The organism is Pseudomonas sp. FBF18, assembly GCF_024261405.1.
Taxonomy (GTDB): domain Bacteria; phylum Pseudomonadota; class Gammaproteobacteria; order Pseudomonadales; family Pseudomonadaceae; genus Aquipseudomonas; species Aquipseudomonas palmensis.
Map to the genome: position 1 here is coordinate 1 of NZ_QKRS01000019.1, position 57,671 is coordinate 57,671.

The following is a 57,671-nucleotide window of genomic DNA, read 5'->3' on the forward strand; positions in this document are numbered from 1 at the left end:
CCGGCTCCCGTAGCGCCGGCCCCTGCGGCCAGCGCCCCGGCTGTGGCTGCCGCCCCTGCGCCTGCAAACCCCGCCACCCCCGCTGCGCCAGCGGCTGCACCGGCTGCCGGCAGCGCCTCGTTGCACATGCAGTTCGTTGCCGATTGCTGGACTTCGGTCACCGACGGCAACGGCAAGGTGCTGGTCAATGCCACCAAGCGCAAGGGCGAGACCCTCGAGCTCACCGGCAAGCCGCCGTTCGCGGTACGCCTGGGCTTTGCCCGTGGCGCACAGATCAGTTTCAACGGCCAGCCCGTCGACGTGGCGCCGTTCACCAGTGGCGAGACTGCTCGCCTGAAGTTGGGACAATAAGTCATGCACGGCGAATCTCCGATCAAACGTCGCGAATCGCGCAAAATCTGGGTAGGTAATGTGCCTGTCGGCGGCGATGCACCCATCGCCGTCCAGAGCATGACCAACACCGACACCAACGACGTCGATGCCACCGTCGCACAGATCACCCGCCTGGTGGATGCCGGCGTCGACATCGTGCGCGTCTCGGTACCGGACATGGACGCGGCCGAAGCCTTCGGCCGCATCAAGCAGCGGGTCAGCGTGCCGCTGGTGGCTGATATCCACTTCGACTACCGCATCGCCTTGCGCGTGGCCGAGCTGGGTGTGGACTGCCTGCGCATCAACCCCGGCAACATCGGCCGTGAAGACCGCGTGCGCGCGGTGGTGGATGCCGCGCGTGATCGCGGCATCCCTATCCGTATCGGCGTCAACGCCGGCTCCCTGGAAAAGGACCTGCAGAAGAAGTACGGCGAGCCCACCCCGGCGGCGCTGGTCGAGTCGGCCATGCGTCATGTGGAGCACCTCGATCGCCTGGACTTCCAGGACTTCAAGGTCAGCGTGAAGGCCTCCGACGTGTTCATGGCCGTCGAGGCCTATCGCCTGCTGGCCAAGCAGATCGTGCAGCCGCTGCACCTGGGCATCACCGAAGCAGGCGGCCTGCGCTCGGGCACGGTGAAATCGGCCGTGGGCCTCGGTATGCTGCTTGCCGAAGGGATTGGCGATACTATCCGCATCTCGCTTGCCGCCGACCCGGTCGAGGAAGTGAAGGTCGGCTACGACATCCTCAAGTCGCTGCACCTGCGTTCGCGTGGCATCAACTTCATCGCCTGCCCGAGCTGCTCGCGGCAGAACTTCGATGTGGTCAAGACCATGAACGAGCTCGAAGGGCGCCTCGAAGACCTGCTGGTACCGCTGGACGTGGCGGTGATCGGCTGTGTGGTCAACGGCCCCGGCGAAGCCAAGGAAGCCCACGTGGGGCTCACCGGCGGCACGCCGAACCTGATCTACATCGATGGCAAGCCGGCGCAGAAGCTGACCAATGACAACCTGGTGGATGAGCTGGAAAAACTCATCCGCCAGAAAGCGGCCGAGAAGGCCGAGGCCGACGCGGCAGTGATTGCCCGCGGTTGACCGACACCGATTTCGTTAAGGATTTACCGTGAGCAAATCGCTGCAAGCCATTCGTGGCATGAACGACATCCTGCCCGAGCAGACCCCGCTGTGGCGCTATTTCGAGAGCACCGTGGCCGGCCTGCTGGACACCTACGGCTATCGCCAGATCCGCACCCCGATCGTCGAGCCGACCGAGCTGTTCAAGCGTTCCATCGGTGAAGTGACCGACATCGTCGAAAAAGAGATGTACACCTTCGCCGACCGCAACGGCGACTCCCTGACCCTGCGCCCCGAAGGCACCGCCGCCTGCGTGCGCGCCGTGCTCGAGCACGGCATCAGCGGTGGTGGCCAGGTGCAGAAGCTCTGGTACATCGGCCAGATGTTCCGCCACGAGCGCCCGCAGAAGGGCCGCTATCGCCAGTTCCACCAGATCGGCCTGGAGGTGTTCAACCTCGACGGCCCGGACATCGACGCCGAGCTGATCGTGCTCACCTGGCGCCTGTGGGGCCTGCTGGGCATCCGCGATGCGGTCAAGCTCGAACTCAACAGCCTGGGTACCAGCGAAGCCCGCGGCCGTTACCGTGACGCGCTGGTCGAGTTCCTCTCGGCGCGCCTGGAGCAACTGGACGAAGACAGCCAACGTCGCCTCAAGACCAACCCGCTGCGCATCCTCGACAGCAAGGACGCCAACACCCAGGCGGCGCTGGTGGGTGCACCGAAGCTCGAAGACTACCTGGACGAAGAATCGCGCGTGCACTTCGAGGGCCTCAAGGCTCGTCTGGACGCCGCCGGCATTCCGTTCGTGATCAACACCAAGCTGGTGCGTGGCCTGGACTACTACAGCAAGACCGTGTTCGAGTGGGTCACCGACAAGCTCGGTTCCCAGGGCACCGTATGTGCCGGTGGCCGCTACGACGGCCTGGTCGAGCAGATGGGCGGCAAGCCGACCCCGGGCGTGGGTTTTGCCATGGGCATCGAGCGTCTGCTGCTGCTGATCGAGACCCTGGGCCAGGTGCCCGAGTCGATTTCGCGTCAGATCGACGTCTACCTGTGCGCCTTTGGCGAACAGGCCGAACTCGCCGGGCTGGCCCTGAGCGAGCGTCTGCGTGACCGCCTGCCGGGCTTGCGCCTGCAGGTCAATGCCGGTGGCGGCAGCTTCAAGAGCCAGTTCAAGAAGGCCGACAAGAGCAACGCTCTGTATGCCTTGATCCTGGGGGACGACGAACTGGCGCAACAAGTGGTAGGTTTCAAACCCCTGCGTGGTCAGGGCGAACAACAAAACATTGCCTGGGATGCTCTGGCCGAGCACCTGGAAGCTTCCCTCGCGCAGGCGTGAAGCGGGTCAACAGCCGATTTGGTGAAAAGGAGTATTGGGGTGTCGAGTAGCGATGATGAACAACTGGCCGCATTCAAGGATTGGTGGCAGCGCAACGGCAAACCACTGCTGACCGGTGGCCTGTTGGCGCTGGTGGTAGTGTTGGGCTGGCAGACCTGGCAGAAGTACCAGGGCAACCAGTCCCAAGGTGCTTCGAACCTGTATCAGGCCCTGCTTGAAACCACCCTGACGCCGACCGGCCAGCCGGACATGGCCCAGGTCGCGGACCTGTCGGGCAAGCTCAAGAGCGAGTTCGGCGGCACGGCCTACGCGCAGTACGCCAGCCTGTTCGTGGCCAAGGTCGCGGTCGAGAGCGGCAAGCTCGACGACGCCGCCAGCGAACTGAAAAGCGTGCTCGACAAGCCGGCCGACGCCACCCTGGGCGAAATTGCCCGTCAGCGCCTGGCCCGTGTACTGGCCGCGCAGAACAAGGTCGATGACGCCCTGAAGCTGCTCGATGGCGATGCCGACAAGGCCTTCCTGGCCAGCCGTGAAGAACTCAAGGGCGACCTGCTGGTACAGCTGGGTCGCGCCGATGATGCTCACGCCGCGTATCAGAAGGCCAAGGCCGCGCTGTCGGATGACGCCGCGATCGGTGGCCTGCAACTCAAGCTCGACGACCTTGCCAAAGGGGATGCGTGACGTGATCGGTTGGAAACATGCAGCAGTGCTGGCCGTGGCCCTTCTGGCCGTTGGTTGCAGCAGCAACAGCAAAAAGGAACTGCCGCCGGCCGAGCTGACCAAGTTCACCGAAGAGGTGGTACTGAAGAAGCAGTGGAGCCGTTCGATCGGTGACGGCCAGGGCGAGAGCTTCAACATGCTCGTCCCGGCCATCGAGAACGACCGCATCTACGCCGCCGATGTGACCGGTGTGGTGATGGCGCTGGACCGCATGAACGGCGACGTGATCTGGAAGAAAGACCTCGACCTGCCGGTATCCGGTGCGGTGGGTGTCGGCTACGGCCTGGTCATGCTCGGCACCCTCAAGGGTGAAGTGATCGCCATGGATGCCAGCACCGGCGAAGAAAAGTGGCGTGCGCGGGTCACCAGTGAAGTACTGGCGCCCCCGGCGACCAACGGTGACGTGGTGGTGGTGCAGACCCAGGACGATCGCGTGATCGGCCTGGATGCCAGCACCGGCGACCGCCGCTGGATCTACGAAAGCACCCCGGCCGTACTGACCCTGCGCGGTACCGGTGCGCCGATCGTGACCAACCGCCTGGCCGTGGCCGGCCTCTCGACCGGCAAGGTCGTGGCGCTGGACACCCAGAACGGCGTGCCGGTCTGGGAGCAACGTGTTGCCGTTCCGCAAGGGCGTTCCGAGCTGGACCGCGTGGTGGATATCGACGGCGGCCTGCTGCTGTCGGGCGGTGTGCTGTACGTGGCCAGCTACCAGGGGCGCGTCGCCGGCCTCGAGCTGGAAAGCGGTCGCGTGCTGTGGCAGCGCGATGCCTCCAGCTACGCCGGTGTGGCCCAGGGCTTTGGCAACGTCTACGTGAGCCTGGCGTCCGGTACGGTCGAAGGCATCGACGAGCGTTCTTCGTCGGCGCTGTGGAGCAACGACTCGCTGGCCCGTCGCCAGCTGTCGGCACCGGAAGTGTTCTCCAGCTACGTGGCCGTGGGTGACCTGGAAGGTTACCTGCACCTGCTGAGCCAGGTGGACGGCCGCTTCGTGGGTCGCGAGCGCATCGACAGCGATGGCCTGCGTGCACGCCCGCTGGTGGTAGGTGACATGATTTATGTGTTTGGCAACAGCGGCAAACTCGAGGCGCTGACCATTCGCTGAGTCTATGCTTGAGGCCTGCGGGCCTCGGGCTGCGGCGCCTTCGGGGCGCCGCCCGAACTCCGGCCGCTGCACTGCAGCGGCCTTTGTATTTTTTGAATTCAAGCAGTGGAGAGCCGCATGGTTCCCGTAATCGCCCTGGTGGGCCGACCGAACGTCGGCAAATCTACAATGTTCAACCGCCTGACCAGGACCCGCGATGCCATCGTTGGCGACCTGTCTGGCCTGACCCGTGACCGTCAATATGGCGAGGCGCGCTGGCAAGGGCGCTCCTACATCCTGGTCGACACCGGTGGTATCTCCGGTGACGAACATGGCATGGACGAAAAAATGGCCGAGCAGTCGCTGCTGGCCATCGAAGAAGCCGATGTGGTGCTGTTCCTGGTCGATGCCCGTGCCGGTCTGACCGCTGCCGACCAGATGATTTCCGAGCACCTGCGCAAGCGCAACAAGCGCTCGTTCCTGGTGGCCAACAAGATCGACAACATCGATCCGAACACCGCCATTGCCGAGTTTGCCCCCTTGGGCATGGGCAACGCCATCGGCGTGGCCGGCGCCCAGGGCCGTGGCGTGAACAACCTGCTCGAGGCTGTGCTCAGCGACTTCCCGCGGGACAAGGAAGAAGAAGAGATCGACATGAACGTCGCCGAGGGCGAGGAAGCCGTGCGCATTCCTGGCCCCAGCGAGAAGGATGGCATCAAGATCGCCATCATCGGTCGCCCCAACGTCGGCAAGTCGACCCTGGTCAACCGCATGCTCGGTGAAGACCGTGTGATCGTGTACGACCAGCCCGGCACCACCCGCGACAGCATCTACATTCCCTTCGAGCGCAACGACGAGAAGTACACGCTGATCGACACCGCCGGTGTGCGCAAGCGCGGCAAGATCCACGAGGAAGTCGAAAAGTTCTCGGTGGTCAAGACCCTGCAGGCGATCAAGGACGCCAACGTGGTGATCTTCGTCATGGATGCCCGCGAAGGCGTGGTGGACCACGATCTGAACCTGCTGGGTTTCGCACTGGAAGCCGGTCGCGCCATCGTGATCGCGCTCAACAAGTGGGACGGCATGCAGCCGGGCGAGCGTGACTACGTGAAGACTGAGCTGGAACGCCGGCTGTTTTTCGTCGACTTCGCCGACATTCACTTCATTTCGGCACTGCACGGCACTGGCGTGGGCAACCTGTACCAGTCGGTGCAGAACTCGTTCAAGTCGGCGGTCACCCGCTGGCCGACCAGCCGCCTGACCCAGATCCTCGAAGACGCGGTCAGCGAGCACCAGCCGCCGATGGTCAACAGCCGTCGCATCAAGCTGCGCTATGCCCACCTGGGGGGTGCCAACCCGCCGATCATCGTGATCCACGGCAACCAGGTGGAGAAGGTGCCCAAGTCCTACTCGCGCTACCTGGAAAACACCTACCGCCGTGTGCTCAAGCTGGTCGGTACGCCGATTCGCATCGAGTACAAGGGTGGCGAGAACCCGTACGAAGGCAACAAGAACACCCTGACCGACCGCCAGGTCAACAAGAAGCGCCGCCTGATGTCGCACCACAAGAAGTCGGCCAAGAAGCGCAAGGACAAGCGCTGATGGTGCGGGAGCCGGCCTTGCCGGCGAAATGGGCAGCGCGGATCAACTGACCCGCGCTTACCCTTTCGCCAGCAACGCTGGCTCCTACAACCTGGCGGTCCAATCCGCTATGCTCGGAGCCTGACCGCGCAGGAAAGAGGGCTCCATGATCAGCAGCAAGTTGCCGAACGTCGGCACCACCATCTTTACCACCATGTCCCAGCTCGCCGTGCAAACCGGCGCCCTGAACCTGTCCCAGGGCTTTCCCGATTTCAACGGCCCGCAAGCGCTGCTGGACGCGGTAGGGCGGCACATCGGTGCCGGCCACAACCAGTATTCCCCCATGACCGGCCTGCCGGCCCTGCGTCAGCAGGTAGCGGCCAAGGTCGCTCGCCAGTATGGCGTGACGGTCGATGCCGACCACGAGGTGACCATCACCCCCGGCGCCACGGCCGCGATCTTCTGCGCCATCCACGCGGTGATCCGGCCCGGCGACGAAGTCATCGTCTTCGACCCCTGCTACGACAGCTACGAACCCGCCGTGGAACTGGCCGGTGGCCGTTGCGTGCACGTGCAACTGGGCGCCGACAGCTTTGCCATCGACTGGCAGAAACTCAGCGATGCGCTGAGCCCGCGTACCCGCATGATCGTCATCAACTCGCCGCACAACCCCAGCGGCGCGCTGATTACCCGTGCCGAGCTGGACCAGCTGGCGGCGCTGATCGCCGACCGTGACATCTATGTGCTCAGCGACGAGGTGTACGAGCACCTGGTGTACGACGGCGCGCGCCACGCCAGCGTGCTGGCCCACGAGGCCCTGTACGCGCGGGCCTTCGTGGTCAGTTCGTTCGGCAAGACCTACCACGTGACCGGCTGGAAGACCGGCTATGTGATCGCGCCGCCAGCCCTGAGTGCCGAGTTGCGCAAGGTGCATCAGTACGTCAACTTCTGCGGCGTGACGCCGCTGCAGTGGGCGCTGGCCGATTTCATGGCCGAGCACCCGGAACATGTCGAAGAGCTGCCGGCGTTCTACCAGGCCAAGCGCGACCTGTTCTGTGGCCTGCTGCAAGGCTCTCGCTTTGAGTTCAAGCCGGTGGCCGGTACGTATTTCCAGCTGGTGGACTATTCGGCGATTCGCCCGGACCTCGACGACGTGCAGATGTCGGTATGGCTGACCCGCGAACACGGCGTGGCGACCATTCCGGTGTCGGTGTTCTACCAGCAACCCATTCCCGAGCAGCGCCTGGTGCGCCTGTGTTTCGCCAAACGCGAGGAGACGCTGCGTCAGGCAGCGGAAAAACTATGCGCGATCTGAGTACATTGCCCAACCTGACCGTGGCGCTGGTGCAGACCAGCCTGGCCTGGCAGGACCGCATGGCCAACTACGAGCATTTCGAGGTGCTGCTGGAGCAGGCCCGCGGCGCGGACCTGATCATCCTGCCGGAGATGTTCACCACCGGTTTTTCGATGGACTCCGAAAGCCTGGCCGAGCCGGAAAACGGCCCCACCTACAAATGGCTCAAGAGCCAGGCCAGGAAGCTCGATGCCGTGGTGACCGGCAGCGTGATCATCCAGGCCGAGGACGGCAGCCACCGCAACCGCCTGCTGTGGGCACGCCCGGACGGCGAGATCCTGTTCTACGACAAGCGCCACCTGTTCCGAATGGCCGGCGAGCACAAGCATTACACCCCCGGCGAGCGCCAGGTGCAGTTCGAGCTCAAGGGGTGGCGGGTGCGCCCGCTGATCTGCTACGACCTGCGCTTCCCGGTGTGGAGCCGCGATGCACAGGACACCGACCTGCTGCTGTACACCGCCAACTGGCCGGCGGCGCGGCGCCTGCACTGGAACCGCCTGCTGCCGGCACGGGGCATCGAGAACCTGTGCTATGTGGCGGCAGTGAACCGCGTGGGCACCGATGGCAAGGGCTTTGGTTACAGCGGCGACAGCCAGGTGCTGGACTTCCAGGGCGAGAGCCTGCTCAGTGCCGGCGAGGCAGACGGCGTGTTCACCGTGGTGCTGAGTGCGGCGGACCTTGCCGCATACCGCACGCGGTTCCCGGCCAACCTGGATGCCGACACCTTCGACCTGCACTGACCCCTTCGCCGGCAAGGCCGGCGCCTACGGGCATCCACCAGCCCCGTAGGCGCCGGCCTTGCCGGCGAAGAGTGACGCTCAATACACATCCCGCCGGTACCGCCCCAGCTCGATCAACTGCTCAAGCTCTTCAGCCCCCAGCACCTCGGCCAGCACCGCATCCACACCCGCCGCCATGCCTTCAAGGCTGCCACAGATATAGATCGACGCTCCCTCCGCCAGCCATCGGCGCAGCTCATCAGCCTGTTCGCGCAGCCGATCCTGCACATACACCTTCTGCGCCTGATCCCGCGAGAACGCCAGATCCAGCCGCGCCAGTTCACCACTTGCCAGCCAGCCCTGCAGTTCCTCCTCGCACAGGAAGTCATGCGCCCGGTTACGCTCGCCAAACAGCAGCCAGTTGCGTTGCTCGCCGTCCACGATTCGCGCCCTCAGCAGGCTGCGCAACCCGGCCAGCCCGGTACCGTTGCCGATCAGGATCATCGGTGCCGGAGCCGTCGGCAGATGGAAACCGCTGTTGCGGCGCAACCGCACGCTCACGCTCGCGCCCAGCGCCAGGTGTTCGGTCAACCAGCCCGAGCCCAGGCCCAGCGTGCCGTCCGGATGACGCTCCTGGCGCACGATCAGCTCCAGCACACCGTCACTGGCAATCGAGGCGATGGAGTATTCGCGCGCTGCCACCGGGATCAACGCATCCACCAGCGCCTGCGCGTGCAGGCCGATCAGGTGGCCGCGGCTGGCCGGCAACAGCCGCCCGCCCAGTGCATGGTCCAGGCGCTCCTCCAGGCCGTCCACCCGCACAGGCGTGCGAGGCTCAAGGCCAAGCCCGTCGAGCAACGCCTTGACCGTCGAACCGGCATTGCGCGGCAGTACATCGACCAGGTCCCCGGCATCCCAGCGCTCTGGCTGCGACGGTTGCAGGCCGAGCAGGTACACCGGTGCGCCCTGGCTGCCGGGGTTGAGCAGCTCGCGCCGGGTCAAGGTCCAGGCGCTGAACTGCGGCGGCTGCCAGGCAGACAGCGGCGCTGCGCCGGTCAATGCCGCCAACTGCTGCTGCCATTGCTGCAAGGCAGCAGGATCTGCACTGTCGACTTCCACGGCAGAGAAACTGGCGGTGGCACCGCGAGCCTCCAGCCAGTGCTGCAAGCTGCGCGCAAACCCGCAGAAATGCGGGTACTGGCGGTCTCCCAGTGCGAGCAGGGCGTAGTTCAGGTTACCCAGCGTCCACGGCTGGCCAAGCACCTTGCGCTCGAAGCCGCGGGCGCTGTCCGGCGCCTCGCCGTCGCCAAAGGTGCTGACCACGAACAACGCGCGTTGCGCCTGCTGCAGATCAGTTTCGGTCAGCGTCGCCAGGGGCTGCACGCGCACCGCCAGGCCCGCCGCCTGCAGTTGCCCGGCGCTCTGCCAGGCCAGTTGTTCGGCGAAGCCGCTCTGGCTGGCAAACCCCACCAGCCATCCGTTGCCTGTGTCGCCGGCCGGGTTCAGGCCCTTGCGCGCCTCGCGTACCTGGCGCTTCTTGCGCCTGCGGTCCAGGTACAGCAGCCAGCCGGTGATGAAGAACAGCGGCATGCTCAGGCTGGCGAGGGTCACCAGGATGCGCCCGGTGAGCCCGAAGTAGCTGCCCACATGCAGGGCATACACGCTGGCCAGCAACTGCGCCTTGAACGACTTGTCGGTGTAGCGATCGTGCTGGCGTACCACGCCGGTGGCCGGGTCCAGGCTCAGGGTGTTGAGCGCGCGCTCGTGCTCGGCGTTGTCGAGCAGGTAGAACAGGGTGGCGGGCTGGCCGCCGGCCGGTGGCAGGCGCAGGTTGTAGGTGCGAAGGCCCGGGCCGGCCGCTGCCTGCAGGCTGGTCCAGATGGCGTCGTAGTCCACCACCAGCGGCGCCGCATCCTTGCCGGGTGCGGGCGGGCGGCCACGGCCTTCGCCGCGCTTGCGCTGTTCGCCAGCGGCCGGTGCATCGCCCAGCAACCGGTTCAGCCCCTCGCGGTACCACTCGTAGGACCAGAACAACCCGGTCAGGGCAAACAGCAGGTAGAACAGCAGGCACCAGGTACCGGCCACCGCGTGCAGGTCCCAGTTGAAGGCACGACCTTTCTTCGCCCAGTCCAGGGTCAGCCAGGTTCGCCAGTTCAGCGCCTGGCGCGGCCAGCGCAGGTACAGCCCCGACAGGCAGAAGAAGATCAGCATCAGGGTACAGGCGCCGGTGATCTGCCGGCCGGTGTCGCCCATGGCGAGGAAGCGGTGCAACTGCAGCATCAGGTCGAAGAACCCCTGGCCACTGACCGGGGGCTGCAGCTTGCCGGTGTAGGGGTCGGCATAGCGCAGGGTGCCGCGGCGCTCGCCCGGCGGTGGGGTGAAGAAGATGCGCGCAGCTTCGTCGCTGCGCACGTTCACCCACAGCATCGACACCTTGTCGCCCTGTTCGGCCTCGACGCGGCGCACCAGTTCGGCCGGCGGCAGCACGCCTTCGTCGCGCACCTGCACCTTGAGCACCTGTGGGTTGAACAGGCGCAGCAATTCGTCCTGGAACGACCAGGTTGCCCCGGTCACTCCCATCAGCGCCAGCACCAGCCCGGCGGTGATGCCGAAGAACCAGTGCAGTTGAAACAGGCTTTTCTTCACCACATCGACCACCTTGTGTTGCGAGTTGCGTGAATGCGCCGCGCATTATGCCTTGATACACAAAGGCCCCGATCACCGAAGTGAACGGGGCCGGGCCTGCCAGCTGCCGTCAGAAGTGGAAGCTGGTGGTCAGCAGCGCCGTGCGACCGGCCGCCTGGTTGGCGTAGTGCGCCGCGTAGGCCTTGTCGTAGTAGACCTCGTTGGTGAGGTTCTGCACGTTCAGCTGCAGGTCGACGTTCTTGGTCAGCTTGTAGCTGGCCATGGCGTCGTAGCGCCAGTACGAATCGACCATCACGCTGTTGGTCACGTTGCCGAACACGTCGTCGACGTAGAAGGCACCACCGCCGAGGGTGAGTTTTGGCGTGACGTTGTAGGTGGTCCACAGGGTCAGGCTGTTGTTCGGCGTGTTGGGCATCTGGTTGCCGTCGTTGTAGCCGTCCACCAGCACACCGCCGACCGACTGCGCGCCACCGTCGACCAGCTTGGCGTCCATGTAGGTGTAGCCGGCGAATACCTGCCAGTCATTGGTCAGCTTGCCGGTGGCGGTCAGCTCCAGGCCATCGACGCGGCTCTTGCCGGCGTTCTGGTAGGTGTTGGCATCGACCAGTACGCGGGCGTTTTCCTTCTCGGTGCGGAAGATCGCGGCGGTCAGGTTCAGACGCTGATCGAGCAGGTCCCACTTGGTGCCGATTTCGTAGTTGGTGGTCTCTTCGGCCTTCAGGTCGCTGGTGGTGGTCGGCGTCAGCAGCGGGTTGCCGTCGCTGCCTTCACCCAGCGAAGCGCCGGCCGGGGTGGCCGAGGTCGCATACGAGATGTACACGCTGCCGTTGTCGGTCGGCTTCCAGGTCAGGCCCAGTTGGCCGGTCACGAACTCGCTGGTGTCTTCGGTCTTGAAGCTGGTCGCACCGCCCGCCACCTTGGTCTTGGCCTTGGTGTCGAAGTGGTCGTAGCGCAGGCCCATGGTCAACAGCCAGGCCGGGTTCAGCTCCAGGGTATCGGTCAGGTAGATGGCGCGGGTGCTGCTGGTGGTGTCGGCGCCGGCATCGGTACGGGTCACGTCGCCGCCCCAGGCCTCGTTCGGGTTGGGATTGGGGAACGAGGTGCACACACCCGGGATCTGGCCGGTGGCCGAAGAGCAGTTGCCGGAACGGAAGCCGGTGATGTCGTAGCCTTCCTTGGTGGAGGCCTCGCGGCTCAGCTCGATACCGGTGGAGAAGGTGTTCTTGAACCCGCCGATGTACACCTCGCCGAACAGGTCGGTCTGGTTGGTGGTGGTGCGGGTGTTGGCCACGCGGTTGTTCGGGCGGCGCCAGACTTCACCGTTGAGGATGTTGCCCTTGCTGTCGTCGGGCTGGCTGTAGATGAAGTCTTGCAGGGTGTTGCCGTGGCGCAGGGTGTTCTTGAGGGTCAGCGCATCGTTCAGGTCGTGCTCGACGGCGATGGTCGCGATATCGGCACGGGTCTTGTAGAAGTCGCGATCGACCAGGCCGTAGTAGTTGCTGCTGCGGCCGCCATCGTCAGGCTTGTCCGGGTTGGCCGAGGTGCGCCCGGCGGTGCTGCCCGAGCGCAGGCCGTAGGGGATGCCCGAATCCGGCAGGTCGTCGCTCTCCACGTGGTAGTAGTCCAGGCTCACGCGGGTCGGGGTACCCAGGCCGAACACCAGGGACGGGGCCACGCCCCAGCGGTCGTAGTTGACCTCGTCGCGACCGGCCACGTTGCTTTCGTGGCTCATCAGGTTCAGGCGAAACGCTGCGGTGTCGAGGAACTGGTAGTTGCCATCGAAGGTGTAGCGCTTGGTCTGGTCCGAGCCCCAGGTGAAGGCACCGTCGGTGCTGTTGCCCAGGTGGGCCTTCTTGGTCACCAGGTTGATGGTGCCACCGGCTGCACCGCGCCCGCCGATGGTCGAGTTGGGGCCCTTGGCCACTTCAACCGATTCGATGGCGAAGATCTCGCGGGTCTGCGAGCCCACGTCACGCACGCCGTCCAGGTACATCGAGCCTTGCGAGTCGAAGCCGCGAATGAACGGGCGATCGCCCGACGGGTTGCCGCCTTCGCCGGCGCCCATGGTGATGCCCGGCACGGTACGCAGGGCATCCTGCAGGGTCAGGGCGTTGGTGTCCTTGATGACCTGTTGCGGCACCACGGTCACGCTGCGCGGGATGTCCACCAGCTGCGCCGTGTACTTCTGCGATGAGGACTTCTCGACCTTGTAGTCGGTGCTGGCGGTATCGGCCTGGCCATTGATGCTGGTGGCATCCAGCGCGATCGAGCCGCTTGTGGCCGGGGCTGCGTCGGCCGCATAGGCCAGGTGGCCGGCGGACGTGGCGCTCAACGCGACCCCGATGGCAGAAGCAAGCAGGCGTGGTGAACTGACAGCGGTAGGCACGTAATGGCGCGACATCGGAAGGTCCCCAAGGTGTGAAGGCGCCGAAATATAATGTAAACAAATATGAGTAACAATTGAGATCAATTGCTATTCGTACTGAATTTACATTCTTTACACCTTTGTGTGGCGGTTTATGCCTGCTGAAACGTCCCGCCCCTCGCAAGGGGCTTGTACTGGTTCAATAAGAATCAATACCATTGACGCCCTTTAGCCGACCCCTGGTGCCTGCGCCATGCTTTTACACATTCCCGGCCTGTTCACCCGCGAAGAAGTGCAGCGTATTCGCCAGGCGCTGGAGCAGGCCGATTGGGCCGACGGCAAGATCACCGCGGGCTACCAGTCGGCCAAGGCCAAGCACAACCTGCAGCTGCCCGAGGCGCACCCGCTGGCCAAGGAAATCGGCAGCGCGATGATCGAGCGCCTGTGGAGCAACCCGCGCTTCATGTCGGCGGCGCTGCCGTTCAAGGTGTTCCCACCGTTGGTCAACTGCTACCGCGAAGGGGGCAGCTTCGGCTTTCACATCGACAACGCCATTCGCCAGCCGCGCGGCAGCCATGAGCGGGTACGTACCGACCTGTCGTCGACGCTGTTCTTCAGCGACCCCGACGAATACGACGGTGGCGAGCTGGAGATCCAGGACACCTATGGCCTGCAGCAGGTCAAGCTGGCGGCAGGCGACATGGTGCTGTACCCCGGCACCAGCCTGCACAAGGTCAACCCGGTAACCCGCGGGGCGCGCTATGCGGCGTTTTTCTGGACCCAGAGCATGGTGCGCGAGGACAGCCAGCGGGCCTTGCTGTTCGAGATGGACAACGCCATCCAGCAGCTCACGGTGGATGTGCCCGACCACCCGTCGCTGATTCAGCTCACCGGCACCTACCACAACCTGCTGCGCCGCTGGGCAGAGGTCTGAGCCGTGACCTTCAGCCTGCGTCGCGAAGAACAGGTCGATATCGACCAGTTGCATCAACTCATCGAACACAGTCCGGGCAAGGCGGCCCAGGCCCTGCTGGCGGCTGCCGCGCAGAACGTTGTCGAGGCACAGCTGCTGCTGGGGCAGATCCTGCTCGACGGGCGTGGCATCGAGCAGGACCCGGCACTGGCGCGGACCTGGTTCGGCATTGCCGCCCGCCAGGGCAGTGCGATGGGGCACAACATGCTCGGGCGCTGCCTGGAGCATGGGTGGGGAGGGCAGGCCGACCTGGCGGCGGCGGCCGGTCACTACCGTGCGGCCGCTGCCGCAGGGCTGGACTGGGGGCAGTACAACCTGGCCAACCTGCTGGCCACGGGGCGGGGGGTGGGCCAGGACCATGCTGCGGCCCTGCACCTGTATCAGCAGGCCGCCCACGCCGGCCACGCCAAGTCGATGAACCTGCTGGGACGTTACCTGGAACAGGGGCTGGCCTGCGCGGCCGACCGGCACGCCGCCATGCACTGGTACCGTCTTTCTGCCGAGGCCGGCGATTTTCGCGGGCAGTTCAGCCATGCGGCGATCCTCGCCGAGCAAGGCCACATGGAGCAGTCGCTGGTGTGGCTGCAAAAGGCCCTGGAGCAGGGTAACGGCAACTTCCTGCGTGCTGCAGTGGCCAGCCTGGAGCAGGCCGAGCAGCCGCAGATCCAGGCGATGGCGGGGGCCTATCGGCAGCGTCTGGAGCAGGTGTCGCGGCAGGCTACGGAAAGCCTTCACTCTCGGGTTTAGCCTGCCGCCTTTCTATGCTCGATCACTCCCATGCTTCTCAAGGAAGATCGACCATGAACAGCAACCACCGTCTTGCCAGTCACCCGGGCCTTGCCTGCGCAGGGGGTCGCCATGAGTGACACCTGGAATTTCTCATTCATCGCCAGCCTCTACTCGGTGACGCCGGGCCACAAGGGCCGTATCGGTATCAGCCTGGTCGAAGGCGGCATCGACAACGATGGCTGGTTGCAGGTGATGACCGACACCCGGCTCATCAAGCCGGTCAATTTTCGTTTCGACTACGTCTCCCACACCGACCGGCGCATTACCTACAACATCTCCAGCTCTTCGGATACCGGGTTCTATCGGGGCGCGGCGGTGGGCAAGAACTTCAATCACTATGTGGGCCTGTTCCCGGGGGGTACCAGCGAGCCCTGGCTGGTCAAGCCCATGGGGGAGTGGGGCGACCATGACGTGCTGCGACTGAAGCTCTATGACACCTACGAGTGCAGCATCGGCAACTACCGTCACTCCGACGGCATGGATTACCTGAATGTGATCAGCGGGGAGAACCTCGAGTTCGAGGCACATGTACTGCGTGTGCTGAGCTGACCGCGTGGGCCCATGAAAAAAGGCGACGGTTGCAACCGTCGCCTTTCGTGTGCAACTGACCCGTGGTTACAGGTAGTACGCCTTCAGCGGCGGGAAGCCGTTGAACTCCACCGCGCTGTAGCTGGTGGTGTAGGCGCCGGTCGACAGCCAGTACAGGCGGTCACCGATGGCCAGGTTCAGCGGCAGGCCGTACTTGTAGTGTTCGTACATGATGTCGGCGCTGTCGCAGGTCGGGCCGGCGATCACCACCTCTTCCATCTCGCCTTTCTTTTCGGTCCAGATCGGGAACTTGATCGACTCGTCCATGGTTTCGATCAGGCCGGAGAACTTGCCCACGTCGGTGTATACCCAACGCTCCACGGCGGTACGCGACTTGCGCGCCACCAGCACCACTTCGCTGACCAGGATGCCGGCGTTGGCAATCAGCGAGCGGCCAGGCTCCAGGATGATTTCCGGCAGGTCGTCGCCGAAGTCTTCCTTGAGAAAGCGAATGATCTCTTCGGCGTAGGTTTCCAGGCTGTTGGTACGGGTGATGTAGTTGGCCGGAAAGCCGCCACCCATGTTGATCAGCTTGAGCACGATGCCGTCTTCTTCCTTCAGGCGCTCGAAGATCACCTTGACCTTGGCGATGGCCGCATCCCACACGCTGATGTCGCGCTGCTGCGAACCCACGTGGAAGGAGATGCCGTAAGGCACCAGGCCCAGGTCGCGGGCCAGGATCAGCAGGTCCATGGCCATGTCGGTCTGGCAGCCGAACTTGCGCGACAGCGGCCAGTCGGCGGTGGTGGAGCCTTCGGTGAGGATGCGTACATACACTTTCGAGCCCGGTGCGGCCTTGGCGATATTGCGCAGGTCGGCTTCGGAGTCGGTGGCGTACAGGCGCACGCCCTTCTCGTAGAAGTAGCGGATGTCCTTGGATTTCTTGATGGTGTTGCCGTAGCTGATGCGCTCCGGGCCGATGCCGCGGGCCATCACCTTGTCCAGCTCGTAGATCGAGGCGATGTCGAAGTTCGAGCCCTTGTCCTTGAGCAGGTCGATGATTTCGACCGCAGGGTTGGCCTTGACCGCGTAGTACACCTTGGCGAATTCGAAACCGGCGCGCAGGTCGTCATAGGCCTTGCTGATCATGGCCGTGTCGATGAGCACGAACGGGGTTTCTTGCTTGTCGGCGAACGCCTTCATTTTGTTGAAGGTATCGCGTGCGAAGTAGTCTTCGACCTGGATCGACATGCTGGGGGACTCCATGGGCAAACTGAATGAATAAGTGGCTGCAACTGAGCGCCCTCCGTATCCCCACTTTGGTTCGCCTACTTCCCAAGGCATGTCGCCGAAAGCAAAAAGGTCAACCGGGTCGCAGAAGCTGCGCAGCGGGTGACCTTGCTGTCTCGTCGTCAGTACTTGAGCCGGATGGATCGTTTCCAGCATGGACGCTCGGCGCGAACTTTAGGACCTGAAGGATTCAAGATCAACAAAAAATCTCGCGTTTTTTCGCTACGCTGACGCACGTTGCAGACACCCCTCGTTTTAACCGACCCGGATGACAGGCAGATGTTCCCGAAGTTTTGCGAAGCGTTAAAAATACCCGCACGTTCGCAGCTTTTGCAGGCCAACTCAGCTAAAACAACGATGGCGTCAACTTCGGCGACGATGGCCCCAAAAGGTTGGGCAAGCGCACGCAAACAGCTTGAACGGGCAGGGCACGGGCACCGTTCGCAGCGGGGCGTGTGTGCATATTTTTAGCCGCTCGCATGGGCGCTGTTGCAGGGCAATCGCTCGGCGGTGATTGCCGGGTTTAATAAGAAACATTACTATTCGCAACCTCCCTCCCGCCTAGCGACGACCCCCGCACCGTGTCTCGACACAAAGGCTTCCTCGACCACTACCATGAGCTGATCGGCACCTGGACACGCAAGCTGCGCAGTCGTCAGCAGGCCGAGGACCTCGCGCACGATGCCTTTGTGCGGGTGCTGGAAAACCCCGCCCTGCCAGTCGAGCAGCCGCGCGCCTATCTGCACCAGACGGCACGCAACATTGCCGTGGACGGCTACCGGCGCGAAGACCGGCGCCAGGCCCTGGAGCAGGAAGGGCTGGACCTGTCGCCCACCCCGGGCGATGACCCCGAGGCCTATGTGCATGCACTGGAGCTGGCCGACAGCGTGGAACGCGCCCTGGCCGAGTTGCCGCTCAACTGCCGTAAGGTGTTCATCTGGCAGAAGCTCGAAGGCCTGACCCAGGCCGAGATCGCCGAGCGCATGGGCTTGACCAAGAACATGGTCGAAAAGTATATGATCCGCACGCTCCGGCATCTGCGTGAGCACCTGGATGTGTCAACGAGATGAGTCAGGCAAATGTTTTCATGAATCAGGGCACATGCCCCTGCGGCGATGACGCCGTGCGCGACCAGGCCGCCGAATGGTTCGCCCGTGGCCGCGATGCGCCCCTGACGCCCCAGCAGCAGGCGCAACTGCATGCCTGGCTGGCGCAGCACCCCCAGCATAAATACGAGTACGACCTGCTCGGGCGCCTGTGGGGCGCGGCCGACCTGCTGCCGCGCGAGCGCCTGCAGGCCTTGTGTGCGCCCGATCCGGTGCGCCAGCTGCCGCGTCGACGCCTGTTGCGCCAGGCCCTGGCAGCCAGTGTGGTGGCGGTCGCGGCAGGGCTTGGCTGGTTCGGCTGGCAGCAGCACCAGCTCAATTACCAGGGCCAGATGCAGACCGGCCTGGGCGAGCGTCGCCAGCTCGACCTGCCCGATGGCTCGCGCCTGGAGCTCAACGGCCGCACGCGGGTGCAGGTGAGTTTCAGTGCCGGGCAGCGGGACATTCGCCTGGAGCAGGGCGAGGTGATGTTCAGCGTTGCCCATGATACGGCCCGTCCCTTCGTGGTCAGCACCGGCCATGGCAAGGTCACGGTCACCGGTACGCGCTTCGATGTGCGCCGCGACAGCGAGCAGACCCGTGTGGCGGTCGAGCAGGGTTCGGTGCGCGTGCAGGGCGACGGCCAGGGGCAGGCGCTGCTGAGCGCCGGCCTCGGTTCGCACATCGATGCCCATGGCGCGGTGGCAGCGCCCTATACGGTGGACGCCGCCGCGTTGACCGCCTGGCGCGGCGGCAAACTGGTGTTCAACGATGTGCCGCTGGGCGAGGTGGTGCGCGAGGTGTCGCGCTACCGCGAACACCCGCTGCGCGTGGCCCCCGGCAAAACGGCGGCGCTGCGCCTCAGCAGCAGCTTCAGCACCGATGACACCGACGCCCTGCTGCGCGCCTTGCCCAGCATCCTGCCGGTGGCCATCAAGGCCCATGCCGATGGCTCGCAAGAAATAATCGCAAAATAGATTCAGGTTTTTTTCCCGTTGTTCGTCTTCCTGCCCAACTGCAACTGCCAAGCATTTTCATTCGCAGGCGGTGGCCGATTTTCTGACCCTCAGGACTTCTCGACGACGTGAACAACAACAAGGTTTCCAAACGCTGGCTGCCGCTGGCACTGGCATTGGCCGTCAGCGGCGGCATCGCCAACAGCTACGCCGATTCGGCACCCACCAGCATCCAGATCCAGGCCCAGCCGCTGGCCGCGGCACTGGGCCAGCTGGGCCGGCAGACATCGCTGCAACTGTTCTTCAGCCCCGACCTGGTGGCCGGCAAGCAGGCCCCGGCGGTGTCCGGCAACCTGGCCCCCGAACAGGCGCTGCAGGCCCTGCTGCAGGGCAGCGGGCTGACCTACGAGATTTCCCAGGGCACCGTGGTGCTGCACGCGGCGCAGCCAGTGAGCACGGCGCCCGGCACCCTGGAGCTGGCGCCTACCGACATCAGCATGGTCGGCGACTGGCTGGGCGACGCCCAGGAAAGCGTGGTACAGAACCACCCCGGTGCGCGCACCGTGGTACGCCGTGAAGCCATGGTCGAGCAGGGCGCGCTGAGCGTGCGCGACGTGCTGCGCGGGGTGCCGGGTGTGCAGGTGCAGGACTCCAACGGCACCGGCGGCAGCGACATCGCGCTGAACGTCGGCGTGCGCGGGCTCACCTCGCGCCTGTCGCCGCGTTCCACGGTGCTGATCGACGGCATTCCCGCCGCATTCGCCCCGTATGGCCAGCCGCAGTTGTCGATGGCGCCGATTTCCTCGGGCAACCTGGACAGCATCGACGTGGTGCGCGGCGCAGGCTCGGTGCGCTATGGGCCGCAGAACGTCGGCGGGGTGATCAACTTCGTCACCCGAGCCATCCCCGAGAAGGCCACCGGCGAGCTGGGCACCACGATCCAGACCTCGCGTCATGGCGGCTGGAAGCACATCGAGTCGGCCTTCCTTGGCGGCACCGCCGACAATGGCCTGGGTGCGGCGTTGCTGTACTCCGGGGTCAAGGGCAATGGCTACCGCAGCAGCAACAACAGCAACGACATCGACGACGTGCTGTTCAAGACCCACTGGGCGCTGACCGACCGTGACGAGCTGTCGCTGAACTTCCATTACTACGATGGCAAGGCCGACATGCCCGGCGGCCTGACCCAGGCCCAGTTCGACAAGAACCCCTACCAGTCCGACCGCGACCACGACAACTTCACCGGTCGGCGCAAGGATGTCTCGCTCAAGTACCTGCGCCAGATCGACGACGTGACCCAGTTCGAGGTGCAGACCTACTACACCGACAGCTTCCGTGGCAGCAGCATTGCCGCGCGCGACCAGCAGACGCTGTCGTCGTACCCGCGCAGCTACCACACCTTTGCCGTCGAGCCGCGCCTGTCGCGGGTGTTCGTCACCGGCCCGGCCACCCAGGAGGTCAGCGTCGGTTATCGCTACCTCAAGGAAGCCATGCACGAGCAGGCCACGCGCCTGGCGCTGATCGACAACGTGCCCACCGTAACCCCTGAATCCGACGGCCACGTGTACCAGGACCGTACCGGCGGCACCGAGGCCAGCGCCTACTACATCGACAACAAGATCGACGTGGGCAACTGGACCATCACCCCGGGCGTGCGTTTCGAGCACATCAACACCGACTGGAACGATCGCCCGGTCATGGGCCTGGGCAACAAGCCGGTGGTGGCCAAGAGCCGCAGCGTGACCAGCAACGAACCGCTGCCGGCATTGAGTGTGATGTATCACCTGTCCGATGCGTGGAAGCTGTTCGCCAACTACGAGACCTCGTTCGGCAGCCTGCAGTACTTCCAGCTGGGCCAGGGCGGGCAGGGCGACCAGACCGCCAACGGCCTGCAGGCCGAGAAGGCCAAGACCTACGAGATCGGCACGCGCTATGACAACGGCAACTGGGGCGGCGAGCTGACCGCGTTCTACATCGACTTCGATGACGAGCTGCAGTACATCAGCAACGACGTGGGCTGGACCAACCTGGGCGCGACCAAGCACCAGGGCATCGAGGCCTCGATGCACTACGACCTGGCAGGGCTGGACCCGCGTCTGCAGGGCTTGAGTGCGAACGCCGGCTTCACCTACACCCGCGCCACCTATGAAGGGGCGATCCCGGGCTTCGAAGGGCGCGACCTGCCGTTCTACTCACGCCAGATCGCCAATGCCGGGCTGCGTTACCAGGTGGACCGCTGGACCTGGAATGTGGACGCCTATGCGCAATCCAAACAGCGTGCTCCGGATACCGGCATGACCAGCAAAGGTGCCTTCACCGGCGACTACATCACCGAACCGACGGCTGATGGGCAGTATGGCGACATTCCGGGGTATGTGACCTGGAGTGCGCGGGGCGGGTATGACTTTGGTGCGCAGCTGTCGAACCTGAAGCTGGCGGCGGGGGTGAAGAACATCTTCGACAAGCAGTTCTTCACCCGTTCCAGCGACAACAATTCGGGGATCTATCTGGGCGAGCCGCGCACGTTCTATGTGCAGGCCAGTGTAGGGTTCTGACAACGCCTTCGCTACGCCGATCACACAGGCCATGGCCTGCCGGACCGGCGTTGTCAGCCTTGTCTGTTCGGCAGTAGATGCGGTGGAGCTATTCAGGCCACTGTTTCGGCCGGCGACACGATGCAGGTCTTCATGCCCCGCGAACGCCCCGAGCTCAGGTACGCGGCAATCGATTCCTGGGTGACCTCGCCCAGGAACACGTTCTCGGCGTCCAGCACCGGCAACCACGAACGGTTGAACTCGTACATGCGCGACAGCAGGATGCGCAGGTGCTCGTCATGCGCGGCGGTGGCGTTGAACGTGCGCAGGAAGTCTGCGCAGGTGCCCTGCTGACGGTGCAGGTCGCGCCGGCGCACATAGCCCATCGCCTTGTTCTGGCCATCGGTGACCACCACGTAGCGACGGTCATGTTCGTCCATCAGCTCCAGCGCATCGGCCACCGACGTCTCGGGGCTCACCGATGGCGCGTTGTCCGCCGCATCCTCGGCACGCACCAGCAGCAGGCGCTTGAGGGTGCTGTCCTGGCCCACGAAGTTACTCACGAAGTCATCTGCCGGGTGCGCCAGCAAGGTGTCGGGGTGGTCGATCTGGATCAGCTTGCCGGCGCGGAAGATGGCGATCTTGTCGCCCAGCTTGATCGCTTCGTCGATGTCGTGGCTGACCATGATCACGGTCTTGTTCAGCGCACGCTGCATCTCGAAGAACTCGTTCTGGATCATCTCGCGGTTGATCGGGTCGACCGCACCGAACGGCTCGTCCATCAGCAGCAGCGGCGCATCCGCCGCCAGCGCGCGGATCACGCCGATACGCTGCTGCTGGCCACCGGACAGTTCACGCGGGTAGCGGTGCAGGTACTGCTTGGGCTCGAGCTTGATCATGCTCATCAGCTCGCGGGCCCGCTCGTGGCACTTGTGCTTGTCCCAACCCAGCAGGCGCGGCACCACGGTGATGTTCTCCTCGATGGTCATGTTGGGGAACAGGCCGATCTGCTGGATCACATAGCCGATGGTGCGACGCAGCGTCACCGCGTCCAGGTCGGTGGTGTCTTCGCCATTGATCAGCACCTTGCCCGAGGTGGGCGCGATCAGGCGGTTGATCATCTTGAGGGTGGTGCTCTTGCCGCACCCGGACGGGCCGAGGAACACGCAGATCTCGCCTTCGTTGATCGTCAGGCTTACCGAGTCGACGGCCTTTACGTCCTTGCCGTTGCTGTGGAAGGTCTTGCACAGGTTCTGAAGTTCGATCATTTGAGCAGTCCTTTTGGAGTCAGCGAGCGTTGCAGGGCTTGCAGCAGCAGGTCGGCGAAGATGGCCAGCAGGCTCACCAGCACGGCGCCGACCAGCAGCATCGACATGTCGCTGCGGCTGATGGAGGTCAGGATAAGTACGCCAAGGCCACCGGCACCGATGGTCGCGGCAATGGTCATCACGCCGATGTTCATCACCACGGCGGTGCGTACACCGGCCAGAATCACCGGTACCGCAATCGGCAGCTCGACCATGCGCAGGCGCTGGCCGAAGGTCATGCCGATGCCGCGGGCGGCTTCGCGTATGCCGGGCTCGACGTTGGTCAGCGCCAGGTAGGTGTTGCGCAGAATCGGCAGCAGTGAATACAGAAACACCGCGGTGATCGCCGGCAACGGGCCCAGGCCCTGGCCGAACTTGGAATAGAACGGCAGCAGCAGGCCGAACAGGGCGATCGACGGCACGGTCAGCAGCACCGTGGCGCTGGCCTGCAGAGGCCCGGCAAGCACCGGAAAGCGGGTCATCAGGATGCCCAGCGGTACGCCGATCAGAATGGCCAGGGTGACCGCGATGCCGACCAGGGTGATGTGCTCCCAGGTCAGTTGCAGCACCTGGGCCCAGTCCAGGTGGGCGAAGGTATCAAGCAGACTCATGGTTGCTCCTCGGCAGGTGGATGCTGGCGCAGGTAGGTGGCGGCGACTTTGCTCGGGCTCTGGTGCTCGACGTCCACCTTGGCATTGAGCTGGCGCATGGTCTCGTCATCCAGTTGCTCGGCCAGCGGCTTGAGCAGCCCGGCCAGTTGCGGATGGGCGTCGAGTACGGCCTGGCGCACCACCGGGGCGGCGGTGTAGTCGGGGAAGTAATGCAGGTCGTCGTCCAGCAGCTTGAGGTCGAAGGCGCTCAGGCGCCCGTCGGTGGTGTACACCAGCCCGCTGAACACCTGGCCGTTGCGCAGCGCGGTGTACACCAGCCCGGCGTCCATCTGGCGGATGTCGCGGCGGGTGAACTGCAGGTCGTAGGTCTGGGTCAGGCCCACCAGGCCGTCGGGGCGGTTGGCGAACTCGGTGTCCAGCGCCAGTACATGGCTGCGGTCGGGCTCGTCGCGCAGCACCTGATTGAGCTGGCTGATGGTGTTGACCTGCGGGTACTGCTCGGCGATGTTGCGCGGCAGCGCCAGGGCATAGGTGTTGCTGAACTTCGAGGGTGCCAGCCACACCAGGCCCTTCTTCGCGTCCAACTGCTTGACCCGGGCGTAGGTGGCCTCGGCGCTGTCCATGCGTTCGTCGATATGGTTGTAGGACACCAGCGACACGCCGGTGTATTCCCACACCATGTCCAGTTGGCCGCTTTCCTGCGCGCTGCGCGCCAGGGTGCTGCCCAGGCCGCCGGTGATGCGCACGTCGAAGCCGTGGCTGCGCAGGTACTGCGCGGTGATTTCGGCCAGCACGGTCTGTTCGGTGAACACCCGCGCGCCGAGGCGGATCAGGGGTTTGTCGGCGGCCTGGGCGAATCCTGCGAACAGCAGGGCCGCGCCCAGCAACAAGGCGATTCTTTTCATGGGGGTTCCTTCGCTTAGTTGGCCAGGCCGCGTTCGAGCCAGCGGCGACTGCATTGGCTGACCAGCGCATCGAGCAGCAGGGCGAGCAAGGCCGTGGTGGCGGCGCCCAGCAACAGTTGCGGCTGGTTGTTAAGGGCGATGCCGGGGAAGATCAGGCTGCCCAGGCTGTTGGCGCCGATCAGGAACGACAGCGGCGCGGTACCCACGTTGATTGCCAGTGCCACTCGAACGCCGCCGACGATGATCGGTACCGCATTGGGCAGCTCGACCCGCCACAGCGTCTGACGCGGGGTCATGCCGATGCCGGTGGCGGCTTCCTTGAGCGAGGCGGGGACGTTTTTCAGGCCTTCGTAGGTGTTGCGCACGATGGGCAGCAGGGAGGCGAGGAACAGCGCGAAGATTGCCGGGCCTGCGCCGATGCCCAGAAAGCTCAGGGCGATGGCCAGAACGGCCAGGGGGGGAACGGTGTTGCCAATGTTGAAGATCTGCATGAAGCGTTCGGCGCGGTCGACCCGGTGCGGTCGACTCAAGGCAATGCCGGCGGGGATACCCACGGCCAGCGCCGCCACCATCGAGCACGCCACCAGCATCAGGTGCGCTTGCAGGTAGAACCACAGATCGGCGCGGTAGTGCGCGATCGTATCGATGCCGATCCAGTGGATCAGCAGGGCCAGGATGACGAGCGCGGCGGCCCATCCCATCAGCCCCTTGCCATAGCGTTTAGCCACAGGCGGACTCCTTTTTTTGTCGGCGGGCACACTCCCGTGGCGGCTGCCGGTCCAGGCAGCAGGCAGTGTGATCGCGATAAGCAGCGGGTCGCTCCGGTAGAGCGGAACACGCCATGAGCGCAGCCTCGTCAGGCGCATGTTGCCGATGAAACCCACCCTGACGAACGGTTGAAAACCGTATACGTAACATCTCGTAACAGGGCAGTGGACGTCTCCGCAGTCGCAAAGGTTCCCATCCGAAGCGGCATTTGGCCAGCGCAGATCGACCCAGTGGTTCAGTTAGGGGGTGAGTTTGGGCTATAATCGCCGCCCTTTTTTGAATCTCCAGTCAGGCGATTTCCCATGACCAACCAGGCCGCCGAAGTCGCGAAACGCCGCACCTTCGCCATTATTTCCCACCCCGATGCGGGTAAGACCACCATCACCGAGAAGCTGCTGCTGATGGGCAAGGCGATTGCCGTCGCCGGTACGGTGAAATCGCGAAAGTCCGACCGCCATGCCACCTCCGACTGGATGGAAATGGAAAAGCAGCGTGGCATCTCCATCACCACCTCGGTGATGCAGTTCCCGTATCGCGACCATATGGTCAACCTGCTCGATACCCCCGGCCACGAAGACTTCTCCGAAGACACCTACCGCACCCTGACCGCAGTGGACTCGGCGCTGATGGTGCTCGACGGCGGCAAGGGCGTAGAGCCACGTACCATCGCCCTGATGGACGTGTGCCGTCTGCGTGACACGCCCATCGTCAGCTTCATCAACAAACTCGACCGCGATATCCGCGACCCGATCGAGCTGCTCGACGAGATCGAGGCGGTTCTCAAGATCAAGGCCGCGCCGATCACCTGGCCGATCGGCTGCTACCGCGACTTCAAGGGCGTGTACCACCTGGCCGGTGACTACATCATCGTGTACACCCCGGGCCACGGCCACGAGCGTACCGAGGTGAAGATCATCGAGAAGCTCGACTCGGATGAAGCCCGCGCCCACCTGGGTGACGAGTACGAGCGCTTCATCGAGCAACTGGAACTGGTGCAGGGCGCCTGCCATGAGTTCGACCAGGACGAGTTCATCAACGGCCAGCTGACCCCGGTGTTCTTCGGTACCGCGCTGGGCAACTTCGGTGTCGACCATGTGCTCGACGCGGTGGTCGACTGGGCGCCACGTCCGCTGCCACGTGTGGCCCATGAGCGCACCGTGGAGCCGACCGAAGAGAAGTTCAGCGGCTTCGTGTTCAAGATCCAGGCGAACATGGACCCCAAGCACCGCGACCGCATCGCGTTCATGCGCATCTGCTCGGGCAAGTACGAGAAGGGCATGAAGATGCGCCACGTGCGCACCGGCAAGGACCTGCGCATCGGCGACGCCCTGACGTTCTTCTCGTCCGAGCGCGAGCAGCTCGAAGAGGCGTTCGCCGGCGACATCATCGGCCTGCACAACCACGGCACCATCCAGATCGGCGACACCTTCACCGAGGGCGAGAGCCTGGGCTTCACCGGTATCCCGCACTTCGCCCCTGAGCTGTTCCGCCGCGTGCGCCTGAAGGACCCGCTCAAGTCCAAGCAGCTGCGCCAGGGCCTGCAGCAACTGGCCGAAGAGGGCGCCACCCAGGTGTTCTTCCCCGAGCGCAGCAACGACATCATCCTCGGCGCCGTGGGTGTGCTGCAGTTCGACGTGGTCGCCAGCCGCCTGAAGGAAGAGTACAAGGTCGAGTGCGGCTATGAGCCGATCACCGTGTGGTCGGCGCGCTGGATCAGCTGCGACGACAAGAAGAAACTCGAGGAATTCAGCAACAAGGCCGTGGAAAACCTGGCCATCGACGGTGGCGGTCACCTGACCTACCTGGCGCCGACCCGGGTCAACCTGGCGCTGATGGAAGAACGCTGGCCGGACGTGAAATTCCGCGCCACCCGCGAACACCACTGAGTTTTCGCACACCCCACGCCCGCGCAGCCCCCTGGCTGCGCGGGCGTTTTCGTTTCAGCCCCCCGCCGCCGGTGGGCGATGGCTTGCCTGGCCCAGGCGGTAGACCAGCAGGGTCAGCGAGTCGGCGTTCTTGAGCATGATTCGCGAGCGCACCACCGCATCGTCCAGAAAGCGCTGGCGCGCGACCGCCAGGTCACGGGTGTCGGCGATCTTGAGGATCAGGCTCAGGCCCTTGTTGTCGTCACGGGTGATGTCGCGTCGGGTACCGTCGCGTGAGCGCACCACGAACAGGCGCCGGGCCGGTGAACGGTGAGAGAACGCCTCGTCGTGCTGGCGCCTGAGCCAATCCTGCTGCTCGCCGGGCATGAGCAGGTCGGCAAATGCCAGCGAGGCATCCAGGTAGCGCATGTCGCGTGTGTCATAGGCGATATGCGAGAACTCGTGCAGCAGGCAGTTGGCACGCGCAATGGCATCGGCTTCCTGCCAGGACAGCTCGGGCCTGAGCTGGAGCCTGCCCAGGTAGCTGACGTCGAAATAGGCGTCCAGCAGAAACAGTTGCCGGAGCGGGTCATGGGGCGAGGTGAAGGCGATGCCGGTGTAGTTGCCGATATTGCTGGCCAGGATGTAGCGCCTGGACGTGGCGACCGAATAGTCCTGCGAGGTCATCAGTTCGAAGAGTTTTTCCACCGGTTCGCATACGCGCTGCAGCAGGGCTTCGTCGGGTTCGACGCCGAAGAAATCGCTGAGGATCGTGCGGGTCTGTGCCGGCATGCGTTGCACCGGGCTGGCCTGCTGCAGGTTGTCCAGGCAGATGCCCAGGTAGTCGAGCGCCGTGCGGTGTGCCTGGCGCAGCATGCGCGCACGGGCCGGCATGAGTCGCTGGATCTGGCGCATGCCCACGGCCCGGATGACGATATCGTTGCCGGCCATCACCTGACGCGAGGCCCACCCGCCCAGCCTGCCGATGATGCCACCACTTAGCACGGGTATGGCCTGCTGCGGGTCGATCTGCCAGCGGCCGTTGCCTTCGCTGCGCAGGCGTGGCCCTGGTTCGTCGATGTCCGGCGCACTCAGGTGCCAGCGCTGGTCCAGCTGGCGAACGCCGTACACCTTGCCCTCCAGGCAGGCGAACTGCGTCTGGCCATCGACGTCGGTATAGATCTGCTCGCGGCTGGCCAGGCCATCGAGGGACTGCTGCGGCACTTCGTAGGCGGACAGCCGCTGGTGCGACGCCTGCCCCAGGCGCCGCCAGAATTCGCCTTCGTCGGCCGGCAGCGCGCCAGGGCCCTGTTCGCGCACGCCATGCCCGGCCAGCAGGCCCTGCACCAGGGTGCAGGTCAGTTCCGACAAGGCCTGCGCCCAGTCGCCCGAGGGGCGCTCGGCCAATTGCAGCAGCGACAGTTCGCCCTGCCACGCGGCCAGCAGCAGGCCGATGCGGCCGGGGATGAACAGGCTCAGTTGGCTCCAGAGCAGCCCGAGTACCTCTTTCAGGGTGGCCCAGCGGGCTTCGGCGGTACTCACCAGTTGCGTATGGGCCATGCCCTGCAGCAACGCTGCATTGGTCTCGAACAGGTACTGCAGGGCGTTGCCATGCACCGGGCGCCAGGCCAGGGTCACCGGCTGCTGGGCATACAGCGGCAGCTCGAAATCGAATTCGGCGCTGTAGGGCAGGTGGGCCTCGGTGAACCCACCGTGGTCGTAGCGCGGGCGCATCGTGTCGGGCATGCAGGCCAGTATCCGGGCCTGCAGGGCCGGCACGCTGCGAAGCTGCTGCAGCAGGTCGGCCGAACTGCTGAAGGCCTGGAACAAACCGCCGGCCTGGTACGGCGTGTACATCACCACGGGGCCGGGCGCGGGGCTGGCGTACATGAACAGGTACACCCCGGGCACGGTATCGGGGGGCAGGCCGCTGTCGGCGATCAGTTCCAGGGGCACCAGTTGTGCGGCGGGGGCTGGCAGCTGGTCACGGGCGGTGGCGTCGGGCTGCTCGACGACGGCGCGGATGCACTCGACGTCGGCTGCGCCCAGTTGCCCCTGGAGCCGGGCGCGCCACGCCGCCTCCAGCAGTTGCCCCGGCAATTGCCGGCAGAACAGCCGCAGGCGCCTGGGATAGCTCGCATGGTCGCGGTCCAGTTGCTCGGCCAGCAGCTGGCGATAGCCTTGACCCAGGTCCAGTTCGCGCACCAGCGCCCGCAGGTAGGCGGCATCGATGCGCGCAGGCACGGTCATGTCGCCCTCGAGCGTGATTGCGGTGATGGCGTGGTCCCAGTCGCGGTAATGGTTGAGCGCGTAGTCGACCAGCGTCTGGCGATGCTGGATGCTGGCGGCCGCTTCGCCTGTGGGGACCTCGCCGGTGGGCGGCAACGCGGTGACCCAGCGCGTGGTGGTGATCAACAGCTGGTCGGCAGGGTAGCGGCCGGCCGCGAAGTCCTGGTCCAGGCGGGCCTGGACCCGTTGGCGGGCATAGTCGGTCACCGCCGGGATGTCGAACAGGTAGTCCTGTGGTGACGGGCTTTGCAGCAGGTTGCGCCCCAGAACCTGCAGGTAGCCGTACTGTTCGGTGGGGGCGGCCTGCGCCAGCCAGTCAGGCAGATGGGCACGCAGGCGCCGGGCACTGGCCAGGCGCTGCAGACGCTGCAGGTAGCGCAGCGTGCCAGGCGTGTCGAGCGTGCTGCGCAGCAGGTCGGGCAGGTGCGCGGCAGGCAGGCCGCGCCGGGTGAGCCGGTCGAAGGCGCGCCGCGTTGCGGCCACGTCGTGTTCGGCCTGCCAGCTCTGCAGGTGGTGCGCAGGTGCGCCTGCCAGCGCCAGCCATTGAAAGCGTTGCGCGGCGGGGTAGTGCGCTGCGACGGCCTGCTCCAGCGCAAGGCGCGAGGTGAATGCGGCAAAGCCCTGGTCGAGGGTCCACAGCAGCCACAGATCGGGCTGTGCCTCGAGCGGCTGGCGGGTCAGCAGCAGGGCCTCGCTGCTGGGCGCCTGGTCCAGGGCCAGTTGCCAGGCCCAGGCCGGCGCTGCCGGCGAGGGCGCCGGAAACAGGGCGGCGTGAATCAGCGCGCGTGCCGGGGCTGGCAGCAGGCTGTCGTGGTCGAGCAGGCGGTATTCGAGGGTCAGGGCCAGTTGCCACAGGTGCTTGAGGTACGTGCGTCGCTGCGCTTGATACTGCGTCAGGGCGCTCGTCAGTTGGCTGGCGGTGGCATCGGCGACCTGTGCGACAGCCTGTCGGGCCAGCGCCAGGTCGAGCGCAGGCAAGGCCACAGGCTGTTCGGCCACCACCGGGCCGCTGACCAGCCAGCGTTCATCCAGCGAGGTACCGATACCGCCGAGCCGCTGCCACACCAGTTCGGCCAGGCTCAGCCAGGTGCGCCCGGCGCCGGGCTGGCCCAGGCGTACCTGGGTCACTGGCGGGCCCTTGTCCAGCACTGCGGCAAGGGCCTGGTCGAGCCCTGCCGCAGTCACCGTCTCCAGGCCTGGTACCTCTTCGAACAGTGCCTGCGCGTGGCCGGTCAGTGCGCTCACCAGCCGGTTCAGTTCCTCCAGGCCAGCGCCGGCTGCCTGTGCCGACGCTTGCAGCCGGGCCAGGGTGGCCGGGCTGTCGTGGGCGTGGGGCGAGGTGCCCAGGCGCGCGAGTTCGCCGGCCAGTCGACTGTCGAGGTCCAGCGCCTGGCGGCATGCCTGATAACCGTCCTGGCCGCTGTCAGGGCGCAGTTGTGTTTCGATGTCCTGTTGCTGGGCGCTCAGCACCTGGCCAACCCAGCTGTCCAGTGCAGGGGCGGCCAGCGGTTGCAGGTGCAGGGCGCTGATGCGCAAGGCGCCCAGTTGGCTCTGCCGCGATGGGCTGACCACCGGGCGCCAGCTGTCGCGCAACCGGGGGTCTGTCAGCGACGATAACAACGCCCGCTTGCTGGCATGGCGCTCCAGCCCGCGTGCAGCACACCAGGTGAACACCGGGCCGGCACGGGTGCCGAACGTGAGCACGCCCTCCAGCAGTTGGCTGTGGCCTTGCGCGGTGGTGACGTTGAGGCTGAACGCCTGCAGGGGCGAGAGGGCCTCGGTGTCCAGCCATTGCAGCAGCGCTGTATGGTCGGTTTCGGCAAGGGCGCCGGCCCAGGCCTGGCGCGTGATCGCCTCGCGCACGCCCGCGCCCATCAGGCGGGCCAGTTGCCGGGCCGGCGTGTCGCTGCCGGCCTTGGCGGTATGCCAGTACCGGTGCAGTTGCCGTTGGCAGTCGCGTGCCGCCGCCAGGCGCTGCGGCGCCGCTGCAGCGGTAGCGGTAGCGGTGGTGGTGGCCAGGGCCTGCTCCCATAACGAGTCGGCTGGCGGCTGGCCCAGTACCTGCTGCTGCAGCTCGCCCAGCGCCTGGCCCTGGCGAGCGGCGATGACCAGCATCAGGTACTCGAACACCTCGTCCTCCAGCCGTTCGACCTGAACATCCACGATGCCGCCCTGGCCTGCCAGCAGGCGATCCCTGGGGGCGATGTAGTGCAGCAGTACGTGCGGGTGGCCGCTGCTCAGCAGTTCAACAAGGTGGTGCTTGAGCTGGGTACGGTCTTCGAAGCGCAGCAGCCCCAGCAACGGGTGGTAGAAAAAAACACGGGGGTGCGTGCTGCGGCTCAGCAGCAGGCTGGCGGTCAGTTCGCTGGCGTGGGCGCTGGCGGTGATCGCGCTCAGGCGGTCGATTCGCGGCGCGTCGGGCCCTGGCGCCTGCAGCCAGCCTTGCAGCCAACGATGCTCCTCGTCATCGAGGCTGTCTCGGGCCTGTGCCAGGTGATCGGCAAAGCGCTGGCGCAGCGCAATGCGGTGAAAGTACGGCAGGGTCTTCAAAGGCATGGTGTGTGCTCGGCAGTGGGTGGGCGCCGGGCAACGGGCGGGCTGCGCTGTTGCCCCGGCAAGGGCTTCAGGCTGCCGGGGCACACAGGCCGAGGGTGGTATCTATTGCAGGGTGGCTCAGTTGCCGGCCTTGATGCTGGTCCAGATGCGGGTGCGCAGGCGGTCGATCTTGGCCGGCATGGCCTGCAGGGCGAACAGCTTGCCGAGCATGGCATCGGTCGGGTAGATCATGCTGTTGGCCTTGAGCGCCGGGTCCACCAGGCGGTCGGCTGCCTGGTTGCCGTTGGCGTACTGCACATGGTTGCTGATGTCGGCCATCACCTCGGGCTGCAACAGGTAGTTCATGTAGGCATAGCCGGCCTTTTCGTCCGGGGCATCGGCGGGCATGGCGACCATGTCGAACCACATCGGCGCGCCTTCCCTGGGAATCTCATAGCCCACCTTCACCCCGTTTCTGGCCTCTTCTGCACGGTTTCTGGCCTGCAGCACGTCGCCGGAGAAGCCCACCACCACGCAGATATCGCCGTTGGCCAGGTCGCCGGTGTACTTGGAGGAGTGGAAGTAGCTGATGTACGGGCGCACCTTCATCAGCAGGGCCTTGGCCTTCTCGTAGTCGGCCGGGTCCTGGCTGTGGTGCGGCAGGCCCAGGTAGTTGAGCGCGATCGGCAGCAGTTCGGGGCCGTTGTCGAGGATCGCCACGCCGCAGCTCTTGAGCTTGCTGATGTTCTCGGGCTTGAAGATCAGGTCCCAGGAGTCCACCGGGGCATTCTCGCCCAGCGCCGCCTTGACCTTGTCGATGTTGTAGCCGATGCCGGTGCTGCCCCACAGGTAGGGGAAGCCGTAGCGGTTGCCCGGGTCGTTGACTTCCAGCGCCTTGAGCAGCACCGGGTTGAGGTTCTTCCAGTTGGGCAACTGGCGCTTGTCCAGCGCCTTGAGCGCCTTGCCCTGGATCTGCCGGGCCATGAAGTGGTTGGAGGGGAACACCACGTCGTAGCCCGAGTTGCCGGTCATCAGCTTGCCGTCGAGGGTCTCGTTGCTGTCGAACACGTCATAGGTGGGCACGATGCCGCTGGCGGCCTGGAAGTTCTTAAGGGTGTCGGGGGCGATGTAGCTGGACCAGTTGTAGATTTTTACCGAGTCGGCCGCCTGGGCGATTGAGGCGGCCAGCAACAGCGGGGCGAAGAGCAATGGGCGCATGTCCGGATTCCTTGCTTGGTCTGTTTTTGTCGAAGGAGGCAGGCGATCAAAGGATCAGAAAATCAATACGTAGGTCTTGCGCACGGTCTCGTGGATATCCCAGATACCGGTGCTGTTGGCCGGCAACATCAGTGCGTCGCCGGCTTCTATGGTCAGCGGCTCGCCGCCATCGGGGGTGAAGGTGCAGCGGCCCTTGATGAAGTGGCAGAACTCCTGCTGCTCGATCTGGCGTCGCCAGCGGCCCGGGGTACATTCCCAGATGCCGGTTTCGACGCCGTCGTTGCGCTCCACGCAGGTCACCGAGGTGACCGCCACCGGCTCGCCCAGGGGCACGGCCACCGGGTTTGACTGTTCGAGAGCGACGCTATGGGTGTGCTTGAACTGGGTAATGCGCATGCCGGTGGTCCTGTGCAGGGGGAAGTCAGTGCATCAGGCTTTCCATGAAGTCCGCCACACCGCTGGCCAGGCGCCGGCGCCAGGGGGCGCTGGCCGGGTTGGCAAGGGTCTGGTCTTCGTGGACGAAGCTCTTGATGATCGCGTTGTAGCCGAGCCAGCGGCACGGCTCGGGCTCCCAGCGCGCCAGGCTGTTCAGGCGCGCCGCGGGGTGTACCCAGGGCTGGGCGGTGAGTGCGTTGCGTTGGCCCAGGATCAGCGCCGCCACGGTGCGCCCGCCCAGGTTGCTGGCGCCCACGCCTTCGCCGCCATAGCCACCGGCCAGGGCGATTCCCTGCTCGGCATCGCACAGCATGTGCGGGCGAAAGCGCCGCGCCATGCCCAGGTTGCCGCCCCAGGCGTGGGTGATGTCGACGTTCTTGAGCTGCGGAAACAGCTCGCCGAACAGGTAGCGGCGCAGGCCGATTTCGCTGTCGCTGAGGGTGAAGTCTTCGCGCAGGCGCCCGGCGAAGCGATAGCCGCCGCGGGCGCCGAACACCAGGCGGTTGTCGGCACTGCGCTGGCCGTAGGTGACCTGGCGGCTGTTTTCGCTGAAGGCCTGACCGGCGTTCAGGCCGATCTGCTCCCACACCTGCTCAGGCAGCGGCTCGGTGGCCACCAGCAGGCTCTGTACCGGCAACTGATAGCGCCCCAGCGGCGGCAGCCCGACGGCATAGCCTTCCACCGCCGGCACCACCCACTGGCAGCGCACCTGTGCCTGGGCGGTGCGTACCTGACCCTTGTGCCAGTCGATGACCGGGCTGTTCTCGTAGAGCTTCACCCCCAGACGCTCGACGGCCCGGGCCAGGCCGCGCACCAGTTTGGCCGGGTGCACGGTGGCCACGTTCGGCGTGTAGATCGCCCCATAGGGCTTGGCGATGCGCAGCTGCGCGGCCAGCTCGACCGGGCTCAGCCAGCGATACTCGGCCTCGTTCAGGCCCTGCCGGTAGAGCTTTTGCAGGTAACTGCGCAGGCTCGCTTCCTGCTCGGGGTAGCGCGCCGCGCAATAAAGGGCGCCGCCCTTGCGGTAGTCGCAGTGGATGCCTTCGCGCTCGAGTACCGTTTCCACTTCGTCGGGGATGCCGTGCAGCAGGTCATAGGCGTCGCGGCGCTGTTCGGGGGAGCAGTCGGCCAGCAGGCGGTCTTCGCCCAGGAGGTTGCCCATCAGCCAGCCGCCGTTACGCCCCGAGGCGCCGAAGCCTGCGATGTTGGCCTCGACGATGGCGATGTTCAGGTGCGGTGCCTGGCGCTTGAGGTAGTAGGCGCTCCACAGGCCCGTGTAGCCGGCGCCGATGATGCATACATCCACGTCCAGGTCCTGGCGCAACGCCGGGCGCGCGATCAGCGGCTCGTCAAGCTGGTCCATCCAAAGGCTGATACTGCGCCATGCCTGCATTGTGTTCGGCTCCACATCCGTAACGGTGTGGGCCGATGCTAGGGCCGGGCGGGCGGATTGTCTTGCGTGCGTGTCCGCAGAGAAATCTGTTGCACGTAGGCCTTGGGCGACAGGCCGGTGTGCTGGCGAAAGCACTTGTAGAACGCCGACAGTGAATTGAAGCCGGCGGCGAAGGCCAGGTCATCGACCTTGGGCGCCGGGCCTGCGCGCTCCAGTTCAGCCAGCAGATGCTGCAGGCGGGCCTGGTTGACGTAGCGGTAGAAGCTCTGGCCCAGCACCTGGTTGAGCAGGTAGGAGATCTGGTTGCGGCTGTAGCCGCACTCGCGGGCGACCTGTTGCAGGTCCAGTTGCGGGTCCAGATAGGGCTGGCGACGGGTGAAGTAGTGCTGCAGGTCCTGGGCCATGAAGCTCAGCTGGCGCGGTGACAGGCCCAGGCGGCTGGTGGCCGGGCGCAGGCTGGGGTGGCCGGTGTGGCGTGAAGGCTCGCGCACCAGCGAGGCGTATTCGTTGACCTGCCAGATCAGGCCGTCGCGCACGGTGATGGCCTCGCTGGCACGAAACGCGGTGATGCCGTCGCCGCCGCGCAGCGTTACCTGGTACTGGATGAAGGCGGTGCAGCCGTCGGTGCGGATGCGGTCGCTGTGCACGATGTCCTCGCCGTCCTGGCGCGGCATGCTGGCGGCCACGTATTCGCGCAGCTCGGCCAGGTGCAGTACGCGGTTCTGGAAGAAGTCGTTGTACTGGATGTCGGGGTGATAGAGCGCCATCACGCCGTCGAGATCGCGGTGTTTCCAGCACAGGTGGTAGCGCAGCACGGTGGCGGCGGTTTCGGCGGTGTGTTCGGGGCCGTCGGGGATCGGGTGTGCGGCCATGGGGCTGGCTCATTGGAGGTAGGAAAGCAGAATACCTGCAGGGCCCTATCGCGGGTCAAGCCCGCTCCCACAAGGACAGCAGTGATCCGTGTGGGAGCGGGCTTGACCCGCGATTGCTGGCGCAGCGGTTCTAGAGAAACTGCTCCGCATAGTGGCACGCCACCTGCCGTGTACCCACTGGCCGGAACGCCGGCTCTTCACTGGCACAGCGCTCGGTGGCATACGGGCAACGCTTGTGGAACGCGCACCCCGGCGGTGGGTTCAGCGGGTTGGGCAGCTCGCCCACGATCCTGATCTTTGGCTTGAGCGGGTCGGGGTGAATGGTCGGGGTCGCCGACAGCAGGGCCTGGGTGTAAGGGTGCAAAGGCCTGGCATAGATATCCTCCTTGGGCCCCATTTCCGCCGGGCGCCCCAGGTACATCACCAGTACCTGGTCGGCCACATGCCGTACCACCGCCAGGTTGTGCGAGATGAACACGTAGGCGGTGTTGAACTCCTTCTGCAGGTCCATGAACAGGTTCAGCACCTGCGCCTGGATCGACACGTCCAGCGCCGAGGTCGGCTCGTCCGCCACCAGCACCTTGGGTTGCAGCATCATGGCCCGCGCCAGGGCGATGCGCTGGCGCTGGCCACCGGAGAACATGTGCGGGTAGCGCTGGTAGTGCTCGGGCCGCAGGCCCACCTGCTGCATCATCGCCTGCACCTTTTCGCGGCGTTCGGCCCTGGACAGCCGGGTGTTGATCAGCAGCGGCTCGGCCAGTTGGTCACCGACCTTCTGGCGCGGGTTGAGCGAAGCATAGGGGCTCTGGAACACCATCTGCACATCGCGGCGCAGTTGCCGGCGCTGCTGCTTGCTGGCACCGGCCACCTCCTGCCCGGCGATCTGCAACGAGCCCGACGACGGTTCCTCGATCAGGGTCAGGGCGCGGGCCAGGGTCGACTTGCCGCAGCCGGATTCGCCGACCACGGCCAGGGTCTTGCCGGCCTCCAGTTCGAACGACACCCCATTGAGGGCGCGTACCAGGGCATGGCCCTTGAACAGGCCCAGGGACACTTCGTAATGACGGGTGAGGTCACGGGCGGTCAGTACGACGCTCATCACGCCACCTCCTGGTTGAGCGGGTAGAAGCAGCGGGCCAGGCTGTGGGCCTTGGGGTCCAGGCTCGGACGTTGCTGGCGGCAGTGGTCCTGCACGTAGGGGCAGCGCGGCGACAGCAGGCAGCCGTGGGGCCGGTCGTAGCGTCCGGGCACGATGCCGGGCAGGGTCGCCAGGCGCTCGGCGCCTTCGCTGTGCTCGGGGATCGCTGCCAGCAGGGCTTCGCTGTAGGGGTGCGCAGGCACCTCGAACAGCTCGGGCACCTGGCCGACTTCCACTGCCTGGCCGGCATACATCACGCACACGCGGCGGGCGGTTTCGGCCACCACGGCAAGGTCGTGGGTAATCAGGATCAGCGCCATGTCCTGCTCTTTCTGCAGGTTGAGCAGCAGCTCCATGATCTGCGCCTGAATGGTCACGTCCAGCGCCGTGGTGGGCTCGTCGGCGATCAGCAGCTTGGGTTCGCCGGCAATCGCCATGGCGATTGCCACGCGCTGGCTCATGCCGCCGGAGAGTTGATGGGGGTAGGCATCCAGGCGGCTTTCCGGGGCCGGGATCTCGACCTTCTTCAGCAGCTCCAGCGCACGCTGGCGCGCCGCCTTGCCGCGCAGCCCCAGGTGCTGGCGCAGCACCTCCTCGATCTGGAAACCCACGGTGTAGCTGGGGTTGAGTGCGGTCATGGGGTCCTGGAAGACCATCGCCATGTCCTTGCCGACCACCTTGCGCCGCTGCCGGCCGCTCAGGGTGAGCATGTCGCTGCCGTTGAAGGTCAAGGCGTCGGCGGTGATGCGCCCGGGGGCGTCGATCAGGCCCATCAGCGCCATCATGGTCACCGACTTGCCCGAGCCGGACTCGCCGACAATCGCCAGCACCTCGCCCTTTTCCACGTTCAGGTCGAGGCCGTCGACCACCGGTACCGCCGAGGCGTCGCCGAAGCGCACGCTCAGGTTCTTGATGTGTAGAAGTGACATGGGCTTCTCCTCAGGCGGCATTCTTGAGTTTCGGGTCCAGCGCATCGCGCAGCCCGTCGCCCATCAGGTTGATTGCCAGCACGCTGAGCAGGATGGTCAGGCCCGGCAGGCTGACCACCCACCAGGCGCGTTCGATGTAGTCGCGGGCCGAGGCCAGCATGGTGCCCCACTCCGGGGTCGGCGGTTGCACGCCCAGGCCCAGGAAGCCCAGCGCGGCGGCATCGAGAATCGCCGAACTGAAACTCAGGGTGGCCTGCACGATCAGCGGCGCCATGCAGTTGGGCAGCACGGTCACGAACATCAGGCGCGGCAGGCGTGCCCCGGCCAGGCGTGCGGCGGTGACGTAGTCGCGGTTCAGCTCGCCCATCACCGCGGCGCGGGTCAGGCGCACGTAGGCCGGCAGCGAGACGATGGCGATGGCGATCACGGTGTTGATCAGGCCAGGGCCCAGGATCGCCACGATGGCCACCGCCAGCAGCAGCGAGGGCAGCGCCAGCATCACGTCCATCAGGCGCATGATGGACGGGCCAAGCAGGCGCGGGAAAAACCCGGCCAGCAGGCCCAGCAGCACGCCCGGGATCAGCGAGATCATTACCGATGACAGGCCGATCAGCAGCGACAGGCGCGAACCCTGGATCAGCCGCGAGAGCAGGTCGCGGCCCAGCTCGTCGGTACCCAGCAGAAACTGCCATTGGCCGCCTTCGAGCCATACCGGCGGGGTCAGCAGAAAGTCGCGGTACTGCTCGCTGGGGTTGTGCGGCGCCACCCACGGGGCGAACAGCGCGCAGAACACGATCAGGCACATGAACAGCAGGCCGGCCACCGCGCCCTTGTTGCGCGAGAAGGCGTGCCAGAATTCCTTGTAGGGGGAGGGGTAGAGCAGGCTCTGGTCGAGCGGCGCGGCGTCGACGGCAGCGGTTTTTGCAAGCGGATTGGTCATGAGCGAAGGCCTCAGCGCTGATGTCGGATGCGTGGGTTGGCCAGGCCGTAGAGGATGTCCACGACGAAGTTGACCAGGATCACCAGGCAGGCAATCAACAGGATGCCGTTCTGTACCACGGGGTAGTCACGGGCGCCGATGGCTTCGATCAGCCATTTGCCGATGCCCGGCCAGGAAAAGATGGTTTCGGTAAGCACCGCGCCACCGAGCAACGTGCCGACCTGCAGGCCGACCACCGTAAGCACCGGGATCAGCGCGTTGCGCAGGCCGTGCACGAACACCACCCGTGCCGGCGACAGGCCCTTGGCCCGTGCGGTGCGGATGTAGTCCTCGCGCAGCACTTCGAGCATCGAGGAGCGGGTCATGCGTGCGATCACCGCCAGCGGGATGGTGCCGAGCACGATGGCCGGCAGGATCAGGTGCATCAACGCGTCCTTGAACGCGCCTTCCTCGTCGCTGAGCAGGGTGTCGATGAGCATGAAGCCGGTGGTCGGCTCGATGTCGTAGAGCAGGTCGATGCGCCCGGACACCGGCGTCCAGCCCAACCCGACCGAGAAGAACATGATCAGGATCAGGCCCCACCAGAAGATCGGCATCGAGTAGCCGGCCAGGGAGATGCCCATGACCCCGTGATCGAACAGCGAGCCGCGCTTGAGCGCGGCGATCACCCCGGCCAGCAGCCCGACGATGCCGGCGAACAGCAGCGCGGCCATGGCCAGTTCGAGGGTGGCGGGGAACAGCGCGAGAAACTCGTGCCACACGCTTTCGCGGGTACGCAGCGACTCGCCCAGGTCGCCCTGGGCCAGCTTGCCGACGTAGTCCAGGTACTGCTGCGCCAGCGGCTTGTTCAGGCCGAGCCGTTCCATGGCCTGGGCGTGCATCTCGGGGTCGACCCTGCGTTCGCCCATCATCACCTCCACCGGGTCACCGGGGATCAGGCGTATGAGCGCGAACGTGAGCAGGGTGATGCCGAAGAACGACGGGATCAACAGGCCCAGACGCCGTGCAATAAAACTAAACATCGTGTGGTGTACCTCATCAGCCTAAGGCATGCCTGCGAGCGCTCGGGGGCGGGCGCTGCAAGCGTTATCGTTCTACTTCACCCGCGTGGTGGCGAAGTTGTTGTTGGTCATCGGGTTGATGACGTAGCCCTCGACGTTCTCGCGCAGGGCGGTGAACACCTTCGGGTGGGCCATGTTGATCCACGGTTTGGCCTCATCGTACACCGCCAGTGCCTGGACATAGAGTGCGGCGCGTTGATCGGGGTCGGCGGTTTCGCGGGCGTGGTCGATCAGCACCTGGAATCGCGGGTTGCACCAGCGTGCGTAGTTTTCCCCATTCTTCGCTGCGGCGCAGCTGAGCAGCGGGGTCAGGAAGTTGTCCGGGTCGCCGTTGTCGCCCGCCCAGCCGGCCGACACCATGTCGGCTTCGCCGGCCTTGGCGCGGCGCAGCATCTCGGCCCATTCCATCACGCGGATGTCGACCTTCAGGCCGACCTGGGCGAGGTCGGCCTGAAGCATCTCGGCGCTCAGGCGCGGGTTGGGGTTGGTGGGCCCGCCGCCGTTGCGGGTGAACAGGGTGAGCACGGTGCCTTCGGGTACGCCGGCCTCCTTGAGCAGCGCGCGGGCCTGGTCCAGGTCGCGGGGCGGGTTGCGGTTCTGGCTGTTGTAGCCCATCAGGGTCGGCGGGTAGGGGTTCACCGCCAGCAGGGCGTTGCCCTTGCCGAACAGTTGCTCGACATGGTGTTCGCGGTCGAAGGCCAGGTTGATGGCGCGTCGTACGCGCACGTCGCTCAGGTACCTGTGCTCGGTGTTGAGCGAGATGTAGCCGGTGGTCAGGGCCTCCATTTCGGCCACCTTCAGGCGCGCGTCGGCCTTGATGCCGGGTATGTCGTCGGGCTTGGGGTACAGCGCCACCTGGCATTCGTTGGCGCGCAGCTTCTGCAGGCGCACGTTGTTGTCGGGGGTGATGGCGAAGATCAGCGCATCGCTCGGCGGCTTGCCGCGAAAGTAGTCCGGGTTGGGCCTGTAGCGCACCTGCGCGTCCTTGTTGTAGCGCTGGAAGATGAACGGGCCGGTGCCGACCGGCTTGCTGTTGAGTTCGGCGGTGGTGCCGGCCTTGAGCAACTGGTCGGCGTATTCGGCGGAATAGATCGAGGTGAAGGCCATGGCCAGGTCGCGCAGAAACGGTGCCTCGGGGCGGGTCAGGTGAAACGCCACGGTGTGCGGGTCGAGCTTTTCCACCGACTTGAGCAGGTGCTGGAAACCCATGCTCTCGAAATAGGGGAAGCCGATGCTGGTCTTGTCGTGCCAGGGGTGGGCGGGGTCGAGCTGGCGCTGGAAGCTCCACAGCACGTCGTCGGCGTTCAGGTCGCGGGTGGGGGTGAAGTAGTCGGTGGTGTGGAACCTGACCCCGCTGCGCAGGTGAAAGGTGTAGGTCAGGCCGTCGGGGCTGACCTCCCAGCGTTCGGCCAGGGCCGGCTGCACCTCGGTGGTGCCGGGCTTGAAGTCCACCAGGCGGTTGAACAGGGTTTCTGCGGCGGCATCGGCGGTGACGGCCGTGGTGTACTGCACGATGTCGAAGCCCTCGGGGCTGGCCTCGGTGCACACCACCAGGGGCTTGGCCATCAGCGGGGCTGCGGCGCTCAACAGGATGGCTGCAAGGGCAGCCTGTAGGGTTGACTGTTTCATGACACTTCCCTGCATTCGATTAAACCAGCGTAGCCATCGCGGCCGATTCGGCGAATCGGCCGCGACCTGCCGCCCTAGAGGATGTTGAACGGAATGGTTGTGACCACGCGCACCTCGTTCAGGCTCCCGTCACCCTGCAATTTGCTGGCGCGGTGGGTGGTGTAGGTGGCGCGCACGGTGGTGTCCTTGAACGCGCCGCCTTGTACGGCATAGCTGGTGCCGATGCCCCATTCGTCGTGGTGCTCGCCGTCGAGGTTCTTCACGTCGTAGCCACCGCCCTTGTAATGGGTGCCGTCGATGCCCCAGCCGCGGGCGTTGTACAGGTTGAACTTGAGGCCGGGCACGCCGAAGGGGGCCATGTTCAGCACGTAGCCGATCTGCAGTGATTTCTCGTTGGGGCCGTTGAAATCCGACAGCAGCGAGTTGGCCAGGAAGATCGCGTTGGTGTCGTGCAGGTAGTCGAAGTACTCGTTGCCGTTGACCTGCTGGTAGGCGACCGACACGGTGTGCGCCTGGTGGGTCAGGGCCAGCGACAGGCTGAAGGTGTCGTTGTCGATGGCGCCCAGCTTGCTCTGGCCGGCGTCGCGGGTCTTGTAGTAGTTGAGCCCGGTGTTCAGGCCCAGCACCGCGTTGTCGCCCAGCAGGTGGTTGGCGCCGAAGTAGTACTGGTTCCACAGGTCCTCGACCTTGGATACGTAGAGGCTGGTGCTCAGGCTCTGCAGCGGCTGGTAGTTGACCCCGGCCATGCTGACCCGGTCGGTGAACTGGCGGGAATCGCCATACTCGGAGCGAAACTTGCTCTGGCCCTGCTCGGTACGCATCGACACGCGGTCGAAGGTGCCCAGGTCGAAGCTCAGGTTGTCGAACTCGGCGCTGTGCAGGCTCACGCCCTGGAAGCTGGAGGGCAGTGCGCGGTTGCCGATGTAGGCGATCACCGGGGTGTCGATGGACTGGCGGCCGGCGGTGAGGGTGGTGTTTGACACCCGGGCCTTGAGGTTGGCCAGGCCGACCTTGCTCCACTGGTCGAGCACCTCGCCGTCGCCGTGGGTGAGGGTGCGGTTGTTCGGCCCGGCCACGCTGGCGCGACCGCGCTGCAGGGCCACCGCGTTGTACAGCGCCACTTCGGTGCTCAGGCCCACGGTGCCCTCGGTGAAGCCGGAGGTGTAGTTGAGGAGGGTGCCCTGGACCCAGTTGTCGCGGCTGCTGGTGGGGTGGCGGCTGCCGTCGCGCTTGCTGTACGACCACAGTGGCCCGCGGGTGGCGTGCTCGTGGGCGTACCAGTTGCGGGTCGAGCCGGACAGGCGCTGGCCGTCGAGAAAGCCGCTGGCCTGGGCCTGGTCGGAGGTGGTGCGCAGGGTAAGCGCAACGAAATCCTGGCTGACGGGTTCGGCCTGGGCCAGCGCGCTCAGGCCGCCAAGGGCCAGGCAAAGTGCTGCGTGTCGGGTAGGTCTCAAGGTGATGCTCCTTTGCATGTTTTTATTAGCCGCCGGGCCTCGTGAGCCCGGCGGGTGCGGCGGTGAACCTTGGGAGGGGGCGGGCAGAGGTCAGTCGACGCTGACGCCCGAAAAACTGTTGCGCCCGAACGGGCTGACCTTGAAGTCCTGTACCCGGACGCTCAGCGGTTGATGCACGGTGGAGTGGGCGACCGGGGTGATCGGCACCTGCTGCTTCATGCGCTGCTGGGCCTGCTGGTACAGCGCGGTGCGCGCGGCGGGGTCGGTGATGCGCTTGGCCTGCTGCACCAGGGCGTCGTATTCGGGGTCGCACCACATCGACACGTTGTTGCTGCCGATGGCACCGCAGCTGTAGAGGGTGCCCATCCAGTTGTCGGGGTCGCCGTTGTCACCGGTCCAGCCCAGCAGCATCACGTCGTGCTCGCCGTTCTTGGTGCGCTTGATGTACTCGCCCCATTCGTAGCTGACGATCTTCACGTCCAGCCCGACCTTGCCCCAGTCGGCCTGGAGCATCTCGGCCATCAGCTTGGCGTTGGGGTTGTAGGGGCGTTGCACCGGCATGGCCCACAGGGTGATGGGCGTGCCGGGCTTGACCCCGGCGGCCGCCAGCAGGGCGCGGGCCTTGTCGGGGTCGTAGCCGGCATCGCGGATGCTCGGGTCGTAGGACCACTGGGTGGGGGGCATGAAGTTCACGGCCAGTTGGCCGGCATCCTGGTACACCGCCTTGACGATGGCCGCCTTGTTCACCGCCATGTCCATGGCCTGGCGCACCTGCAGTTGGTCGAACGGCGGGTGCTGCACGTTGTAGGCGATGTAGCCCAGGTTGAAGCCGGGCTGGTCGAGCATGTTGATCTTCGGGTCGGCGGCCAGGGCCTTGAGGTCGGCGGGGCGCGGGTTGACGGTGACCTGGCATTCCCCCTTGCGCAGCTTCTGCACCCGCACCGAGGCGTCGGTGTTGATCGAGAAGATCAGCTGGTCGAGCCTGACCTGTTGCGGGTCCCAGTAGTCGGGGTTGGCCCGGTAGCGGATCTGCGCATCCTTCTGGTAGCGCTGGAACACGAAGGGGCCGGTGCCGATCGGCTTCTGGTCGAAGTCGCTGAGGCGCCCGCTGGCCATCAGCTGGGTGGCGTATTCGGCCGAGACGATCGAGGCAAAGCCCATGGCCAGGTTCTGGATGAAGGCGGCATCGACGCTGTTGAGGGTGAAGACCACCGTGTAGGGGTCGCGCTTTTCGACCCGGGCGATGTTCTTGTCCAGGTCCATGCTGACGAAGTAGGGGAACTCGGCCGGGTAGGCCACGCGAAACGGGTGCTGTGGGTCGAGCATGCGCTGGAAGGTGAGCAGCACGTCGTCGGCGTTGAAGTCGCGGGTGGGGGTGAAGTCCTTGTTGGCGTGGAACTTCACGCCCTGGCGCAGGCGGAAGGTATAGGTCAGGCCGTCATCGGAAACGTCCCAGCCGGTCGCCAGCGAGGGGATGACGCGGGTGGCGCCGCGTTCGAATTCCACCAGGCCGTTGTACAGCGGCTCGGCGGCGTCGTTTTCGATGGAGGTGGTGTACTGGGCGATATCGAAGCCGCCCGGGCTGCCCTCGGAGCAGAACACCAGGTTGCCCTTGGCCAGGGCTGTCGGGCCATAGGCCAGTGCCCCCAGGCCCAGCAGTGCGGCGAAAACCGGAGAAATACGCATGCGGTCCCATTCCTTTGTTGTTGTACGAGGCGTGGGGGGCGCGGCGACAGCAGGGTGCCAGCACCACCACGCGCTCCACGGTAGGGACGCGGGCGGCGGGCGTGCAGGTAAGGAAGTGGGTGTGAGGCGTGGGAAAAATCTTGGTGTGGTGTCGTAATTTTCAAGCAGGTATCAGTGCCCCGCGTGCACCGATGAGCTCGGCGCCCGCAGGGACAGGCTAAACATCGCGTTGCGTGTCTATTGGCTGACGCTTACGCCGTAGAAGGCATTCAGGCCGAAGGGGCTGATCTTGAAGTCCTGCACGGTCTTGCGCATCGGCTGGTACACCGTGGAATGGGCGATCGGGGTGATCGGCACCTGCGCCTTGATGATGTGCTGCGCCTGCTTGTACAGCTCGGTGCGTCGGGCCTGGTCGGGGGTGGCCTTGGCCTGCTTGATCAGCGCGTCGTAGGCGGGGTCGCACCATTTGGAGAAGTTGTTGCCGTTCACCGCGTCGCAGCCGTAGAGGGTGCCCAGCCAGTTGTCCGGGTCGCCGTTGTCGCCGCTCCAGCCGATCAGCATGGCGCCGTTCTCACCGGCCTTGGCGCGCTTCATGTATTCGCCCCACTCGTAGCTGACGATGCTGGCCTTGATGCCGATCTTCGCCCAGTCGGCCTGGATCATCTCGGCCATGAGCCGGGCGTTGGGGTTGTAGGGGCGTTGCACCGGCATGGCCCACAGGGTGATCTCGGTGCCCTCCCTGACCCCGGCCTCCTGCACCAGCGCCTTGGCTTTGGCCGGGTCGTAGGGCACGTCCTTGATGGTGTCGTCGTAGCTCCACTGGGTGGGCGGCATGGCATTGACAGCCAGCTGCCCCGCGCCCTGGTACACCGCGTCGATGATCTGCTGCTTGTTCACCGCCATGTCCAGGGCCTGGCGCACCTTGAGCTGGGCCATGGGGTTGGGCGCGGTGGTGCCCTTGATCGGGTCGGTCACGTTGTAGGCGATGTAGCCCAGGTTGAAGCCTGCCTGGTGCGGCAGGTTCAGGTTGGGGTCCGCTTCCAGCGACTTGAGGTCGGCCGGGCGCGGGAACAGGGTGATCTGGCATTCGTTCTTCTTGAGCTTCTGCATGCGCACCGACGGGTCGGTGGTGATGGCGAAGATCAGGTTGTCGATCTTCACGTCCTGCGGTTGCCAGTAGGTCTTGTTGCCCTTGAAGCGGATCTGCGCGTCTTTCTGGTACTTGGCGAACACGAAGGGGCCGGTGCCGATCGGCTTCTGGTTGATGTCGGCCGGCTTGCCCTGCTTGAGCAGTTGCTCGGCGTATTCGGCGGACTGGATCGAGGCGAAGCTCATGGCCATGTTCTGGATGAACGCGGCGTCCACGCTGGCCAGGGTGAACCTGACCGTGTGTTCGTCGAGCTTTTCGAGCTTGACGATGTTCTTGTCCATGCCCATGTCGGTGAAGTAGGGGAACTCGGTGGGGTAGGCCTTGCGAAACGGCAGGTTCCTGTCGAGCATGCGGTTGAAGGTGAACAGCACGTCATCGGCGTTGAAGGGGCGGCTGGGCTTGAAGTAGTCGGTGCTGTGGAACTGCACGCCTTCGCGCAGGTGGAAGGTGTAGCTCAGGCCGTCGTCGCTGATGTCCCAGCGTGTGGCAAGCCCGGGGATCACCGCCGTACCGCCGCGTTCGAACTGGCTGAGGCGGTTGAAGACGGTCTCGGCCGAGGCGTCGAAGTCGGTGCTGGTGGTGTACTGGCCCGGGTCGAAGCCCGCCGGGCTGCCCTCGGAGCAGAACACCAGGTTGCTGGCCGCATGGGCCAGCGGTGCGCCGGCCAGCAGGCCTGCGCCGAGCAGGTAGGGAAGGACCGCGTGTTTGAGCATTGTTGGCCTCATCGATGTCATTGGTGCGCCGGGCGGCCAGTGGGGCCGCTCGGCGGGCAGGGAGGCTGGCCTGTTGACCAGCGCGACCCTCAAACCATAGCTGACAGCGATGCAGGCGTTGCCCGCGGGTGAATCAGGGCATCAGCACTTCGATGGTGCCGTCGGCGCTGAGGCTGACCTGGCTGGTACCGGCTTCGATTTCCGGGCTTGGCGCGGCTTCGGCGTCCATGCTGGCCTTCATCATCATGGCGCCGCGGGCGTAGGGGTGCGGGTAGCCGCTGCTGTTGAGGTTCAGGTTGACCACCTTGTAGCCCTTGCCGCCGAGGGCTTCGGTGGTCAGCTGGGCGCGGGCCTTGAAGGCGTCGATGGCATCCTTGAGCAGGGCGTCTTCGCTGCTCTTGCGGGTGGCCGGGGCGATGGCGAAATCCATCCCGCCCATCTTCAGGTCCTGCAGCAGCTCGCCGGTGAGCTTGGACAGCGCCGGGAAGTTCGCGCTTTCCAGGCGCAGCTCGGCACGTTCGCGCCAGCCGGTGATCTTCTGGTTCTTGTTGTCGTAGATCGGGTAGCTGTTGCGGCTGTCCTGGCTGAGCTTGACGTCCTTGACCGCACGGGCCTTTTCCAGCGCCTTGTTCATGCTGGTGGTGATCTCGTTGGCCAGCTTGGCCGGGTCGGTGTTCTGCGCCTCGGTGTACAGGGTCACGACCATCAGGTCGCGGGCGACTTCCTTGCTGGCTTCGGCGCGCAGTGAAACCTGGTTGTAGCGAGGCTCGTCGGCCAGTGCCGCAAAGCTGGCAAACAGGCCGGTCGCGAGGACGAGGGTGGTACTGGCGCGAGACACAGTGTGCATGGGCAACTCCTTGAAATTGAGGCGTGGCGGCGGTCGATCCCGACCACGCAGACCCCATCAGACTCGCACAAACCGACGAGGTTCAAAAAGCCATCATCGATGCCGGTGTGCCTGTGGCGCTTTGCCGCATTGCTGCAGCGCGGGGTGCAGCTTGGGTATACTCGCCACGATTCACCTGGAGCACTCATCAGGAGAGCTCATGCTCGCCCCCGTACTCATGCTGTCTGCCACACGTCAGAACCTCTGGCGCCTGACCTTCATCCGCACCCTGGTGCTGGCCGCCCAGGCCGGTTCGGTGGCGGTCGCCTACTGGACCGAACTGCTGCCACTGCCGTGGCTGGCGCTGAGCATCACCCTGGGGTTCTCCATGGTGCTGTGCGTGCTCACGGCCATCCGGCTGCGCACCTCGCTGCCGGTCACCGAGCTGGAGTATGCGGTGCAGCTGGCCTGCGACCTGCTGATCCACAGTGCGCTGCTGTATTTTTCCGGGGGCTCGACCAACCCCTTCGTGTCCTATTACCTGGTGCCCCTGGCGATTGCCGCGGTGACACTGCCATGGCTGTATTCGCTGATCCTGTCGGGCATTGCGCTGGTGGCCTACACCCTGCTGCTGGTGCAGTACTTCCCGCTCGAAACCTTTCCCATGGCCCGCGAGAAGATGCAGATCTACGGCATGTGGCTGAGTTTTGCCCTGGCCGCCGGGGTGATCACCTTCTTTGCCGCCAAGATGGCCGAAGAGCTGCGTCGCCAGCAGCAGTTCCAGGCCCAGCGCCGCGAGGAAGGCCTGCGTGACCAGCAACTGCTGGCCGTGGCCACCCAGGCCGCCGGTGCCGCCCATGAGCTGGGTACGCCGCTGGCGACCATGAGCGTGCTGATCAACGAGATGCGCCAGGACCACACCGACCCGCTGCTGCAGGAAGACCTGGAGACGCTGCAGGAGCAGGTCAAGCAGTGCAAGCACACCTTGCAGAACCTGGTGCGCGCCGCCGAGGCCAACCGGCGCATGGCGGTGCAAGAGCAGGAGGCGAGCTTCTGGCTGGACGAGGCGCTCAACCGCTGGCACCTGATGCGCCCCGAGGCCAGCTATCGCTTCCAGCGCCTGGGCCAGGGTACGGTGCCGCGCCTGGCGCCGCCGCCGGACCTGACCCAGGCCCTGCTGAACCTGTTGAACAATGCAGCCGATGCCTGCCCCAATGACCTGGAGGTGTACCTGGACTGGGACGCCGAGGACATCGTGATCAGCATTCGCGACCATGGCCCCGGCGTGCCGGTGGCGATCGCCGAGCAGATCGGCAAACCCTTCTTTACCACCAAGGGCAAGGGCTTCGGCCTGGGCCTGTTCTTGAGCAAGGCCAGCGTGACCCGTGCTGGCGGCTCGGTAAAACTCTATAGTCATGAGGAAGGCGGTACGCTCACCGAGCTGCGCCTGCCGCGTGACGCGCGAGGAGACGTGTGATGAGTGATGAAATTCAGGCTGAAGGCGAAGAGCTGCCGCACCTGCTGCTGGTGGATGACGACGCCACGTTTACCCGGGTGATGGCCCGGGCCATGAGTCGGCGCGGGTTTCGCGTGAGCACGGCGGGTTCTGCCGAAGAGGGCCTGCAGATTGCCCAGCAGGACGTGCCGGACTACGCCACGCTGGACCTGAAGATGGAGGGCGACTCCGGGCTGGTGCTGCTGCCCAAGCTGCTGGAACTGGACCCGGAGATGCGCGTGGTGATCCTCACCGGCTATTCGAGCATTGCCACCGCGGTGGAGGCGATCAAGCGCGGCGCCTGCAATTACCTGTGCAAGCCGGCCGATGCCGACGACGTGCTGGCGGCGCTGGCGTCCGAGCACGCCGACCTGGACACGCTGGTACCGGAAAACCCGATGTCGGTAGACCGCCTGCAGTGGGAGCACATCCAGCGTGTGCTGACCGAGCATGAGGGCAATATCTCGGCCACGGCGCGGGCGCTGGGCATGCACCGGCGTACCCTGCAGCGCAAATTGCAGAAGCGCCCGGTTCGGCGCTGAACCTCAGGGCCTCTTCGCCGGCAAGGCCGGCGAAGAGGCTGCATGGCAGCCCCAAGGTTGACGTATGATTAGCTCCCTAACGACGCCGACGGGACCACCTGCATGCTCGCCCTTTTTCTCCAGACCCTGAACATCACCGCGCCGGTGTTCGCGATGATGTTCATGGGCGTGCTGCTGCGCCGCATCAACGCCATCAACGACAGCTTCATCCAGACCGCCTCGGCCCTGGTGTTCAACGTGAGCATGCCGGCGCTGCTGTTTCTGGGCATCTACCACGCCGATCTCGAGGCGGCGGTCCAACCCTCGCTACTGCTCTACTTCACCGTCGCCACCCTGGGCAGCTTCGGCCTGGCCTGGCTGATCGCGATCTGGCGCTGCCCCCGTGAAGATCGCGGCATCTACGCCCAGGGCGGCTTTCGCGGCAACAATGCGGTCATCGGCCTGGCGCTGGCCGGGAGCATGTACGGCGATCATGGCATCTCCATCGGCGCGGTGCTGGCCGGGCTGGTGATCCTGCTCTACAACTCGCTGTCGGCCGTGGTGCTGGCGGTGTACAGCCCGACCATCAAGTCCGACCCCTGGAGCATCCTCAAGAGCATCCTGCGCAACCCGCTGATCATCAGTGTGCTGGTGGCCGGCGTGCTGGCGTATGCCAAGGTGGGGCTGCCCAACTGGCTGCTGACCTCCGGTGACTACCTGGCGCAGATGACCCTGCCGCTGGCGCTGATCTGCATCGGCGGCACGCTGTCGATGGCCTCGTTGCACGCCAGCGGGCGCATGGCGCTGAGTGCCAGCCTGGTGAAGATGGTGTGGCTGCCGCTGCTGGCCACCTTCGGTGCCTGGTTGTGCGGCTTTCGCGGCGCGGAGCTGGGGGTGCTGTTCCTGTACATCGCCAGCCCCACCGCCGCGTCCAGCTACGTGATGGCGCGCGCGGCCAACGGCAATCACCAGCTGGCCGCCTCGATCATCGTGATTACCACGCTGATGGCCGCAGTTACGACGAATATCGGCATATTTATCTTGCAGTGGGGCGGCTGGATCTAGATCCTGTCGCCCACACTCAAAATAACGGCCTCCCTGCCTGAGGACACTTCATGCAAGACCAGATCACGCCCGAGCGTTTGCATCGCGGCCTGAAGAACCGTCACATCCAGTTGATCGCGCTGGGCGGCGCCATCGGCACCGGGTTGTTTCTGGGCATCGCCCAGACCATCCAGATGGCAGGCCCTGCCGTGCTGCTGGGCTACGCCATCGCCGGCCTGATGGCCTTTTTCATCATGCGCCAGCTGGGTGAGATGGTGGTCGAGGAACCGGTGGCGGGCAGCTTCAGCCACTTTGCGCACCGCTACTGGAACGAGTTCGCCGGCTTCGTCTCGGGCTGGAACTACTGGGTGGTCTATGTGCTGGTGGGCATGGCCGAGCTGACGGCGGTGGGTATCTACGTGCAGTACTGGTGGCCGGACTTCCCCACCTGGGCCACTGCAGCGATCTTCTTCGTGGCGATCAACCTGATCAACCTCACCCAGGTCAAGGTGTACGGCGAGCTGGAATTCTGGTTCGCGCTGGTCAAGGTGATCGCCATCGTCAGCATGATCGGCTTCGGCGCCTGGCTGCTGGCCAGCGGCAGCGGCGGGCCGGATGCCAGCGTGGCCAACCTGTGGCAGTACGGCGGGTTCTTCCCCAATGGCATCACCGGGCTGGTGATGGCGATGGCGGTGATCATGTTCTCCTTCGGCGGGCTGGAGCTGGTCGGCATCACCGCGGCCGAGGCGGACAACCCGCGCTACAGCATTCCACGCGCGACCAACCAGGTGGTGTACCGCATCCTGATCTTCTACATCGGCGCACTGGCGGTACTGCTGTCGCTGTACCCCTGGCAGAAGGTGGTGCAGGGCGGCAGCCCGTTCGTGATGATCTTCCACAACCTGGACAGCAACCTGGTGGCCACCATTCTCAACGTGGTGGTGCTGACTGCCGCGCTGTCGGTGTACAACAGCTGCGTGTACTGCAATAGCCGCATGCTGTTCGGCCTGGCCAGCCAGGGTGATGCGCCGCGCGCACTGCTCAAGATCAACCGTCGTGGCGTGCCGCTGGCGGCGCTGGGCGTATCGGCGGTCGCCACCGGCCTGTGCGTGCTGATCAACTACCTGATGCCGGGCGAAGCCTTCGGCCTGCTGATGGCGCTGGCGGTGTCGGCACTGGTGATCAACTGGGCGAGCATCAGCATCACCCACCTGAAGTTTCGCAAGGCCAAGATCGCTGCCGGCGAGTCGACCTTCTACAAGAGCTGGGGGCACCCGGTGACCAATTACCTGTGCCTGGCGTTCATCGTGCTGATTCTGGTGGTGATGTACCTGACCCCGCCGATCCGCATCTCGGTACTGCTGATTCCGGCCTGGATCGCTACCCTGGGCGTGGCGTTCTGGCTCAAGAAGAAGGGGCAGAAGGCCGCCGCCGTCGCCGGCTGACGGCCCTGCGGGGTGATCGGTCAGCCCTGCTGGTAGCTGTCGATCACTTCCTGGGCGGCGCGAAACGCATCAATCGCCGCCGGTACGCCGGCGTACACGGCACAATGCAGCAAGGCCTCGCGAATCTCTTCCACCGTACAGCCGTTGTTCAGGGCGCCACGCACGTGGCCCTTGAGCTCCTGCGGGCACTTGAGCGCGGTCAGCGCCGCCAGGGTGATCAGGCTGCGGGTTTTCAGCGGCAGGCCCTCGCGGCTCCACACGCTGCCCCAGGCGTGCTCGTTGACGAACGCCTGCAGCGGCTCGGTGAACTCGGTGGCATTGCCCAGTGCACGGTCCACGAATGCATCGCCCATGACCTGGCGGCGAACCTGTTCGCCGGTTTTGTTGCTCTCGCCCATGTTGTTTTCCTTAGTGTTGGCGGCGCCAGGCGCGCACGGTGGTGTACATCAGCACCACCGCCAGCGTCGGCAGGACATAAAGCAGCATCAGCTGCTCCAGACGGTTGGCCAGCGGCATGCCGGTGGTGAAGGCCACCACGTGCAGACCATAGGCCAGGTAAAGACACAGGAACACCAGACCTTCGGCGCGGGTGACGCGGTAGCCGGAATAGAACACCGGCAGGGTCAGCACAGCCACGCCGAGCATCACCGGCAGGTCGAAGGCCAGCGCGTTGGGCGAGATCGACAGCGGCACCGGGGCCACCAGCGCGGTCAGCCCGAGCACCGCCAGCAGGTTGAACAGGTTGCTGCCGATCACGTTGCCCACGGCGATTTCACGCTCGCCGCGCAAGGCGGCGATCAGCGAGGTGGCCAGCTCCGGCAGCGAGGTGCATACCGCCACCACGGTCAGGCCGATCACCCGCTCCGACAGGCCCAGGTCGACGGCCACTTCCACTGCTGCCTCCAGCAACAGGTGCCCGGCCAGGCTCAGCAGGCCCAGGCCGGTGAGCATCAGTGCCAGGGTGCCGAACCAGAAGCCGACGCCACGCTGCGGCCGCGGGCCGGGGGCGGGGTAGGTGCGTGCGTGGTGGCGTGACTGGTGCCACAGGATGGCCAGGTAGGCAACCAGCCCGAGCAGCAGCAGGGCGCCTTCGAGGCGGCCGATGCGTTCGTCCAGGGCCAGCAGGTACACCAGCAGGCTGGCGCCGATCATCAGCGGGATATCCAGGCGTACCAGTTGCCGCGAAACGCGCAGGGGGATGATCAGGGCGGCCAGGCCCAGGGTGACCAGCACGTTGAAGATGTTGCTGCCGATCACGCTGCCCACCGCCACGTCGGGTGCGCCGGTGTAGGCCGCCTGCAGGCTCACGGTCAGTTGCGGGGCGCTGCTGCCGAAGGCCACCAGGCTCAGGCCGATGATCAGCGGACGCACCTGCAGGCTGGCGGCCAGGCGCAGGGCGGCGCGCACCAGCAGTTCGGCGCCGGTGATCAGCAGCAGCAGGCCCAGGGCCAGTTGCAGCAGGCTGAAGGTGGGTAAAGCGGCCAGGTCGAAAATGGTCGTGCTCCGAAGCAGGGTCAGTTGCTGAGACTTTGTACCCGTACCCGCGCGGTTCCGCTACGGAGCATGCCCAGTTGGTCGGCGGCGGCGCGTGACAGGTCGATGAGTCGACCCCGGGTATGCGGGCCGCGGTCGTTGATGCGTACCACGACGCGGCGGTCGTTGGCGAGGTTGGTGACCTGCACGCGGGTGCCGAAGGGCAGGCTACGATGGGCGGCGGTCAGGCCGTGCTGGTCGAAGGGTTCGCCACTGGCGGTACGCTTGCCGTAATGGCGGGAACCGTAATAGGAGGCGGTGCCGGTCTGGTCGTAACCGCGGGGGTCGAGGGTGTGGCTGGCACAGCCGGCGAGCAGGGTGAAAAGCGCGAGCAGTGCGCTGAGGGGACGCCACATGTATCCGGTTACTCCGTGGTGTGGCCTTCGCCGGCAACGCCGGCTCCTGCAGGGATTGGTGCGTCCTTGTAGGAGCCGGCGTTGCCGGCGAATGCAGGCGACGCGGTTCAGCCTTCGAGCTTGCTCTTGAGCAATTGGTTCACCTGTTGCGGGTTGGCCTTGCCCTTGGACGCCTTCATCGCCTGGCCGACGAAGAAGCCGAACATCTTGCCGCGCTTGGCCTCGTCCGCCGCGCGGTACTGCTCGACCTGCTCGGCGTTGGCCGCCAGCACTTCGTCCAGCACCTTCTCGATCGCGCCGGTGTCGGTCACCTGTTTCAGGCCTTCGGCCTCGATGATCTGGTCGGCATCGCCTTCACCGGCGGCCATCTTCTCGAACACCACCTTGGCGATCTTGCCGCTGATGGTGTTGTCCAGAATGCGCTGCAGCATGCCGCCCAGTTGCGCGGCGCTGACCGGCGCCTGGTCGATCTCCAGGCCCAGCTTGTTCAGCAGGCTGCCCAGCTCGACCATGACCCAGTTGGCCGCCAGCTTGGCATCGCCGCACACACCGACCACCTGCTCGAAGTAGTCGGCCTGTTCGCGGCTGGAGGCCAGCACGTTGGCGTCGTAGGCCGACAGGCCGAACTGGCTCTGGAAGCGCTCGCGCTTCTGCGGCGGCAGTTCGGGCAGGGTGGCGCGGATGGCGTCGAGGAACGCCGGCTCGATGACCACCGGCAGCAGGTCCGGGTCGGGGAAGTAACGGTAGTCGTTGGCCTCCTCCTTGCTGCGCATGGAGCGGGTCTCGTCCTTGTTCGGGTCGTACAGGCGGGTTTCCTGGATCACCCGGCCGCCATCCTCGATCAGTTCGATCTGGCGCTGCACCTCGGTGTTGATCGCCTTCTCGATGAAGCGGAACGAGTTGACGTTCTTGATCTCGCAGCGGGTGCCGAACTCGACCTGGCCCTTGGGCCGGATCGACACGTTGCAGTCGCAGCGCAGCGAGCCCTCGGCCATGTTGCCGTCGCAGATGCCCAGGTAGCGCACCAGTGCGTGGATCGCCTTGACGTAGGCCACGGCTTCCTTGGCGCTGCGCATTTCCGGCTCGGAGACGATTTCCAGCAGCGGCGTGCCGGCGCGGTTCAGGTCGATGCCCGTGGCGCCGCTGAAGTCTTCGTGCAGGCTCTTGCCGGCGTCTTCCTCCAGGTGCGCGCGGGTGATGCCGATGCGCTTGACGGTGCCGTCTTCAAGGGCGATGTCCAGGTAGCCCTTGCCGACGATCGGCAGCTCCATCTGGCTGATCTGGTAGCCCTTGGGCAGGTCGGGGTAGAAGTAGTTCTTGCGCGCGAACACGTTGTGCTCGCCGATTTCGGCGTCGATCGCCAGGCCGAACATGCAGGCCATGCGCACGGCTTCTTCGTTGAGCACCGGCAGTACGCCGGGCATGCCCAGGTCGATCAGGCTGGCCTGGGTGTTCGGCTCGGAGCCGAACGTGGTGGCGCTGCCGGAGAAAATCTTCGACTGGGTGGCGAGCTGGGTATGAATTTCCAGCCCGATCACAACTTCCCATTGCATGTGTCTGTCCCTCAGAAGCCGGTAGGTGCGCGGGTGTGCCAATCAGTCACTTGCTGATAGCGGTGCGCGACGTTGAGCAGGCGGCCTTCCTGGAAATACGGGGCCAGCAGTTGCACGCCGACCGGCAGGCCGTCGACAAAACCGGCCGGCATCGACAGGCCTGGCAGGCCGGCGAGGTTGGCGGTGATGGTGTAGACGTCTTCCAGGTAGGCGGCGACCGGGTCGCTGTTCTTGGCGCCAAGCTTCCAGGCCGGGTTGGGCGTGGTGGGGCCGAGAATCACGTCGACCTCTTCGAAGGCGGCCATGAAGTCGTTCTTGATCAGGCGGCGGATCTTCTGCGCCTGCAGGTAGTAGGCATCGTAGTAGCCGGCCGACAGCGCGTAGGCGCCGACCATGATGCGCCGCTGCACCTCGGGGCCGAAGCCTTCACCGCGTGAACGCTTGTACAGGTCGGTGAGGTCCTTGGGGTCTTCGCAGCGGTAGCCGAAGCGCACGCCGTCGAAACGCGAGAGGTTGGACGAGGCTTCGGCCGGGGCGATGACGTAGTACGCAGGGATCGCGTGCTGCATGTTCGGCAGGCTGATCTGCTTGACCACCGCGCCGAGCTTTTCCAGCTCCTTGACGCTGGCCTGGATCAGGTCGGCGATGCGCGGGTCCAGGCCGGCACCGAAGTACTCCTTCGGCAGGCCGATGCGCAGGCCCTGCAGCGAGGCGTTGAGCGGGGCGCTGTAGTCGGGCACCGGTTCGTCGATGCTGGTGGAGTCCTTGGCGTCGAAACCGGCCATGGCCTGCAGCAGCAGCGCGCAGTCTTCGGCGGTACGCGCCAGCGGGCCACCCTGGTCGAGGCTGGAGGCGTAGGCAATCATGCCCCAGCGCGACACGCGACCGTAGGTCGGCTTGAGGCCGGTGAGGTTGGTCAGCGCCGCCGGCTGGCGGATCGAACCGCCGGTGTCGGTGCCGGTGGTGGCCGGCAGCAGGCGCGCGGCCACGGCGGCGGCCGAACCGCCGGACGAGCCGCCCGGCACGTGTTCGAGGTTCCACGGGTTCTTCACCGCGCCGTAGTGGCTGGATTCGTTGGCCGAACCCATGGCGAACTCGTCCATGTTGGTCTTGCCCAGGGTGACCATGCCGGCCTCGGCCAGCTTGCTTACCACGGTGGCGTCATACGGCGAGACGAAGTTGTCGAGCATCTTCGAGCCGCAGCTGGTGCGCACGCCCTGGGTGCAGAACAGGTCCTTGTGGGCGATGGGGGCGCCCAGCAGGGCGCCGGTTTCACCGCCAGCACGGCGGGCGTCGGCGGCACGCGCCTGGTCCAGGGCCAGGTCTTCGGTGACGCTGATGAAACTGTTGATTTGCGGGTCGAGCTGCTGGATGCGCGCCAGCAGCGTGCGGGTCAGCTCTTCGGCAGAAAAGGCTTTGTCGGCGAGTCCGCGGGCGATCTCGGCCAGGGTCAGTTGATGCATGGCAGGCTCTATTCCCTTACTCGATGACTTTAGGAACCAGGTACAGGCCGCTTTCGGTCGCCGGGGCGATGGCCTGGTAGCTGTCTCTCTGGTTACTTTCTGTTACCACGTCGGCACGCAGGCGCTGACGGGCTTCAAGGGGGTGGGCCAGTGGCTCGATGCCAGTGGTGTCGACCGCTTGCATCTGGTCGACCAAACCCAGAATACTGTTCAAGGCATCGGTAGTGCGCGGAAGATCGGCTTCATTGAGGCCCAGGCGGGCCAGGTGAGCGATCTTTTCCACGTCGCAGCGTTCAAGCGCCATGGGGATCTCCAGGGGAAAACAAAAAACGGAATTGGTCCGCGAATGAGGAACATGCTGGCAGATTTACGGTCATAAGGCCGCGATTGTGTGCTGGCTTGCTCGGAAAAACTGCCAATTTAACATATTGGCGCCTTGCCCAAAATCCCCGCCGTTGTTAGAGTTTGCCGCACTTTTTTACCCACGCGTTGCCTAGGGTCACTTTCCCATGTTCAAGAAACTGCGTGGCATGTTTTCCAGCGATCTTTCCATCGACCTGGGCACTGCCAACACCCTTATTTACGTGCGTGAGCGCGGTATCGTCCTGAATGAGCCTTCGGTTGTGGCCATTCGTACTCACGGCAACCAGAAAAGTGTCGTCGCTGTCGGCACCGAGGCCAAGCGCATGCTCGGCCGTACGCCCGGCAACATCGCTGCCATTCGTCCGATGAAGGACGGCGTGATCGCCGATTTCAGCGTCTGCGAAAAGATGCTGCAGTACTTCATCAACAAGGTTCACGAAAACAGTTTTCTGCAGCCCAGCCCTCGCGTGCTGATCTGCGTTCCGTGCAAGTCGACCCAGGTAGAGCGCCGCGCCATTCGCGAGTCGGCCCTCGGTGCCGGTGCCCGTGAAGTGTTCCTGATCGAAGAGCCGATGGCCGCCGCCATCGGTGCCGGCCTGCCGGTCGAGGAAGCCCGTGGTTCGATGGTCGTCGATATTGGTGGTGGTACCACCGAAATCGCACTGATCTCCCTCAATGGTGTGGTGTACGCCGAATCCGTGCGTGTGGGTGGCGACCGTTTCGACGAGGCCATCGTCACCTACGTGCGCCGCAACTACGGCAGCCTGA

At 65.3% G+C, this 57,671-nt stretch carries 47 protein-coding genes (1 of these 47 running past the window's edge); 20 read left to right on the plus strand and 27 right to left on the minus strand.

Features of this window, described 5'->3' with window-relative positions; all coding sequences use genetic code 11:
- From DN387_RS22520 to DN387_RS22555, 8 genes are all read left to right on the plus strand, one after another.
- A partial coding sequence (locus tag DN387_RS22520; RefSeq protein ID WP_254506363.1) for a DUF4115 domain-containing protein occupies nucleotides 1-351 on the plus strand: 351 nt, incomplete at its 5' end.
- A gap of 3 nt (nucleotides 352-354) precedes the next feature.
- On the plus strand, nucleotides 355-1,464 hold the full coding sequence (ispG, locus tag DN387_RS22525) for a flavodoxin-dependent (E)-4-hydroxy-3-methylbut-2-enyl-diphosphate synthase (RefSeq protein ID WP_043862521.1): 1,110 nt from the start codon (nucleotides 355-357) through the stop codon (nucleotides 1,462-1,464).
- Nucleotides 1,465-1,492: 28 nt separating this feature from the next.
- On the plus strand, nucleotides 1,493-2,782 hold the full coding sequence (gene hisS / locus DN387_RS22530; protein WP_054916601.1) for a histidine--tRNA ligase: 1,290 nt from the start codon (nucleotides 1,493-1,495) through the stop codon (nucleotides 2,780-2,782).
- A gap of 39 nt (nucleotides 2,783-2,821) precedes the next feature.
- Entirely contained in the window at nucleotides 2,822-3,463 is a 642-nt protein-coding gene (locus DN387_RS22535; RefSeq protein WP_043862519.1) for a tetratricopeptide repeat protein, read from the plus strand.
- Nucleotides 3,456-4,607 carry an outer membrane protein assembly factor BamB gene (gene bamB, locus DN387_RS22540; RefSeq protein WP_054916600.1) on the plus strand — a complete coding sequence of 384 codons (1,152 nt, stop codon included), beginning with the start codon at nucleotides 3,456-3,458 and terminating at the stop codon, nucleotides 4,605-4,607. The genes DN387_RS22535 and bamB overlap by 8 nt, the downstream gene beginning before the upstream one ends.
- 117 nt (nucleotides 4,608-4,724) lie before the next feature.
- Nucleotides 4,725-6,188 carry a ribosome biogenesis GTPase Der gene (der, locus tag DN387_RS22545; protein WP_043862517.1) on the plus strand — a complete coding sequence of 488 codons (1,464 nt, stop codon included), beginning with the start codon at nucleotides 4,725-4,727 and terminating at the stop codon, nucleotides 6,186-6,188.
- Nucleotides 6,189-6,333: 145 nt separating this feature from the next.
- On the plus strand, nucleotides 6,334-7,482 hold the full coding sequence (locus tag DN387_RS22550) for a pyridoxal phosphate-dependent aminotransferase (RefSeq protein WP_054916599.1): 1,149 nt from the start codon (nucleotides 6,334-6,336) through the stop codon (nucleotides 7,480-7,482).
- Nucleotides 7,470-8,261 (plus strand): amidohydrolase, encoded by a 792-nt coding sequence (locus tag DN387_RS22555; RefSeq protein ID WP_043862515.1) that lies wholly within the window; start codon nucleotides 7,470-7,472, stop codon nucleotides 8,259-8,261. Before DN387_RS22550 ends, DN387_RS22555 begins: the two co-directional genes overlap by 13 nt.
- Before the next feature lie 78 nt (nucleotides 8,262-8,339).
- On the opposite strand, the gene DN387_RS22560 is transcribed toward DN387_RS22555, so the two are convergent.
- Together DN387_RS22560 and DN387_RS22565 are read right to left on the minus strand one after the other, a co-directional pair.
- Nucleotides 8,340-10,889, minus strand: a complete 2,550-nt coding sequence (locus DN387_RS22560) for a sulfite reductase flavoprotein subunit alpha (RefSeq protein WP_054916406.1) — start codon at nucleotides 10,887-10,889, stop codon at nucleotides 8,340-8,342.
- Nucleotides 10,890-10,995: 106 nt separating this feature from the next.
- Entirely contained in the window at nucleotides 10,996-13,287 is a 2,292-nt protein-coding gene (locus DN387_RS22565; RefSeq protein WP_054916405.1) for a TonB-dependent siderophore receptor, read from the minus strand.
- 217 nt (nucleotides 13,288-13,504) lie between these two features.
- On the opposite strand from DN387_RS22565, the gene DN387_RS22570 reads away from it, so the two are divergent.
- The 3 genes from DN387_RS22570 to DN387_RS22580 all read left to right on the plus strand — a co-directional run bounded on the left by DN387_RS22570 (nucleotide 13,505) and on the right by DN387_RS22580 (nucleotide 15,562).
- Entirely contained in the window at nucleotides 13,505-14,185 is a 681-nt protein-coding gene (locus DN387_RS22570) for a Fe2+-dependent dioxygenase (protein ID WP_043862512.1), read from the plus strand.
- A 3-nt stretch (nucleotides 14,186-14,188) separates the two neighbouring features.
- On the plus strand, nucleotides 14,189-14,971 hold the full coding sequence (locus DN387_RS22575; protein ID WP_054916404.1) for a tetratricopeptide repeat protein: 783 nt from the start codon (nucleotides 14,189-14,191) through the stop codon (nucleotides 14,969-14,971).
- Nucleotides 14,972-15,082: 111 nt separating this feature from the next.
- Nucleotides 15,083-15,562 (plus strand): hypothetical protein, encoded by a 480-nt coding sequence (locus DN387_RS22580; RefSeq protein ID WP_054916403.1) that lies wholly within the window; start codon nucleotides 15,083-15,085, stop codon nucleotides 15,560-15,562.
- A 66-nt stretch (nucleotides 15,563-15,628) separates the two neighbouring features.
- On the opposite strand, the gene DN387_RS22585 is transcribed toward DN387_RS22580, so the two are convergent.
- The gene (locus DN387_RS22585; RefSeq protein ID WP_043862509.1) at nucleotides 15,629-16,792 is read right to left on the minus strand and encodes a type III PLP-dependent enzyme; all 1,164 of its coding nucleotides are present in this window, start codon (nucleotides 16,790-16,792) and stop codon (nucleotides 15,629-15,631) included.
- 620 nt (nucleotides 16,793-17,412) lie between these two features.
- Between DN387_RS22585 and DN387_RS22590 the strand changes: the two genes are divergently transcribed.
- The 3 genes from DN387_RS22590 to DN387_RS22600 all read left to right on the plus strand — a co-directional run bounded on the left by DN387_RS22590 (nucleotide 17,413) and on the right by DN387_RS22600 (nucleotide 21,427).
- Nucleotides 17,413-17,901, plus strand: a complete 489-nt coding sequence (locus DN387_RS22590) for an RNA polymerase sigma factor (protein ID WP_043862508.1) — start codon at nucleotides 17,413-17,415, stop codon at nucleotides 17,899-17,901.
- A gap of 17 nt (nucleotides 17,902-17,918) precedes the next feature.
- Nucleotides 17,919-18,893, plus strand: a complete 975-nt coding sequence (locus DN387_RS22595; protein ID WP_054916402.1) for a FecR family protein — start codon at nucleotides 17,919-17,921, stop codon at nucleotides 18,891-18,893.
- A gap of 107 nt (nucleotides 18,894-19,000) precedes the next feature.
- On the plus strand, nucleotides 19,001-21,427 hold the full coding sequence (locus tag DN387_RS22600) for a TonB-dependent receptor (RefSeq protein ID WP_054916401.1): 2,427 nt from the start codon (nucleotides 19,001-19,003) through the stop codon (nucleotides 21,425-21,427).
- Nucleotides 21,428-21,519: 92 nt separating this feature from the next.
- On the opposite strand, the gene DN387_RS22605 is transcribed toward DN387_RS22600, so the two are convergent.
- From DN387_RS22605 to DN387_RS22620, 4 genes are read right to left on the minus strand one after another with little or no spacing between them, the layout of a single operon-like run.
- Nucleotides 21,520-22,674 carry a betaine/proline/choline family ABC transporter ATP-binding protein gene (locus DN387_RS22605; RefSeq protein ID WP_054916400.1) on the minus strand — a complete coding sequence of 385 codons (1,155 nt, stop codon included), beginning with the start codon at nucleotides 22,672-22,674 and terminating at the stop codon, nucleotides 21,520-21,522.
- A complete protein-coding gene (locus tag DN387_RS22610) occupies nucleotides 22,671-23,324 on the minus strand; it encodes an ABC transporter permease (RefSeq protein WP_043862504.1) in 654 nt (217 codons plus the stop codon). Before DN387_RS22610 ends, DN387_RS22605 begins: the two co-directional genes overlap by 4 nt.
- Nucleotides 23,321-24,229: a glycine betaine ABC transporter substrate-binding protein gene (locus tag DN387_RS22615; protein WP_054916399.1), complete on the minus strand. Its 909-nt coding sequence runs from the start codon at nucleotides 24,227-24,229 to the stop codon at nucleotides 23,321-23,323. Before DN387_RS22615 ends, DN387_RS22610 begins: the two co-directional genes overlap by 4 nt.
- A 14-nt stretch (nucleotides 24,230-24,243) precedes the next feature.
- Nucleotides 24,244-24,957, minus strand: coding sequence for an ABC transporter permease (locus tag DN387_RS22620; RefSeq protein ID WP_054916398.1), 714 nt, complete (start codon nucleotides 24,955-24,957; stop codon nucleotides 24,244-24,246).
- A gap of 342 nt (nucleotides 24,958-25,299) precedes the next feature.
- On the opposite strand from DN387_RS22620, the gene DN387_RS22625 reads away from it, so the two are divergent.
- Nucleotides 25,300-26,883 carry a peptide chain release factor 3 gene (locus DN387_RS22625; protein ID WP_043862501.1) on the plus strand — a complete coding sequence of 528 codons (1,584 nt, stop codon included), beginning with the start codon at nucleotides 25,300-25,302 and terminating at the stop codon, nucleotides 26,881-26,883.
- Between the two features lie 54 nt (nucleotides 26,884-26,937).
- On the opposite strand, the gene DN387_RS22630 is transcribed toward DN387_RS22625, so the two are convergent.
- The 14 genes from DN387_RS22630 to DN387_RS22695 all read right to left on the minus strand — a co-directional run bounded on the left by DN387_RS22630 (nucleotide 26,938) and on the right by DN387_RS22695 (nucleotide 47,151).
- Nucleotides 26,938-31,707, minus strand: a complete 4,770-nt coding sequence (locus DN387_RS22630; protein WP_156326248.1) for a DUF6543 domain-containing protein — start codon at nucleotides 31,705-31,707, stop codon at nucleotides 26,938-26,940.
- A 117-nt stretch (nucleotides 31,708-31,824) separates the two neighbouring features.
- Nucleotides 31,825-32,904 (minus strand): polyamine ABC transporter substrate-binding protein, encoded by a 1,080-nt coding sequence (locus tag DN387_RS22635; protein WP_054916396.1) that lies wholly within the window; start codon nucleotides 32,902-32,904, stop codon nucleotides 31,825-31,827.
- A 54-nt stretch (nucleotides 32,905-32,958) separates the two neighbouring features.
- Nucleotides 32,959-33,300: a cupin domain-containing protein gene (locus tag DN387_RS22640; protein WP_043862498.1), complete on the minus strand. Its 342-nt coding sequence runs from the start codon at nucleotides 33,298-33,300 to the stop codon at nucleotides 32,959-32,961.
- A 25-nt stretch (nucleotides 33,301-33,325) separates the two neighbouring features.
- A complete protein-coding gene (locus DN387_RS22645; RefSeq protein ID WP_054916395.1) occupies nucleotides 33,326-34,732 on the minus strand; it encodes an FAD-binding oxidoreductase in 1,407 nt (468 codons plus the stop codon).
- A 38-nt stretch (nucleotides 34,733-34,770) separates the two neighbouring features.
- Nucleotides 34,771-35,604, minus strand: coding sequence for a nuclear transport factor 2 family protein (locus DN387_RS22650; RefSeq protein WP_054916394.1), 834 nt, complete (start codon nucleotides 35,602-35,604; stop codon nucleotides 34,771-34,773).
- 130 nt (nucleotides 35,605-35,734) lie between these two features.
- Complete coding sequence (locus DN387_RS22655) at nucleotides 35,735-36,703, minus strand: peptide ABC transporter ATP-binding protein (protein WP_043862495.1); 969 nt, start codon at nucleotides 36,701-36,703, stop codon at nucleotides 35,735-35,737.
- A complete protein-coding gene (locus DN387_RS22660; RefSeq protein WP_054916393.1) occupies nucleotides 36,703-37,671 on the minus strand; it encodes an ABC transporter ATP-binding protein in 969 nt (322 codons plus the stop codon). The genes DN387_RS22655 and DN387_RS22660 overlap by 1 nt, the downstream gene beginning before the upstream one ends.
- A gap of 10 nt (nucleotides 37,672-37,681) precedes the next feature.
- Nucleotides 37,682-38,611, minus strand: coding sequence for an ABC transporter permease subunit (locus tag DN387_RS22665; protein WP_054916392.1), 930 nt, complete (start codon nucleotides 38,609-38,611; stop codon nucleotides 37,682-37,684).
- An 11-nt stretch (nucleotides 38,612-38,622) separates the two neighbouring features.
- Nucleotides 38,623-39,633, minus strand: a complete 1,011-nt coding sequence (locus tag DN387_RS22670) for an ABC transporter permease subunit (RefSeq protein ID WP_043862492.1) — start codon at nucleotides 39,631-39,633, stop codon at nucleotides 38,623-38,625.
- Nucleotides 39,634-39,705: 72 nt separating this feature from the next.
- Nucleotides 39,706-41,301, minus strand: a complete 1,596-nt coding sequence (locus tag DN387_RS22675) for an ABC transporter substrate-binding protein (protein WP_054916391.1) — start codon at nucleotides 41,299-41,301, stop codon at nucleotides 39,706-39,708.
- Between the two features lie 74 nt (nucleotides 41,302-41,375).
- Complete coding sequence (locus DN387_RS22680; protein WP_254506364.1) at nucleotides 41,376-42,755, minus strand: OprD family porin; 1,380 nt, start codon at nucleotides 42,753-42,755, stop codon at nucleotides 41,376-41,378.
- A gap of 90 nt (nucleotides 42,756-42,845) precedes the next feature.
- Nucleotides 42,846-44,441 (minus strand): ABC transporter substrate-binding protein, encoded by a 1,596-nt coding sequence (locus tag DN387_RS22685; protein WP_043862489.1) that lies wholly within the window; start codon nucleotides 44,439-44,441, stop codon nucleotides 42,846-42,848.
- 237 nt (nucleotides 44,442-44,678) lie between these two features.
- The gene (locus DN387_RS22690; RefSeq protein WP_054916389.1) at nucleotides 44,679-46,304 is read right to left on the minus strand and encodes an ABC transporter substrate-binding protein; all 1,626 of its coding nucleotides are present in this window, start codon (nucleotides 46,302-46,304) and stop codon (nucleotides 44,679-44,681) included.
- Between the two features lie 133 nt (nucleotides 46,305-46,437).
- Nucleotides 46,438-47,151, minus strand: a complete 714-nt coding sequence (locus DN387_RS22695) for an SIMPL domain-containing protein (protein ID WP_043862487.1) — start codon at nucleotides 47,149-47,151, stop codon at nucleotides 46,438-46,440.
- 199 nt (nucleotides 47,152-47,350) lie between these two features.
- Between DN387_RS22695 and DN387_RS22700 the strand changes: the two genes are divergently transcribed.
- From DN387_RS22700 to DN387_RS22715, 4 genes are all read left to right on the plus strand, one after another.
- Nucleotides 47,351-48,607: an ATP-binding protein gene (locus tag DN387_RS22700; protein ID WP_054916388.1), complete on the plus strand. Its 1,257-nt coding sequence runs from the start codon at nucleotides 47,351-47,353 to the stop codon at nucleotides 48,605-48,607.
- A complete protein-coding gene (locus DN387_RS22705) occupies nucleotides 48,607-49,167 on the plus strand; it encodes a response regulator transcription factor (protein ID WP_043862485.1) in 561 nt (186 codons plus the stop codon). The genes DN387_RS22700 and DN387_RS22705 overlap by 1 nt, the downstream gene beginning before the upstream one ends.
- A 102-nt stretch (nucleotides 49,168-49,269) precedes the next feature.
- Nucleotides 49,270-50,211 (plus strand): AEC family transporter, encoded by a 942-nt coding sequence (locus DN387_RS22710; RefSeq protein ID WP_054916387.1) that lies wholly within the window; start codon nucleotides 49,270-49,272, stop codon nucleotides 50,209-50,211.
- Nucleotides 50,212-50,261: 50 nt separating this feature from the next.
- The gene (locus DN387_RS22715; RefSeq protein WP_043862483.1) at nucleotides 50,262-51,635 is read left to right on the plus strand and encodes an amino acid permease; all 1,374 of its coding nucleotides are present in this window, start codon (nucleotides 50,262-50,264) and stop codon (nucleotides 51,633-51,635) included.
- 20 nt (nucleotides 51,636-51,655) lie between these two features.
- Here the strand turns inward: DN387_RS22715 and DN387_RS22720 are convergent, their stop codons facing one another.
- The 6 genes from DN387_RS22720 to gatC form a co-directional block, all read right to left on the minus strand.
- A complete protein-coding gene (locus tag DN387_RS22720) occupies nucleotides 51,656-52,033 on the minus strand; it encodes a carboxymuconolactone decarboxylase family protein (protein WP_043862482.1) in 378 nt (125 codons plus the stop codon).
- Nucleotides 52,034-52,043: 10 nt separating this feature from the next.
- Nucleotides 52,044-53,087 (minus strand): calcium/sodium antiporter, encoded by a 1,044-nt coding sequence (locus tag DN387_RS22725; protein WP_043862481.1) that lies wholly within the window; start codon nucleotides 53,085-53,087, stop codon nucleotides 52,044-52,046.
- Nucleotides 53,088-53,149: 62 nt separating this feature from the next.
- The gene (locus DN387_RS22730) at nucleotides 53,150-53,524 is read right to left on the minus strand and encodes a septal ring lytic transglycosylase RlpA family protein (protein WP_054916386.1); all 375 of its coding nucleotides are present in this window, start codon (nucleotides 53,522-53,524) and stop codon (nucleotides 53,150-53,152) included.
- 107 nt (nucleotides 53,525-53,631) lie between these two features.
- A complete protein-coding gene (gene gatB, locus DN387_RS22735) occupies nucleotides 53,632-55,077 on the minus strand; it encodes an Asp-tRNA(Asn)/Glu-tRNA(Gln) amidotransferase subunit GatB (protein ID WP_054916385.1) in 1,446 nt (481 codons plus the stop codon).
- 11 nt (nucleotides 55,078-55,088) lie between these two features.
- Nucleotides 55,089-56,540, minus strand: a complete 1,452-nt coding sequence (gene gatA, locus DN387_RS22740; RefSeq protein ID WP_043862478.1) for an Asp-tRNA(Asn)/Glu-tRNA(Gln) amidotransferase subunit GatA — start codon at nucleotides 56,538-56,540, stop codon at nucleotides 55,089-55,091.
- A gap of 16 nt (nucleotides 56,541-56,556) precedes the next feature.
- Nucleotides 56,557-56,844: an Asp-tRNA(Asn)/Glu-tRNA(Gln) amidotransferase subunit GatC gene (gatC, locus tag DN387_RS22745; protein ID WP_043862477.1), complete on the minus strand. Its 288-nt coding sequence runs from the start codon at nucleotides 56,842-56,844 to the stop codon at nucleotides 56,557-56,559.
- A gap of 205 nt (nucleotides 56,845-57,049) precedes the next feature.
- On the opposite strand from gatC, the gene mreB reads away from it, so the two are divergent.
- Nucleotides 57,050-57,671, plus strand: partial view of a rod shape-determining protein MreB gene (mreB, locus tag DN387_RS22750; RefSeq protein WP_008371426.1) — the 5' portion only. Its footprint extends 416 nt past the window's final position; only the first 622 of its 1,038 coding nucleotides appear in the window; it begins with the start codon at nucleotides 57,050-57,052; its stop codon lies off the right edge, out of view.

Coding starts and splice junctions, on each gene's coding strand:
- ispG (WP_043862521.1), top strand. CDS start 355: ATGCACGGCGAATCTCCGATCAAACGTCGCGAATCGCGCAAAATCTGG.
- bamB (WP_054916600.1), top strand. CDS start 3,456: ATGCGTGACGTGATCGGTTGGAAACATGCAGCAGTGCTGGCCGTGGCC.
- der (WP_043862517.1), top strand. CDS start 4,725: ATGGTTCCCGTAATCGCCCTGGTGGGCCGACCGAACGTCGGCAAATCT.
- DN387_RS22550 (WP_054916599.1), top strand. CDS start 6,334: ATGATCAGCAGCAAGTTGCCGAACGTCGGCACCACCATCTTTACCACC.
- DN387_RS22555 (WP_043862515.1), top strand. CDS start 7,470: ATGCGCGATCTGAGTACATTGCCCAACCTGACCGTGGCGCTGGTGCAG.
- DN387_RS22565 (WP_054916405.1), bottom strand. CDS start 13,287: ATGTCGCGCCATTACGTGCCTACCGCTGTCAGTTCACCACGCCTGCTT.
- DN387_RS22570 (WP_043862512.1), top strand. CDS start 13,505: ATGCTTTTACACATTCCCGGCCTGTTCACCCGCGAAGAAGTGCAGCGT.
- DN387_RS22580 (WP_054916403.1), top strand. CDS start 15,083: ATGAGTGACACCTGGAATTTCTCATTCATCGCCAGCCTCTACTCGGTG.
- DN387_RS22585 (WP_043862509.1), bottom strand. CDS start 16,792: ATGTCGATCCAGGTCGAAGACTACTTCGCACGCGATACCTTCAACAAA.
- DN387_RS22595 (WP_054916402.1), top strand. CDS start 17,919: ATGAATCAGGGCACATGCCCCTGCGGCGATGACGCCGTGCGCGACCAG.
- DN387_RS22605 (WP_054916400.1), bottom strand. CDS start 22,674: ATGATCGAACTTCAGAACCTGTGCAAGACCTTCCACAGCAACGGCAAG.
- DN387_RS22610 (WP_043862504.1), bottom strand. CDS start 23,324: ATGAGTCTGCTTGATACCTTCGCCCACCTGGACTGGGCCCAGGTGCTG.
- DN387_RS22615 (WP_054916399.1), bottom strand. CDS start 24,229: ATGAAAAGAATCGCCTTGTTGCTGGGCGCGGCCCTGCTGTTCGCAGGA.
- DN387_RS22625 (WP_043862501.1), top strand. CDS start 25,300: ATGACCAACCAGGCCGCCGAAGTCGCGAAACGCCGCACCTTCGCCATT.
- DN387_RS22630 (WP_156326248.1), bottom strand. CDS start 31,707: ATGCCTTTGAAGACCCTGCCGTACTTTCACCGCATTGCGCTGCGCCAG.
- DN387_RS22635 (WP_054916396.1), bottom strand. CDS start 32,904: ATGCGCCCATTGCTCTTCGCCCCGCTGTTGCTGGCCGCCTCAATCGCC.
- DN387_RS22640 (WP_043862498.1), bottom strand. CDS start 33,300: ATGCGCATTACCCAGTTCAAGCACACCCATAGCGTCGCTCTCGAACAG.
- DN387_RS22645 (WP_054916395.1), bottom strand. CDS start 34,732: ATGCAGGCATGGCGCAGTATCAGCCTTTGGATGGACCAGCTTGACGAG.
- DN387_RS22650 (WP_054916394.1), bottom strand. CDS start 35,604: ATGGCCGCACACCCGATCCCCGACGGCCCCGAACACACCGCCGAAACC.
- DN387_RS22655 (WP_043862495.1), bottom strand. CDS start 36,703: ATGAGCGTCGTACTGACCGCCCGTGACCTCACCCGTCATTACGAAGTG.
- DN387_RS22660 (WP_054916393.1), bottom strand. CDS start 37,671: ATGTCACTTCTACACATCAAGAACCTGAGCGTGCGCTTCGGCGACGCC.
- DN387_RS22665 (WP_054916392.1), bottom strand. CDS start 38,611: ATGACCAATCCGCTTGCAAAAACCGCTGCCGTCGACGCCGCGCCGCTC.
- DN387_RS22670 (WP_043862492.1), bottom strand. CDS start 39,633: ATGTTTAGTTTTATTGCACGGCGTCTGGGCCTGTTGATCCCGTCGTTC.
- DN387_RS22675 (WP_054916391.1), bottom strand. CDS start 41,301: ATGAAACAGTCAACCCTACAGGCTGCCCTTGCAGCCATCCTGTTGAGC.
- DN387_RS22685 (WP_043862489.1), bottom strand. CDS start 44,441: ATGCGTATTTCTCCGGTTTTCGCCGCACTGCTGGGCCTGGGGGCACTG.
- DN387_RS22690 (WP_054916389.1), bottom strand. CDS start 46,304: ATGCTCAAACACGCGGTCCTTCCCTACCTGCTCGGCGCAGGCCTGCTG.
- DN387_RS22695 (WP_043862487.1), bottom strand. CDS start 47,151: ATGCACACTGTGTCTCGCGCCAGTACCACCCTCGTCCTCGCGACCGGC.
- DN387_RS22700 (WP_054916388.1), top strand. CDS start 47,351: ATGCTCGCCCCCGTACTCATGCTGTCTGCCACACGTCAGAACCTCTGG.
- DN387_RS22705 (WP_043862485.1), top strand. CDS start 48,607: ATGAGTGATGAAATTCAGGCTGAAGGCGAAGAGCTGCCGCACCTGCTG.
- DN387_RS22710 (WP_054916387.1), top strand. CDS start 49,270: ATGCTCGCCCTTTTTCTCCAGACCCTGAACATCACCGCGCCGGTGTTC.
- DN387_RS22715 (WP_043862483.1), top strand. CDS start 50,262: ATGCAAGACCAGATCACGCCCGAGCGTTTGCATCGCGGCCTGAAGAAC.
- DN387_RS22720 (WP_043862482.1), bottom strand. CDS start 52,033: ATGGGCGAGAGCAACAAAACCGGCGAACAGGTTCGCCGCCAGGTCATG.
- DN387_RS22730 (WP_054916386.1), bottom strand. CDS start 53,524: ATGTGGCGTCCCCTCAGCGCACTGCTCGCGCTTTTCACCCTGCTCGCC.
- gatB (WP_054916385.1), bottom strand. CDS start 55,077: ATGCAATGGGAAGTTGTGATCGGGCTGGAAATTCATACCCAGCTCGCC.
- gatA (WP_043862478.1), bottom strand. CDS start 56,540: ATGCATCAACTGACCCTGGCCGAGATCGCCCGCGGACTCGCCGACAAA.
- gatC (WP_043862477.1), bottom strand. CDS start 56,844: ATGGCGCTTGAACGCTGCGACGTGGAAAAGATCGCTCACCTGGCCCGC.